General features: G+C 69.6%; 55 protein-coding genes and 1 tRNA gene (1 of these 56 cut by a window edge). 25 read left to right on the forward strand and 31 right to left on the reverse strand.

Features of this window, described 5'->3' with window-relative positions; genetic code table 11:
* From J2Y58_RS05265 to J2Y58_RS05285, 5 genes are all read left to right on the forward strand, one after another.
* On the forward strand, positions 1 to 570 hold the 3' end of the coding sequence (locus tag J2Y58_RS05265) for a serine hydrolase (RefSeq protein ID WP_310099742.1). It extends 825 nt beyond the left edge of the window; 570 of the gene's 1395 nt are visible here — the last part of the coding sequence; its start codon lies off the left edge, out of view; the stop codon is at positions 568 to 570.
* Complete coding sequence (locus J2Y58_RS05270) at positions 567 to 914, forward strand: MmcQ/YjbR family DNA-binding protein (protein WP_310099745.1); 348 nt, start codon at positions 567 to 569, stop codon at positions 912 to 914. Before J2Y58_RS05265 ends, J2Y58_RS05270 begins: the two co-directional genes overlap by 4 nt.
* Positions 898 to 1758 carry a hypothetical protein gene (locus J2Y58_RS05275; RefSeq protein ID WP_310099748.1) on the forward strand — a complete coding sequence of 287 codons (861 nt, stop codon included), beginning with the start codon at positions 898 to 900 and terminating at the stop codon, positions 1756 to 1758. The genes J2Y58_RS05270 and J2Y58_RS05275 overlap by 17 nt, the downstream gene beginning before the upstream one ends.
* Positions 1759 to 1782: 24 nt before the next feature.
* Positions 1783 to 1858, forward strand: a tRNA-Thr gene (locus J2Y58_RS05280).
* A 27-nt stretch (positions 1859 to 1885) separates the two neighbouring features.
* Positions 1886 to 2581, forward strand: coding sequence for an endonuclease/exonuclease/phosphatase family protein (locus tag J2Y58_RS05285; protein WP_310100614.1), 696 nt, complete (start codon positions 1886 to 1888; stop codon positions 2579 to 2581).
* Here the strand turns inward: J2Y58_RS05285 and J2Y58_RS05290 are convergent.
* From J2Y58_RS05290 to J2Y58_RS05310, 5 genes are read right to left on the reverse strand one after another with little or no spacing between them, the layout of a single operon-like run.
* Complete coding sequence (locus J2Y58_RS05290; protein ID WP_310099751.1) at positions 2575 to 3819, reverse strand: TolC family outer membrane protein; 1245 nt, start codon at positions 3817 to 3819, stop codon at positions 2575 to 2577. The two genes, J2Y58_RS05285 and J2Y58_RS05290, sit on opposite strands and share 7 nt — an antisense overlap.
* A complete protein-coding gene (locus tag J2Y58_RS05295; protein ID WP_310099754.1) occupies positions 3812 to 6235 on the reverse strand; it encodes an ABC transporter permease in 2424 nt (807 codons plus the stop codon). Before J2Y58_RS05295 ends, J2Y58_RS05290 begins: the two co-directional genes overlap by 8 nt.
* Positions 6236 to 6277: 42 nt before the next feature.
* Positions 6278 to 6973 (reverse strand): head GIN domain-containing protein, encoded by a 696-nt coding sequence (locus J2Y58_RS05300; protein WP_310099756.1) that lies wholly within the window; start codon positions 6971 to 6973, stop codon positions 6278 to 6280.
* A 28-nt stretch (positions 6974 to 7001) separates the two neighbouring features.
* Entirely contained in the window at positions 7002 to 7679 is a 678-nt protein-coding gene (locus J2Y58_RS05305; RefSeq protein ID WP_310099759.1) for an ABC transporter ATP-binding protein, read from the reverse strand.
* Between the two features lie 14 nt (positions 7680 to 7693).
* Positions 7694 to 8986, reverse strand: coding sequence for a biotin/lipoyl-binding protein (locus J2Y58_RS05310; RefSeq protein ID WP_310099762.1), 1293 nt, complete (start codon positions 8984 to 8986; stop codon positions 7694 to 7696).
* A 46-nt stretch (positions 8987 to 9032) separates the two neighbouring features.
* Here J2Y58_RS05310 and J2Y58_RS05315 point away from each other — a divergent pair, with 46 nt between their 5' ends.
* The 3 genes from J2Y58_RS05315 to J2Y58_RS05325 all read left to right on the forward strand — a co-directional run bounded on the left by J2Y58_RS05315 (position 9033) and on the right by J2Y58_RS05325 (position 11818).
* The gene (locus J2Y58_RS05315; RefSeq protein WP_310099765.1) at positions 9033 to 10301 is read left to right on the forward strand and encodes a response regulator; all 1269 of its coding nucleotides are present in this window, start codon (positions 9033 to 9035) and stop codon (positions 10299 to 10301) included.
* Positions 10291 to 11400, forward strand: a complete 1110-nt coding sequence (locus tag J2Y58_RS05320; RefSeq protein ID WP_310099767.1) for a HAMP domain-containing sensor histidine kinase — start codon at positions 10291 to 10293, stop codon at positions 11398 to 11400. The genes J2Y58_RS05315 and J2Y58_RS05320 overlap by 11 nt, the downstream gene beginning before the upstream one ends.
* Before the next feature lie 76 nt (positions 11401 to 11476).
* A complete protein-coding gene (locus J2Y58_RS05325; protein ID WP_310099769.1) occupies positions 11477 to 11818 on the forward strand; it encodes an SWIB/MDM2 domain-containing protein in 342 nt (113 codons plus the stop codon).
* Between the two features lie 29 nt (positions 11819 to 11847).
* On the opposite strand, the gene mprF is transcribed toward J2Y58_RS05325, so the two are convergent.
* The 8 genes from mprF to J2Y58_RS05365 all read right to left on the reverse strand — a co-directional run bounded on the left by mprF (position 11848) and on the right by J2Y58_RS05365 (position 21631).
* Complete coding sequence (gene mprF, locus J2Y58_RS05330) at positions 11848 to 14418, reverse strand: bifunctional lysylphosphatidylglycerol flippase/synthetase MprF (RefSeq protein ID WP_310099771.1); 2571 nt, start codon at positions 14416 to 14418, stop codon at positions 11848 to 11850.
* A complete protein-coding gene (locus J2Y58_RS05335) occupies positions 14411 to 14857 on the reverse strand; it encodes a DUF2147 domain-containing protein (protein ID WP_310099773.1) in 447 nt (148 codons plus the stop codon). Before J2Y58_RS05335 ends, mprF begins: the two co-directional genes overlap by 8 nt.
* A gap of 93 nt (positions 14858 to 14950) precedes the next feature.
* Complete coding sequence (locus J2Y58_RS05340) at positions 14951 to 15694, reverse strand: AcvB/VirJ family lysyl-phosphatidylglycerol hydrolase (RefSeq protein ID WP_310099775.1); 744 nt, start codon at positions 15692 to 15694, stop codon at positions 14951 to 14953.
* Positions 15691 to 16071: a hypothetical protein gene (locus J2Y58_RS05345; protein ID WP_310099779.1), complete on the reverse strand. Its 381-nt coding sequence runs from the start codon at positions 16069 to 16071 to the stop codon at positions 15691 to 15693. The genes J2Y58_RS05340 and J2Y58_RS05345 overlap by 4 nt, the downstream gene beginning before the upstream one ends.
* 73 nt (positions 16072 to 16144) lie before the next feature.
* Positions 16145 to 17596 (reverse strand): Ppx/GppA family phosphatase, encoded by a 1452-nt coding sequence (locus J2Y58_RS05350; RefSeq protein ID WP_310100616.1) that lies wholly within the window; start codon positions 17594 to 17596, stop codon positions 16145 to 16147.
* A gap of 35 nt (positions 17597 to 17631) precedes the next feature.
* On the reverse strand, positions 17632 to 19812 hold the full coding sequence (locus J2Y58_RS05355; protein WP_310099783.1) for an RNA degradosome polyphosphate kinase: 2181 nt from the start codon (positions 19810 to 19812) through the stop codon (positions 17632 to 17634).
* Positions 19809 to 20426, reverse strand: a complete 618-nt coding sequence (locus tag J2Y58_RS05360) for an HdaA/DnaA family protein (protein WP_310099786.1) — start codon at positions 20424 to 20426, stop codon at positions 19809 to 19811. Before J2Y58_RS05360 ends, J2Y58_RS05355 begins: the two co-directional genes overlap by 4 nt.
* Positions 20423 to 21631, reverse strand: a complete 1209-nt coding sequence (locus J2Y58_RS05365) for a heavy-metal-associated domain-containing protein (RefSeq protein WP_310099790.1) — start codon at positions 21629 to 21631, stop codon at positions 20423 to 20425. The genes J2Y58_RS05360 and J2Y58_RS05365 overlap by 4 nt, the downstream gene beginning before the upstream one ends.
* 63 nt (positions 21632 to 21694) lie before the next feature.
* Between J2Y58_RS05365 and purM the strand changes: the two genes are divergently transcribed.
* Genes purM through J2Y58_RS05380 form a run of 3 tightly spaced genes read left to right on the forward strand, consistent with a single transcriptional unit; the run spans position 21695 to position 23672 of the window.
* Positions 21695 to 22786 (forward strand): phosphoribosylformylglycinamidine cyclo-ligase, encoded by a 1092-nt coding sequence (gene purM, locus J2Y58_RS05370; RefSeq protein WP_310099793.1) that lies wholly within the window; start codon positions 21695 to 21697, stop codon positions 22784 to 22786.
* Positions 22783 to 23376: a phosphoribosylglycinamide formyltransferase gene (gene purN / locus J2Y58_RS05375; RefSeq protein ID WP_310099797.1), complete on the forward strand. Its 594-nt coding sequence runs from the start codon at positions 22783 to 22785 to the stop codon at positions 23374 to 23376. The genes purM and purN overlap by 4 nt, the downstream gene beginning before the upstream one ends.
* Complete coding sequence (locus tag J2Y58_RS05380) at positions 23373 to 23672, forward strand: hypothetical protein (RefSeq protein WP_310099800.1); 300 nt, start codon at positions 23373 to 23375, stop codon at positions 23670 to 23672. Before purN ends, J2Y58_RS05380 begins: the two co-directional genes overlap by 4 nt.
* Positions 23673 to 23829: 157 nt before the next feature.
* Here J2Y58_RS05380 and J2Y58_RS05385 read toward each other — a convergent pair whose 3' ends face one another.
* From J2Y58_RS05385 to J2Y58_RS05395, 3 genes are all read right to left on the reverse strand, one after another.
* Positions 23830 to 24162 carry a PilZ domain-containing protein gene (locus J2Y58_RS05385; RefSeq protein WP_310099803.1) on the reverse strand — a complete coding sequence of 111 codons (333 nt, stop codon included), beginning with the start codon at positions 24160 to 24162 and terminating at the stop codon, positions 23830 to 23832.
* Between the two features lie 69 nt (positions 24163 to 24231).
* The gene (dksA, locus tag J2Y58_RS05390; RefSeq protein WP_310099808.1) at positions 24232 to 24699 is read right to left on the reverse strand and encodes an RNA polymerase-binding protein DksA; all 468 of its coding nucleotides are present in this window, start codon (positions 24697 to 24699) and stop codon (positions 24232 to 24234) included.
* Positions 24700 to 24883: 184 nt separating this feature from the next.
* Positions 24884 to 25393, reverse strand: coding sequence for a host attachment family protein (locus J2Y58_RS05395; protein WP_310099811.1), 510 nt, complete (start codon positions 25391 to 25393; stop codon positions 24884 to 24886).
* A 92-nt stretch (positions 25394 to 25485) separates the two neighbouring features.
* Here J2Y58_RS05395 and serS point away from each other — a divergent pair, with 92 nt between their 5' ends.
* From serS to J2Y58_RS05420, 5 genes are all read left to right on the forward strand, one after another.
* Positions 25486 to 26778 (forward strand): serine--tRNA ligase, encoded by a 1293-nt coding sequence (gene serS / locus J2Y58_RS05400; protein WP_310099814.1) that lies wholly within the window; start codon positions 25486 to 25488, stop codon positions 26776 to 26778.
* Entirely contained in the window at positions 26778 to 27548 is a 771-nt protein-coding gene (gene surE / locus J2Y58_RS05405; protein ID WP_310099817.1) for a 5'/3'-nucleotidase SurE, read from the forward strand. Before serS ends, surE begins: the two co-directional genes overlap by 1 nt.
* Positions 27549 to 27557: 9 nt before the next feature.
* A complete protein-coding gene (locus J2Y58_RS05410; RefSeq protein WP_310099819.1) occupies positions 27558 to 28655 on the forward strand; it encodes a M23 family metallopeptidase in 1098 nt (365 codons plus the stop codon).
* A gap of 24 nt (positions 28656 to 28679) precedes the next feature.
* Positions 28680 to 29906 carry a tyrosine--tRNA ligase gene (gene tyrS / locus J2Y58_RS05415; RefSeq protein ID WP_310099822.1) on the forward strand — a complete coding sequence of 409 codons (1227 nt, stop codon included), beginning with the start codon at positions 28680 to 28682 and terminating at the stop codon, positions 29904 to 29906.
* A gap of 66 nt (positions 29907 to 29972) precedes the next feature.
* Positions 29973 to 30284 (forward strand): PilZ domain-containing protein, encoded by a 312-nt coding sequence (locus tag J2Y58_RS05420; protein ID WP_310099826.1) that lies wholly within the window; start codon positions 29973 to 29975, stop codon positions 30282 to 30284.
* A 38-nt stretch (positions 30285 to 30322) separates the two neighbouring features.
* On the opposite strand, the gene J2Y58_RS05425 is transcribed toward J2Y58_RS05420, so the two are convergent.
* Together J2Y58_RS05425 and recG are read right to left on the reverse strand one after the other, a co-directional pair.
* On the reverse strand, positions 30323 to 30760 hold the full coding sequence (locus J2Y58_RS05425; RefSeq protein ID WP_310099829.1) for a DMT family transporter: 438 nt from the start codon (positions 30758 to 30760) through the stop codon (positions 30323 to 30325).
* 24 nt (positions 30761 to 30784) lie between these two features.
* On the reverse strand, positions 30785 to 32863 hold the full coding sequence (gene recG, locus J2Y58_RS05430) for an ATP-dependent DNA helicase RecG (RefSeq protein WP_310099832.1): 2079 nt from the start codon (positions 32861 to 32863) through the stop codon (positions 30785 to 30787).
* Positions 32864 to 32960: 97 nt separating this feature from the next.
* Here recG and J2Y58_RS05435 point away from each other — a divergent pair, with 97 nt between their 5' ends.
* Together J2Y58_RS05435 and mfd are read left to right on the forward strand one after the other, a co-directional pair.
* A complete protein-coding gene (locus tag J2Y58_RS05435) occupies positions 32961 to 33236 on the forward strand; it encodes a succinate dehydrogenase assembly factor 2 (protein ID WP_310099834.1) in 276 nt (91 codons plus the stop codon).
* Positions 33237 to 33372: 136 nt separating this feature from the next.
* A complete protein-coding gene (gene mfd / locus J2Y58_RS05440) occupies positions 33373 to 36828 on the forward strand; it encodes a transcription-repair coupling factor (RefSeq protein ID WP_310099837.1) in 3456 nt (1151 codons plus the stop codon).
* A 224-nt stretch (positions 36829 to 37052) separates the two neighbouring features.
* On the opposite strand, the gene J2Y58_RS05445 is transcribed toward mfd, so the two are convergent.
* The 5 genes from J2Y58_RS05445 to J2Y58_RS05465 all read right to left on the reverse strand — a co-directional run bounded on the left by J2Y58_RS05445 (position 37053) and on the right by J2Y58_RS05465 (position 43317).
* The gene (locus J2Y58_RS05445) at positions 37053 to 37901 is read right to left on the reverse strand and encodes an amidohydrolase family protein (RefSeq protein ID WP_310099838.1); all 849 of its coding nucleotides are present in this window, start codon (positions 37899 to 37901) and stop codon (positions 37053 to 37055) included.
* Between the two features lie 15 nt (positions 37902 to 37916).
* Positions 37917 to 38735, reverse strand: coding sequence for an IclR family transcriptional regulator (locus J2Y58_RS05450; RefSeq protein ID WP_310099841.1), 819 nt, complete (start codon positions 38733 to 38735; stop codon positions 37917 to 37919).
* A 4-nt stretch (positions 38736 to 38739) separates the two neighbouring features.
* Entirely contained in the window at positions 38740 to 40056 is a 1317-nt protein-coding gene (fucP, locus tag J2Y58_RS05455) for an L-fucose:H+ symporter permease (protein ID WP_310099844.1), read from the reverse strand.
* A gap of 48 nt (positions 40057 to 40104) precedes the next feature.
* The gene (locus J2Y58_RS05460) at positions 40105 to 41115 is read right to left on the reverse strand and encodes a zinc-binding alcohol dehydrogenase family protein (protein ID WP_310099847.1); all 1011 of its coding nucleotides are present in this window, start codon (positions 41113 to 41115) and stop codon (positions 40105 to 40107) included.
* Positions 41116 to 41508: 393 nt separating this feature from the next.
* Entirely contained in the window at positions 41509 to 43317 is a 1809-nt protein-coding gene (locus J2Y58_RS05465; protein WP_310099850.1) for a DUF885 family protein, read from the reverse strand.
* Positions 43318 to 43460: 143 nt separating this feature from the next.
* On the opposite strand from J2Y58_RS05465, the gene J2Y58_RS05470 reads away from it, so the two are divergent.
* Together J2Y58_RS05470 and J2Y58_RS05475 are read left to right on the forward strand one after the other, a co-directional pair.
* Positions 43461 to 45242, forward strand: coding sequence for a cation:proton antiporter (locus tag J2Y58_RS05470; protein WP_310099853.1), 1782 nt, complete (start codon positions 43461 to 43463; stop codon positions 45240 to 45242).
* Between the two features lie 47 nt (positions 45243 to 45289).
* Positions 45290 to 46435: a glycosyltransferase family 1 protein gene (locus tag J2Y58_RS05475; protein WP_310100619.1), complete on the forward strand. Its 1146-nt coding sequence runs from the start codon at positions 45290 to 45292 to the stop codon at positions 46433 to 46435.
* Between the two features lie 115 nt (positions 46436 to 46550).
* On the opposite strand, the gene J2Y58_RS05480 is transcribed toward J2Y58_RS05475, so the two are convergent.
* Together J2Y58_RS05480 and J2Y58_RS05485 are read right to left on the reverse strand one after the other, a co-directional pair.
* The gene (locus J2Y58_RS05480; protein ID WP_310099856.1) at positions 46551 to 46841 is read right to left on the reverse strand and encodes a DUF2218 domain-containing protein; all 291 of its coding nucleotides are present in this window, start codon (positions 46839 to 46841) and stop codon (positions 46551 to 46553) included.
* Positions 46838 to 47452 carry a PadR family transcriptional regulator gene (locus J2Y58_RS05485; RefSeq protein ID WP_310099858.1) on the reverse strand — a complete coding sequence of 205 codons (615 nt, stop codon included), beginning with the start codon at positions 47450 to 47452 and terminating at the stop codon, positions 46838 to 46840. The genes J2Y58_RS05480 and J2Y58_RS05485 overlap by 4 nt, the downstream gene beginning before the upstream one ends.
* 124 nt (positions 47453 to 47576) lie before the next feature.
* On the opposite strand from J2Y58_RS05485, the gene J2Y58_RS05490 reads away from it, so the two are divergent.
* The 4 genes from J2Y58_RS05490 to J2Y58_RS05505 are packed head-to-tail and all read left to right on the forward strand — an operon-like array spanning position 47577 to position 51732.
* Entirely contained in the window at positions 47577 to 48911 is a 1335-nt protein-coding gene (locus J2Y58_RS05490) for a replication-associated recombination protein A (protein ID WP_310099862.1), read from the forward strand.
* Between the two features lie 24 nt (positions 48912 to 48935).
* Positions 48936 to 49991 carry a type III polyketide synthase gene (locus J2Y58_RS05495; RefSeq protein ID WP_310099865.1) on the forward strand — a complete coding sequence of 352 codons (1056 nt, stop codon included), beginning with the start codon at positions 48936 to 48938 and terminating at the stop codon, positions 49989 to 49991.
* Entirely contained in the window at positions 49991 to 50674 is a 684-nt protein-coding gene (locus J2Y58_RS05500) for a methyltransferase domain-containing protein (protein WP_310100621.1), read from the forward strand. The genes J2Y58_RS05495 and J2Y58_RS05500 overlap by 1 nt, the downstream gene beginning before the upstream one ends.
* Positions 50656 to 51732, forward strand: coding sequence for an FAD-dependent monooxygenase (locus tag J2Y58_RS05505; protein WP_310099868.1), 1077 nt, complete (start codon positions 50656 to 50658; stop codon positions 51730 to 51732). The genes J2Y58_RS05500 and J2Y58_RS05505 overlap by 19 nt, the downstream gene beginning before the upstream one ends.
* A 138-nt stretch (positions 51733 to 51870) precedes the next feature.
* Here the strand turns inward: J2Y58_RS05505 and rplS are convergent, their stop codons facing one another.
* Genes rplS through J2Y58_RS05525 form a run of 4 tightly spaced genes read right to left on the reverse strand, consistent with a single transcriptional unit; the run spans position 51871 to position 53634 of the window.
* On the reverse strand, positions 51871 to 52248 hold the full coding sequence (gene rplS, locus J2Y58_RS05510; RefSeq protein ID WP_310099871.1) for a 50S ribosomal protein L19: 378 nt from the start codon (positions 52246 to 52248) through the stop codon (positions 51871 to 51873).
* 2 nt (positions 52249 to 52250) lie between these two features.
* Positions 52251 to 52979: a tRNA (guanosine(37)-N1)-methyltransferase TrmD gene (gene trmD, locus J2Y58_RS05515; RefSeq protein ID WP_310099874.1), complete on the reverse strand. Its 729-nt coding sequence runs from the start codon at positions 52977 to 52979 to the stop codon at positions 52251 to 52253.
* A complete protein-coding gene (locus tag J2Y58_RS05520; protein WP_310099877.1) occupies positions 52976 to 53368 on the reverse strand; it encodes a type II toxin-antitoxin system VapC family toxin in 393 nt (130 codons plus the stop codon). Before J2Y58_RS05520 ends, trmD begins: the two co-directional genes overlap by 4 nt.
* Positions 53365 to 53634, reverse strand: a complete 270-nt coding sequence (locus tag J2Y58_RS05525; RefSeq protein ID WP_310099879.1) for an AbrB family transcriptional regulator — start codon at positions 53632 to 53634, stop codon at positions 53365 to 53367. The genes J2Y58_RS05520 and J2Y58_RS05525 overlap by 4 nt, the downstream gene beginning before the upstream one ends.
* Positions 53635 to 53699: 65 nt before the next feature.
* On the opposite strand from J2Y58_RS05525, the gene J2Y58_RS05530 reads away from it, so the two are divergent.
* On the forward strand, positions 53700 to 54608 hold the full coding sequence (locus tag J2Y58_RS05530) for an NAD(P)/FAD-dependent oxidoreductase (RefSeq protein ID WP_310099881.1): 909 nt from the start codon (positions 53700 to 53702) through the stop codon (positions 54606 to 54608).
* Here J2Y58_RS05530 and rimM read toward each other — a convergent pair whose 3' ends face one another.
* Together rimM and J2Y58_RS05540 are read right to left on the reverse strand one after the other, a co-directional pair.
* Positions 54609 to 55055, reverse strand: a complete 447-nt coding sequence (gene rimM, locus J2Y58_RS05535; protein ID WP_310100624.1) for a ribosome maturation factor RimM — start codon at positions 55053 to 55055, stop codon at positions 54609 to 54611.
* Positions 55056 to 55071: 16 nt separating this feature from the next.
* The gene (locus J2Y58_RS05540; protein ID WP_310099884.1) at positions 55072 to 55209 is read right to left on the reverse strand and encodes a hypothetical protein; all 138 of its coding nucleotides are present in this window, start codon (positions 55207 to 55209) and stop codon (positions 55072 to 55074) included.
* Positions 55210 to 55260 lie beyond the last annotated feature (51 nt).

Here is a 55260-nt window from a genome sequence, read left to right on the forward strand (position 1 = left end):
TTCGGGGGCACGGCCGTCACCCAACAGGCGACCTCATGGCCGTTGTCGTCGCGCCCTGGGGAGCGCTTTCGCTACGCCAACAACGATATCCTGCTCGCGGCGCACTCACTGCGTACGACGCTCGGCGAAAAGCGCTACCGCGCGCTCCCGACGCTGCTATTTTCGACGTTGGGCATGCACCACACCGTCGCGCAGAGCGACTGGCAGGACAATTTTATCCTCTCCAGCGATGTGTGGACGACCGCGCGCGACCTCGCCCGACTCGGCCAATTCTGGCTGCAGGACGGCGTGTGGGAGGGCCGCCGGCTGCTGCCCGCCGGCTGGATGCGCTACATGACCACCCCCGCCGGCCCGCAGCCCGACCGCAGCGAGGGTTACGGCGCGTCGATCTGGCTTTTCGGCCCCGCACAAGGACTTCCGGCCGGCAGCTATTCGGCGCAGGGCAACCGCGGGCAATACGTCATGGTCGTGCCCTCACACCGCCTCGTCGTCGTGCGGCGCGGCGAGGATCCGGGCGGGGCGCGCTTCGACGTGGCGCGCTTCACCGCCGACCTGATCGCCGCGCCATGACCTTCCGAAGCTGGGACGACGTCGCCGCCTTCGCGCTCACGCTTCCGGGTACCGAGCCGTCGACGTCCTACGGCCAGCCCGCGATCAAGACGCGCGGCAAGCTGATCTGCTCGACCGGGCACGAACCAGGCAGCTTCCCGGTCGCCGCACCGCACGAGGAAAAGGCGGTGCTGATCGAAAGCGATCCCGCCACCTTCTGGCAGACCGCGCATTATGCCAACTGGCCCGGCCTGCTCGTCCGCTACGGCAGCGCCGACGCCGAGCGCATCCGCAGTGTCGTCGCGCGCGCATGGTGGGACCGCGCGACCAAGGCGCAGCAGGCGGCCTATGGTCCCCGCCCCTGACCGTTTCACGTGCTTCGTCGCGATCGACTGGTCGGGCGCGAAGGGCAGCGTTCACAAGGGCATCGCGGTCGCCAGCGCTCCCGCCGGCGACGCCGCCCCGATCCTGATCGCTCCACCTTCCGGCCGCGCGTGGTCGCGCACCGCCGTCCTCGACTGGCTTCTGGAGCGCCGCGACGAACCGATGCTCGCCGGCTTCGATTTCAGCTTCTCCGCACCGTTCGTGGCGCGGGGCGCGCATCTTCCGGGCGAGAGCGACACCGCCGACGCCCGTGCCCTATGGGCCTATGTCGATGCGCACGCCGACGACGCCGATCTCGGCGCGGCCTCGTTCCTGGAGACGCGGCGCGGACGTCACTTCTACCTGGGCGCCGCGGATGGAGCGAAGCGCGACTTCTTGCACTGGCGCGTCTGCGAAGCCACGGGCGGCACCCCCAAGCCCTCTACCGTGTACGACGCGATCGGCGCCGCACAGGTCGCCAAGGCGAGCTTCGCCGGGATGCGGCTGCTCCACCACCTGGACGGACGCATTCCCGTCTGGCCCTTCGATACCGTACCCGACCGGGGCGCGCTGATCGTCGAGATCTACACCGCGATCGCCGCGCGCGCGACCGGCATGCGCCGCGGTCTGAGCAAGGTACGCGATCCCGCCGCGCTCGACGCCGCACTGGCGGCGCTCGGCAGCGCACCACACGAACCGCTGGCCGCCTACACCGACCACGCCACCGACGCCCTGATGACTGCCGCCTGGCTCCGCCACGTCGTGACCCGCACGGACCTCTGGCACCCGGCCGCACTCACCGGCCACGTCGCCGCAACAGAGGGCTGGACGTTCGGCGTCACCTGACGCATGGAAGCCGAGCACGGGCGCGCCGGTTTAGCTCAGCTGGTAGAGCAGCGGTTTTGTAAACCGAAGGTCGCGGGTTCGATCCCTGCAACCGGCACCACCCGTCGGCCGTTGCGCAGCGGCAATGATGTTGAAAGTCGCCAGCTACAACATGCGCAAGGCGATCGGCACCGATCGCCGCCGCAGTCCCGAGCGTGTCCTGCAGGTGCTGCGCGAGATCGACGCCGATGTCGTCGCGCTCCAGGAAGCCGATCGCCGTTTCGGACAGCGTGCGGCGGTCCTCACCCCGCACCTGCTGGAGGAGCATAGCGACTGGCAGTCGGTCGGCCTCGGGATGCGCGCAGGCAGCATGGGTTGGCACGGCAACGCCATCCTCGTGCGCAAGTCGGCGCGCGTTCTCGATTGCGAGCAACTCCACCTCCCCGCGCTGGAGCCGCGTGGGGCGGTGATGGCCGACGTCGCGGTGGGGGATGTTGCGGTGCGGGTCGTCGGCATGCACCTCGATCTGTCGGGGTTGTGGCGCCGGCGGCAGGCGGCGACGATCCTGTCGCATGTCGCCGCCAGCGCGCGGCCATTGCCGACGGTGATGATGGGCGATCTCAACGAGTGGACCCGCGCGGCGGGGTGCCTGCGCGACTTCGGCGCAGCGTTCCACTTCGCGGATACCGGCCCCAGCTTTCACGCGCGCCGCCCGATCGCGCGGCTCGACCGTATCATGGTCTCGCGCGAGCTGAGGGTCGCGGCGTGCGGGGTCCACCAATCGCCCGCCGCGCGCGTCGCGTCCGACCATCTCCCGATCTGGGCGACGCTGACGGGTCAATAGGCGTCGCGGGTCAGGCGCCCGGTTGCGCGCAGCAGCGCGGCCTGCGCGACCAGCACATCGGCGCGCGCCGCGGCGACCGCCAGCTGCGCGGCGCGATAGCTCTGGTCGGCGACGAGGATGTCGATCGTCGAGCGCAGGCCGAAGCCATATTCCGCCCGCACGCCCTTCAACGCCACGTCCGCTGCCGCCCGCCCCTCGGCATTGGCGCGCAGCCGTGCCTGCGCGGCGTTCAGCGTCGCCCATGCCGCATCGCTCGCCCGCACCGCCTCGCGATCGGCGGCGTCGATCAGGAAGCGGTCGGCCCGGTTCGCAGCCTCGGCCTGTCGCACCCGCGAAGGCACCAGCCCGCCGGTCAGCAGCGGCAGGCGCACGGCAAGCCCCACCGCCGCCGCGGCCGGGAAGCCGCGCACGTCGCCGTCCGCCAGCCGCCCGCCGCGGCCATAGCTGCCCGCCAGATCGACCGTCGGTGCGCGCTCCGCCCGCGCCTGATCGATCCGGGCCGCCGACGCTGCCGCCGCGCGCCGTTGTTGCAGCAGCAGCGGATTGTCCGCCTCGGCCGCCGCCCGCGCTTCCTCGCGCGTGGCAGGCAGGGTCGCGGGCGGGGCGATCTCCGCCGACAGCGCTCCCGCCTCCTGCCCGACCACCGCGCGGTAAGCCGCCGCAGCGACCTGCAACGCACCCTCCGCATCGGCCAGGTTCGCCGCGACGCTGGCGCGCTGCGCCTCCAGCTGCGCGACGTCGGTGCGCGTCGCCTGCCCCAGTCCGAAGCGCGAGCGCGCCTCCGCCACTTGCCCGTCGAGCCGCACGATCCCGACGCGCGCGACCTCGACGGCCTGCTGGTTGAACAGCAACGCCGCATAGGCGGAGACGACCGCCTGCACGATCGCCGCCTCGGCATCGCGTAATCCCTCGGCGCCCGCCTGCACATCGGCGTTCGCGGCGCGCACCGCCGCGCCGACGCGCCCCCCGGTCCAGATCGGCAGCGTTGCGTTCGCCACGCCATATGCCGCATTGCCATAACCCTGCCGGTCGTAGCCCCCGCCGCCGGTCAGCCCCAGCGCGGGCCGCGCCAGCGCCCGCGCCTGCTCCGGCGTCTCGGTCAGTGCGTCCTGCCGCGCCCGCGCCGCCGCCAGCTGTGGATTGGAGGCATAGGCCGCCGCCACCGCCTCGTGCAGCGTCTCGCCCGTGGCCGGACACGCCAGCGCGAGTGCGGCGCCCCCGACCCACCATTTACTCATGGCGCAATGCCCAGGCCGGCGCGGCACGGCTGGCGCGCAACGACTGCCCCAGCACGGTCAGCACCGCGATCGCCGTCGCCAGCACGCTCGCACCGAGGAAGAACAGCGGCGACAGCGCGATCCGGTCGTCGAAGCCGGCCAGCCACGTCCGCATCGCCACGAACGCCAGCGGCCAGGCGACGACATTGGCGATCAGGACCGGGCGCAGGAACTGCCCGACGAGCAGCTTCACGATGTCCGCCGACGAGGCGCCCAGCGTCTTGCGGATCCCGATCTCCTTCACGCGCCGCGCAGTATTGAACGACGCGAGCCCCCATAGCCCGACGCACCCGATCAGCACCGCCAGCCCGGCACCGATCGCGAACAGCCGGGTAGTCTGATCGTCGGCCTTGTAGTAGCGCACCAGCCGGTTGTCGGCGGTATCGCCGTCGAACGGTACCTGCGGCACCATCCGCTGCCAGATGGACCGGATTGAGGCCAGGATCGCCCGCGGATCGCCGGTATAGCGGATGCTGGCGATCATGCCGTACTCCTTTGCAGGGTCGCTGTTGTAGTAAAAGTAGGTAGGGGCAATTGGATCGCGCGGCGTGTCGAAGCGCATGTTGTCAATTACCCCGATGATCGTGCGCGGACGATCACCCCCGACCGTCTGACCTATCGCCGCCTTCGGTGAGGGGAAACGCAACTGGCCCACCCCCAGACGATTGATGACGATGTTCTGCCCACGCCCTTGGTGCCCTATCTGACTGTCATCATCGCGGCGTGCCGGATCGAACAGGCGGCCTGCGATCAATCGCGCGCCATAGACGTCGAAGAAGCTGGGGCCGACGTTGACCCAGCGCATGTTGACGCCACTTCCCGGCACACCGGGCAGCGCTACGTCGTCGCCGTTCTTCGTGCCGCTGCCCCCTGCTCCGTCATTTCCGAGAGCCACCCGCTGGACGCCCGGCAACGTGCTGATCGCCGCCAGCATGTTCCGGCGCTGGCTGCTGGTGACATTGCCGTCGCCGATGGAGCGGAAGATGATCAGTCCGTCGCGCCGATAACCCAGGTCGGCCTCTCGAACATGACGTGTCTGCGCAGACAGGATCAACGTTCCGATCATAAAGGCGATCGCCAGCCCGAATTGGAAGACGACCAGCACCTCACGCAAACGCGCACCCGCTCGCCCGCCGCCCGGCGACCGAGCAGATGCCAAGACCGCAGCTGCAGGGAAGCGTGACAGGATCAGCGCGGGATAGAGGCCAGCCAGAACCCCAACCACTGCAACCAGCAACATCAATGACGGTACGACCAGCGCATACGGAACGGTCAGCGACAGTCCGCCCGCCGCATTCACCAACGGCAAGCCGAGCTCGGCAAGTATCAACCCGCCGAGGGCCGCTATCGCCACCGTCAGCAACGCCTCACCCAGGAATTGCGTCACCAGCGCTCCGCGATCCGCGCCCAGCACCTTGCGCATTGCGACCTCTCGCGCGCGCAACCCGGCGCGAGCGGTGGCGAGATTGACGTAGTTGACCATCGCGATCAGCAATGCGAGCGCGCCCACCACGCCCAGCGTCACGACGGCAAGCTTTCTGCTCGACATACCGCCGGTGGGCGAGGCGAAATGCTCCTGAGCAAGTGGCAGCAATGCGAGACTATACGTCTGTGTTGCCCGAGGCCCTATGTCTTTCAGTGCGCGCCGATCAACGAAAGCGGGCAGCTTCTGCTGAAAGGAACGCGCCGCCGCAGGCGTATCGAGCCTGAGGTAGGTCGTTAGGTGCGTGCTGCCCCAGTGATACCAACTATCCCGTTTCGGATCTTTGTTCAGCGACAGGAGCAAGGAAATCTTCATGTCGCTGTTGGCAGGCAAATCCTTGAAGACACCACCGATCCGGTAATCACGCGGCTCCTCATACGACGCCGTTATCGTCTGCCCAATGGGATCGCTGGTCCCGAAATATTTCCGCGCCAGACTTTCGCTAATTATCGCGCCGGATGGATCCGACAGGCCGCGGCGCCCGTCGCCGCTCACCATCGGCAGATCAAAGACGTCGAAAAAGGATGGATCGACTTCGGCCACGTCTTCCTTCGTCGCGATTCCGCGGCGTAGAACGCTGCCCGCGCCCTCTCCGCCCCAGACACGGGTGCCAACCGTTCCAGGAAAATCCTCCTGCATTTGCTCCAGCAAGCCGCCCATGGTTTCTGAGTAGCGCCCGTTGAAGGGACTGCCCGGCAGGTTCCAGACGGTCTGCACTTCGTAGATGCGGTCATGTCGCGGCACCCATCGCTCGAAACTCGTCTCGAAGCGGACGTACAGTCCCAGCACCAGGAACACCGCGATCCCTATCGCAAGCCCGCCGATGTTCAGCGCGGCGTATAGCTTGTGACGGGTCAGCGAGCGGTAGAGCGACAGCAACGCGAAGCGGTTCATCGCGGCACCTCCATGCAAGAAGAAGGAAAAGGACGCGACCGGTCAACCACAGCGCACCGATCCGCTGCCGCCCTTGCTCACCGAGCAGCGCGGGCTTCCCGCGATCGTCACGTCGCCCGATCCGCCCGCCGAGACGTCCGCCGTCTGTGACGCCTGCGCCCGCACACTCCCGCTGCCCGACAGGTCGACGCGCACATCGCGCGCCGCCAGTGCCCGTGCATCGACATCTCCCGACCCGCGCACCCGCACGTCGAGTGAGCGCACCGCGCCGCTGGCGGTGACGCTCCCCGATTCGTCCGCGTCGATCGTGACGGTGTCGCCGCGCACGCCGCGCAGGTCGAGCGATCCCGAACCGGACAGATGCGCCGCGAACGCGGGCGCCACCGCCTCGACGTCCATGCTGCCCGAGCCGCTCAACTCCGCATCGCGCAGCACCGGGACGGTCACCGTCACCACCGCGCCCCGATCGCTCCATCGGCCCGACTTTCGCGCGACGCGCAGCTGGCCGTGCTCGACCGTTACCGACAGAGCGCTCAGCGCGCGCGGGTCGCCGCTTGCCACCACCGACGCCGTGTCGCCCGACAGCACCCGCACTGCGTCACCGGCGGCCAGTACGACGCGATCGAACGCCGCGACCTCGAACCGCCGCGTCTCGATCGGCGCCGCATCAGCGGTATCGCCGTTGCCGACCGCGATCACGCAGCCACCCAGCAGCGCACACAGCGCTGCAGCCGTCATCCGCTTTATCATCATGTTTTCTCCCCTGTCAGATCGCGCGCATGGCGCTGGCGACGATGCGCCCGTCGAGCATGTCGATCCGGCGCTTCGCCATGTCGGCGTGGCTAGGCGAGTGCGTCACCATCACGATCGTCGCGCCCGCCTCGTTCAGCGCGCCCAGGATGCCCATCACCTGCTCGCCGTTGGCGGTGTCCAGATTGCCGGTCGGCTCGTCGGCGAGGATCAGCTTCGGGTCCCCGACGATGGCGCGCGCGATCGCCGCGCGCTGTTGCTGCCCGCCCGACAATTGGTGCGGGAAATGCCGCGCGCGGTGCGCGATCCCGACCTTGTCCATCGCCGCCGCCACCCGCGCGCGCCGGTCGCCCGCGTCGCTGCGATAGGCCAGCCCCAGCGCGACATTTTCCTCGATCGTCAGCTCGTCGATCAGATTGAAGCTCTGGAAGACGAAGCCGAGCGTACTGCCCCGGAACCGTGCCAGCTCGCGCTCGTCCATCGCCGCCAGGTCGCGGTCGCCGAACAGATACCGTCCCCCGGTCGGGCGATCGACGGTGCCCAGGGTGTTGAGCAGCGTCGACTTGCCGCACCCGGACGGTCCCATGATCGCGACGAACTCGCCCGACTGGACGTGCAGGTTGATATCGGCCAGCGCGGTCGTCTCGACGTCTTCGGAGACGTAGCGGCGCTGGATATTCTCGAGACGGATCATGTCGACCCCCTTTTTCAACGCAGGTTGATGATGTCGCCCTTCACGGACGCGGTGTTGGTGGTCACGATGCGCTCGCCGGCGCTCAGCCCGGACAGGATCTCAACCTGCTCCGGATTGCGGCGACCGGTCTTCACCGCACGACGCCGGGCGTGTTCGCCATCGGCGTCGAGGACGAAGACCGACGATCCGCCACCCGCCTCCAGCCAGCCGCCGACCGGCGCCACCAGCGCGGGCGCGGTGCTGCCGAGCGTGATGCGGATGTCGAGCGTCTGCCCGCGGTTGAGCCCGGCGGGGGCGGCGTGGTCGAAGATCAGCTCGACGCGGAACCGCCCGTCCTTCACCGCCGGCAGCACCTTCGACACGCTCAGGCCCGCGTCTCCCGCGTGCGCCTTCTGCCCCACCACGACGCGGCCGAGATAATATTCGTCGACATCGGCGGTCAGTTTCCACGATCCCTCGCTGTCGATCTGCCCGGCCGGATCGCCCGGCTTCAGCGCCTGTCCGGGCTGGATCGTGAAATTGGTCAGCCGCCCGCTTGCCGAGGCGCGGATCGTCAGCGAGTCGAGCCCGGCCCGCACCGCCGCCATGTTGCGCTCAAGGCGGCCGCGCGTGTCGTCCAGCCGCGATCCCTGCGTGGCGGTGATGCGCGCCTCCGCCGCGCCGCCGGTCTGCAACTGCGCGAGGCGCTTCTCCTGATAGGCGGCTTCCTCCGCATAGCTCTTCACGCCCGCGTCCGACAGGAAGCCCTGGTCGTGAAGCTGCTGACGGATCGACAGGTCGCGCCGCGCCTTGATGAGATCGTAATTGGCTTGCGCAATCTGCCCCGCGCGATCGAGCCGGTTGCGCTCGATCCCCAGGTTCTCGCCGGCCACCTGCCCTAATTGTCCGGCGATCGACGCCTCGCGCGTCAACACCTCCAGCCGCAGCTCGGGATTGGCCAGCGTCGCCAGCGGCTGCCCCTCGATCACCATCGCGCCGTCCTGCACCAGCAGCTTCTCGACCTGCCCGCCCGCCAGTACGCCGACCAGGGTGGTGACGCGCGGCGCGACGGTCGCGCGCACCGGCAGGTAATCGGCAAAGGGCGCCCGCGTCACCTCACCAATTTCCACGTTCGCGCTCGCCACGTCGGTCGACCCGCTGGCGGGCAGCAACCGCCACAGCAGCACCGCCACGACCAGCAGCGCCACGGTCGCCAATACCTCGCGCCGGCGCCACCAGCGGACCGGCGCGCGCGCGATCCGGCGGTCCATCGCCGCGCCCGGCGCGGTCGCGGGGGCGGTGGTTGCGTGTACGGGCTGATCGGTCATCATGGCCGCCAGTGTCACCGATCGGCAGCCGAAACGCTAAACCGCTATGAATACGCGATTTTCACCTGATTCGTCCGATGGCGACCGTTCGTCTGCGGACACACTGTCCACGGACGGACAGTCGTCCGCGCTGTCAATCCTGCTGATCGATGACAATCCTGCGGTCGCCCGCGCGCTGGAAATCGCCTTCCGGATCGCCGGGCACGCCTTCGACACCGCCGCCTCCCCCGCCGAGGGCTACTCACGCCTCGCCGAGCGGCGCTTCGACGCGATCCTGCTCGACATGAACTTTTCCCCAGGACAATCGAGCGGCGACGAAGGGCTGGCCTGTCTCGCGCGAGTGATCGCCGACGATCCCGCCGCCTGCATCGTCGCGCTTACCGCGCACAGCGGCATCCGCATCGCGGTCGCCGCGATGCAGGCCGGCGCGCGCGACTTCGTGATGAAACCGTGGCGCAATGCCGAACTGATCGCCAAGGTGGAGGCGGCAGTCGCGCGCCCGCCGGCGATGCTCGCCGCCGCTTTGCCGAGCACCACGCCGGTCCGACTGCTCGGTGAAAGCGCCGCGATCCAACGGCTGCGCGCGCAGATCCAGCGCTTCGGCCCGAGCGGCGCCGGCATCGCGGTGACCGGTCCTTCGGGCAGCGGCCGCACGCTCGCCGCGCTGGCGCTCCACGCCGCCTCCGCCGATCCGGAAGCGCCGATACGCGTCGACCTGCGCGACGCCGACGCCTGGATGCGGCTCGACACCGCGCCCGGGACCGCGATCCTGCGCCACGCCGACCTGCTCGATGCGGTCGCACAGGCCCGGCTGCTCGATCGCCTGCCCGTCGCCACGCGCTGTATCGCGATCGTCGACGACGGCGCCCCGCTTTCCCCGGCGCTGCGCCGCCGGCTCGCCACCGTCGAGATCGCGGTGCCGCCACTCGCCGATCGCGATGGCGACGCGGTGCTGCTCGCGCGCCATTTCGCGCGGCTCGCCGCCGAGCGGTTCGGGCGACCGGGCGTGTCGCTCACCCCCGCCGCCGAAGCAACGATCGCCGCCACGCGCTGGTCCGACGAGGTGCGCGGGCTGGCGCTGGCGGTCGAACGTGCGGTGCTGTTGGCGGACGGCGCTGCGATCGACGCCGCCGCGCTGGCGCTGCCGGAGGCTGCACCCGCGATCGTCGCCGACACCTTCGATCTCGACGATGCCGAGCGCGTGATGATCCAGGCCGCGCTGCGCCGCCATCGCCATAACGTCACCCATGCCGCCACCGCGCTCGGGCTCAGCCGCGGCGCGCTCTACCGCCGCATGGCGCGCTATGGGCTCTGAGGCGCGGCGGCTGACATCGGGGGCGCTGCTGTTCGCAGCCGGCGTCGCCGCGGCGCTCGCCTGGCGGTACGGCGTGTGGGGCACGGTCTGCGGCACCCTGCTGGTCGCCGCCGGGCTATTGGCCGAGCGTCGCGGCGAGGCGCGACGCGCGACGCCGCCGGCGCCGCCGGCCGCACCGGTCGCGGCGCCGCACCTGCTGCTCGACGCCGCGCCCACCCCGCTCGTCGCCGTCGAGCAGCGCGGCGCACGCGCGCTCAACCGCGCCGCCCGCCGGCTGTTCGCTACCGACACGCGCCTCCCGGATCCGCCCGCACCCTTGTTCGATCCCGCCGCCCGGCACTTGCGCCACGAAGGCCGCAGCTGGCGCATCGACCGGGTGACGATCGGCGACTCCACCGTCGCGGCACTGATCGACATCGAGCAGGAGGAGCGCGCCGCCGAGGCGCGCGCCGCCGCCGAGCTGATCCAGGTACTCGGGCACGAGCTGCTCAACGGCCTTGCCCCGATCGCCTCGCTTGCCGAAAGCGGCGCCGCCGCGCTCGACCGTTCCGCTCCCGACGCCGCGCTGCTGCGCGAGATCCTCCAGACGCTTGCGCGCCGCGCCGAAGGGTTGCTGCGCTTCACCGAAGCCTATCGCTCGCTGGCGCGCCTGCCGCACCCCACCGCGCGCCTCGTCGCGCTCGCCGATCTGACCGGCGACCTCGCGCGCCTGTTCGCCGGACGCTGGCCGCAGACCGCGCTCACCATCGCGCTTCCCCGGGACGCGACATGGTCGCTCGACCGCGATCAGGTGACGCAAACGCTGTGGGCGCTGCTCCAGAATGCCGCCGAGGCGCCCGCCACCCGCATCGCGCTGGACGTGACCGCCCAGCCGGACCGGCTCACGATCGACATCGTTGACGACGGCCCGGGCATCGACCCCGCGCACGCCACCCGCATCTTCCGCCCCTTCCACACCGCCAAGCCCGGTGGGACCGGTGTCGGGCTCAGCCTGGCGCGGCAGATCGCGCACGCGCACGGCGGCACCCTGTCGCTGCTCGCAGGCCCCTCGACCACGTTCCGTCTCGTGCTTCCTTGTGCACGGGCGCAAAACCCCTGATAAGGCACGACACGATGAACTTGCGCAGCACCCGGGTGTTGCGCCATTCGGTCTTTGTTCAGGAAGGGAGCACATGATGGCGAAGTCGGCGGAGAAGCGCGGCAAGGACGAAACCAAGGCTGCGGAAAAGAAGGTCAAGGCGACCGGCAAGCCCGCAGGCGGCGCGCGCGGGGGCATCACCGCCCCGGTGACCCCCTCGGCAGATCTGGCCGAGATCGTCGGCAAGAACGACCTGCCGCGCAGCGAAGTCGTCAGCAAGGTTTGGGAATACATCAAGAAGAACGATCTGCAGGACGCCAAGGACCGCCGTCAGATCAATGCCGACGACAAGCTGGAGAAGATCTTCGGCAAGAAGTCGGCCAGCATGTTCGAGATGAACAAGTTCCTCAGCGCGCATCTCACCGCGAAGAAGGACTGATCACGCTTGGTCGCACGTCGGCGAAGTCCTTACGACTTCGCCGGCGCGTGGCCGATCATCCGTGACAGGTCGCGCAGCGTCCGCAGCATCCCGATGCCCTTCGGCCCGGCGATGTAGCGCGGCTCCCAGCGCGGCGCGAACTTCTCCTTGTAACTGCGCAGGCCGCGGAAGCCGTACAGACGCTCGCCATGGTGGAAGACCAGCGACGCCGCGCGTGCCCAGGCCGGCGCCAGTCGCCGTCCCGAGATCCCCGATAGCGGCGCGATCCCCAGCGAAAAGCGGCGATAGCCGCGATCCCTTGCCCATTGCAGGATGTTGACGAACAGATAGTCCATCGTGCCGTGCGGCGCATCGTCGCGGTGCCGCATCAGGTCGACTGACGCTTCCTCGCGATTCGCGGTGAGCCACAAATTGGCGAAGGCCACGATCCGCTCGCCCTCCATCACCAACGCGACGTCGAACTGCTCGATATAGCTGCGGCTGAAATGCCCCAGGCTGAAGCTCTTCTCCGCCTGCCCCTTGGCACCCAGCCAGTCGGCCGAAATCGCCGCCAGCTCGTCGATCACCACGGGCACCGCCCCGGCCGGCACGATCCGCAAGGACAAACCCCGTCGCGCCGCCGCGCGCTCCGCCTTGCGCACCGATCGCAGCCGCGGCGTATCCAGAGTGAAATCGGCGAGATCGATCACCGCCTCCTCGCCGTATTTGATGATGTGCAGCCCCATGCCGATCGCCAGCTCCAGCACCGGCCCGGTCACCTGGTACAGCATCAGCCGCCCCTGCGCCTGATCGGCCATGTCGCGGATCCGCCACAACAACTCCGGCCAGTCGCCGCGCTCGCCCACCGGATCGCCCATCACGATCCAGCTCGCGCCGCGCACCTGGTACATCAGCATCGCCGCGCCCGATTCAGCGAAAAGGAAGCGCTTGTCGCCCAGCAGCGCCAGCATCGCATCGGTACGATCGGCGCGCGCCAGCACGCCCGCCACCGCCGCCGGGTCTACCTGTGCCGCCGGCAGCGCGCGCGGCGGCGACATCCACCGCCACACCAAAGCCGCCACGAGCGCCGCCGCCGCGGCCAGGGTCGCGCGCAGGAAGCGCGGTGCATCGCCCTTCAACGCGAACTGCCACCACAGATCGTCCTGGTACGGCACGCGGCGATAGGCGAACAGGCCGATCCACACCGCCGCGGCCAGCACCACCAGCACCGCCGACAACCACCCCGCCGACCAGCGGATCTGCGTCAGCGCGGTGCGACGGTAAAAGGCGCCGCGTGTCCATTGCAGCATCGCCGCCAGCGTCAGGCAGGCGATCGCCTCCTCGTAATCGATGCCCTTCGCCAGCGAGAAGGCCGCGCCCGCCAGCAGCAGCGCGCGCGTCGCGACGAAGGCGCCGTCCAGACGCCGATACAGACCCGGTGCCAGCAGCAGCAATCCGGTCCCGACCAGGCTGGCCGCGACATGGCTGGCCTCGATGAACGGCAGCGGGACGATCGATGCCAGCGCGCCCATGCGATGATGCAGCGACGGCAGCGACCCCGACAGCAGCAGCATCGCCCCGCTCATGAAGGTTGCCGCGGTCAGCGCCAGCGGCGCGATGCCGTTCGCGACCGCGCGTCCGTCGCGCAGCAGTCGCGAGGACAGCGGATGATCCAGCAGGTGCCGCCGCCGCAGGCCCTCGCGCCACGCCAGGATCGCCACCGCGACGGCCAGCGGCAGCAGGTAATAGATCACCCGGTAAGCGATCAGCGCCGCGAACGCGACCGAGCGGTCGCCGGGCAGCACCGCCAGCACCACCGCCTCGAACACGCCGATGCCGCCCGGCACGTGCGCCAGCACCGCCGCGACGATCCCCAGCGCATAGGCGAGCACGAAGGCGGGCAGCAACGCCGGATCGGCGCCCTGCACCAGCACGAACAGCGCCGCGGCCGCCGCGCTGGTATCCAGCACCGCCAGCCCGATCTGCGCCAGCGCCTGTCCCGCATCCGGCAACGGCACGCTGAAGCGCCATACGCGCAGCGGGCCGTCGGCCTTGCCGCACAGCACCACCACCGTCGCCACCGCGACCAGTATCGCCGTCGCGACGCCGTGCGCGATCGCCGCGGGGATCGTGACACCCGCCAGTGCGATCGGTCCGCTCCGCGCCAGCAGCGCGACCGAGGCGACCGTCACCACGCCGCTCCAGAACGTCGCGCTGGCGATCCCGATTACGCGCGCCACGTCCGGTCCGTCCAGACCGGCGGCGGTATAGATGCGATAACGTGCCGACCCGCCGGTCAGCACCGACAGCCCGAGATTGTGGCTCAGCGTATAGCTGGTGAACGAGCCCAGCGCTGCGGTGCGCCACGGCAACGGCCGGCCGATGATCCGGAGCGCCAGCACGTCATAGCCGGTCAGCGTCAGATAGCTGAGCGCGGTGAACGCGATCGACGCGGTGACCTGCCATGGCGACAGCGCGTGGAGCGCGGCGCGGACTTCCGAGAAGTGCAGCTCGCGCGTCAGTTGCTGCATCGCCGCGAAGCCGAGCGCGATCAGCACCAACACCGCGATCAGCGACAGCGCGGTGCGATGGCGCGCCAGCCGCTCGCGCCATTCACGCATGCGGCACGTCCGCGATCCGGTGCCACAGCTGCGACTTGCACAGCAGCCCGCCCAGGATGCAGCCCTTCACCTTCATCTGGTCAGGGCCGACATGCTGGATGATCGAGTAGAAGCGCCGGTTCATGTCAGGCACGAACACCGTGCCCGACCAGCTCCCCGGCTTGTCGGCACGGTAGTTTTCCAGCAACGCGGTGCCGATCAGCTTGGGCGTCCCGCCGTCGCGCGCGTCGTTCTGCGCTTCTTGGTTCGCCCACACGATCCAGCCGCACAGGCGCTCGCCGCACGGGCCGGTGCGCACCGCCACGCTGTTGTACGGGTTCATCCACGTGCCAAAGATGGTGGAGCCCGCAAGGTTCGCATCGGGCTGCGCGGTGGCCGGGCCCGTTGCGATCGCCAGTATCGAAGCAGCCGCGGCGGCGGCAAGACGGCTTAGGACCATGGATCATTCCCCTCCCTGCTGTGTCGACCATGTGCGCGGGCCCCTTGCCAGCACGTCGACGCCGACTGAATTATCGGTAATGTAGATGACGGCTCAGCGACCGTTCGCGACGCCCCGCCACACCGCGCGTACGATCGCCGGCACGTCGTAGTTCAGGAAGTGCCCGCCCGGCAGCACGATGCGGGTCACATTGGGCGCGGACAAGTGTGGGCACAGGCTGTGCGTCTCCTCGCGCCCTTGGATGCACGTCAGCGGCACCCAGGTGATCTGCCGCGCACTCGGCAGTGCCGAGGCGTCCGGCGTGCCGTCCAGCACGCCGCCCGGACTCGCCTTGAACAGCAACGTGGCCCCCGGCACCAGCAGCACCACGCCGCGCACTTTCGGGCGGAGCGTCGGCGGTAGGTGCGCCGTCCCGCGGTTCAGCATGTCGGCACCGAAGGACTGACCGACCAGCACGACGCGCTTCGCGCCCGGCAGGCGCAGCGCGCGCACTACCGTCGCGGCTACGAACCCGTCGATCTGGACGGGCGTATGGCGCGTGCCGAACGCCGTCAGCGAGTTGACCGCCAGCACCGGCATCCCGCGCGCGCCGAGCGCCGCGATCAATCGCGGACCCATCCCGGCATTGATCCCCATGTCGCCCGACAGGAACACGACCACTGTACCGCGCTCGATCCCCGCCGTTGGGGCATTCGGGGGGACCAAGCGATAGACCGGCCCGCCGAAATAACCGAGAAAGCCGACAAAGCCCAACAGGCCCAGCGCCAGTGCGGTTAGGGTACCCGCTGCGACCGCGAACCAGTTCGGTCTGACGGGCGCGCGATCGACGTGCGTCACGCGCTCACCGCATAGGTGATCACGAAACACGCCGCCGTCAGCAGCAGCATCGCCAGGATGAAGGTTGCGTCCGCCACTTGCTCCAGCCGGTGCAGATAGGTGCGCCGGCGGACATCCGGTGTCCGAACCGCCAGATAGGACGCCAGCATCGCAATCAGGAACAGGAGCGAATCGATTGCCAGCAGATCGTCGGCGAAGCTAGCGCGTCGTCCCCACGCCACGCCGACCCGCAGCAATCCGATCCCGGTCAGGCACACACCGACCATCGCCGCGGCGATCGGGCAGATCAGCCGGCAGATCCGCTCGTCCAGCGCCCCTCGGCCGCGCAAACGCCCGGTGTCGTCGCTCTTCGGCATCGCGGATGGCACGGCGGTCATGCCGATGCTTCTGCCGCTTCACGCGTCGCGATCACCTGTCCGGAACATGAGCGATCGGTCATGTTCGGGTCGCTCACGCCAGTTCTGGCTGTACTCCCAAAGCGGCGGCGAGTGCGCGATGCCGCTTCTGCACCGCTTCGCCGTACAGCGCCGGGTCGCCCGGATCGAGCGACAACGTGCCCCCCGTCAGCCGCACCGACGCTTGCGCCAACGGTCCCGCCAACCCGCCGCTCAGCCGCTGGCCGAGCCGGATCGCCAACCCCCATTGCACCGCGCGGCGCAGCGACGTGTCGCTCGCCAGTGCCGGCAGCGGTGCCGGGCTGTCGGTTGCGCCGCCCAGCGCGGTCCACAGCGCTTGCGCCACCATCGCGCGCCCGCGTGCATCGATCGCGACCCAATTGCCGTGCAGCGCGATTTCCACGCCCCTCTCGGCCCTGAAATCGGGGTTGGCGCGCCACCCAACGTCCGAAAGGTGACACGCGGCGATACGGAGTCGCGCCTCGGCTGCGCGATCGTCGGCGAACAACGGCGCGATCCACCGGTCGAGCAATGCGCCATGCTCCGGAAAACGCCCGCTTCTCCGCCCCTCCTCCGCGGTGGCGACGATCAACGGATCCTCGCCCCGCTCCGCCTCGCCCAGCGTCTCGTACAGCAACCCCTCACGCAATCCATACGCCGACACGACCGTCCCGCTACTGCGTAAATGCTTCAATAAACACGACAATAAGGCCGCGGCATCCGACAGGGTCGGGATCCGTCCCGCCGACAGGCCGGGCACCTCCTTCAACCGCGCCCTGCCGACATGCGACAAGGTGCGCCGTAGCCGGGCCACCGTCTCAGGCGGCATCGCATATTGATGGATGACCGGCAGCGGATAGCGCGTTGTCTCCATGTCCAGCCGCGCCAACGCCCGCCATGACCCGCCGACGAGGTAGAAAGGCAGGTTCTTTCCGGCATTTAGCCACCCACTTTGGTCGAGCAGCTGTTCCACTTGTCGATCGAGCCGGCCCTTCTCACGCAACGCGGCGATCCGCAGGACGCCGAGCGGAAAGGACGCGCGCCGCAGCAACTCTCCCCGCCGCACCCGCACGAGCTCAAGGCTGCCGCCGCCCAGGTCGCCGACAATTCCGTCGGCGTCCGGTATCCCCGACAGAACCCCGTAACCCGCTGCTTCTGCCTCCTTTTCGCCGGGCAGGATCTGTACCTCCAACCCGGCCGCCTCGGCGACCGCGATCAACTCCGCCCCGTTGCTGGCGTCGCGAACCGCAGCCGTCGCAACCGTCCGCAAAGTCGAGATTTCCATCGCGCGCGCCAGCGCCGCGAAGCGCCGCAAGGCGGTCTGCGCCATCGCCATGGCCTGCGCATCGATCGCCCCCGACTGCGCCAGGCTCCGCCCCAGACCCGCCAAGACCTTCTCGTTGAAGAGAATCGACGGCAAACGCGCTGGCCCCTGGTACACCACCAAGCGGATCGAGTTCGAACCAATGTCGATGATCGCGGTCCGCGGCTCTTCCACCGTCGCCATCTGCCGCTCGGCGTCCGGCAAGCGCTTCGGCCACCTCAACGCTTGCGCCTCAACGCCAGCACCGGCACCTCATCTCCGTCCAGGGCGGCGCCGCGTCCGGACAATGATGGGTTCACCATGAAATAGCGGTGCAGGTTGAACGGCTTCTCGCCAGGTACGTCACGAACATAACTGCCGTCCGCCTCCAACTCCCAACTCTGTTCATTGTCGATCAGGTTGGCAACCATAACCTGGTCAAGCACTTGATCGTGAACGGTTTCGTTTTCCAGTGGCAGGAGATATTCAACGCGTCGGTCAAAGTTGCGCGGCATCCAGTCGGCCGAGGAGATATAGACCGCGGCATCGTCGTTGGGCAGCGCCGCGCCATTACCGAATGCGGCGATCCGGCTGTGCTCCAGAAAGCGTCCGACGACCGACTTTACGCGAATGTTCTCCGACAGCCCCTGAACCTTAGGGCGCAAGCAGCAAATTCCGCGGACGATCAGGTCGATCTCCACGCCGGCGCAACTCGCCTCGTACAACTTCTCGATGATGATCGGATCGACCAACGAGTTCATCTTCGCCCAGATCGAACCGGTCCGTCCGGCGCGGGCGTGCGCGATCTCGCCATCGATGCACGCCAGCAATCGATCACGCAGCGACCGCGGACTGAGCACCACCGTCTCGAGGTCGGACGGCTCGACGTAGCCGGTAATGTAGTTGAACATGCGCGCCGCGTCGCGTCCGATGCGAGGATCTGCGGTGAAGAAGCTGAGATCGGTGTAAATCTTCGCGGTGACCGGATGATAATTCCCGGTCCCGAAATGGCAGTAGGTCCGGAATTTTCCATTCTCGCGCCGCACCACCATCGCCACCTTGGCGTGCGTCTTCCAATCGATAAAGCCGTAGACGACCTGCACGCCGGCGCGTTCCAGCGCGCTCGCCCAGTGAAGGTTCTGCTCTTCGTCGAAACGCGCCTTCAACTCGACCACCGCGGTCACCGATTTGCCCGCCTCCGCGGCGGCGATCAGCGCGCTGATGACGGCGGACTGCTTGCCCGCGCGGTACAGCGTCTGCTTGATGGCGACCACGTCCGGGTCGTTCGCCGCCTGCTTGAGGAAGGCGAGCACCACGTCGAACGTTTCGTATGGGTGGTGAACGACGATGTCCTTGCTTCGGATCGCAGCGAAGCAATCTCCACCAAACTCCCGAATTCGCTCGGGAAAACGCGGCGTGAATGGGACGAACTTCAGGTCGGGACGATCCTCGTCGGCCAGCAGCGAGAGATCGCCGACGCCGAGGAACGTACCCGTCTCGGTGACGATCGCATCCCCTTTTCCAAGCTCCTCGCGCAACGCCGCGCCCAGCGCCTCGGGCATGTTCGTCTCGAGTTCCAGCCGGATCACCCGACCGCGTCGCCGGCGCTTGATGGCGTTGGCGAAGTAGCGGACCAGATCCTCCGCCTCTTCCTCGATCTCGATGTCGCTATCGCGCAATACCCGGAACTCCGCTGCACCCAGCACGTCGTAACCGGGAAAAAGCAACGAGGAGAAGCGCTTGAGGATCGATTCTACCGCAACGTAGGAAGCGCGCTCGTTTCCCGGCAGTCGCACGAAGCGCGGCATGGCGGCGGGCAGCATTACCAGTTCGCGGATCGGCTCGGCGTCCGACCGACGCACGAGGTCGAACATGACCGCCATCCCCTTGTTGGGCATGAACGGAAACGGATGCGCAGGATCGAGCGCCTGCGGCGTGATCACGGGGAACAGCTGTTCCTGAAAATAGGTGTCGAGCCACGCCCGTTGCTCGTCGTCCAGCGTGTCGAGCGCGCGGCTGCTCAGCACCGTGATGCCCGCCTCGTCCATGTCACGGCGGATGTCGCGCCACACGGCCTGCTGGCTGGCCATCAGTGCATCTGCCTGTTCGACGATCGCCATCAGCTGCTGTCCCGGAGTCAGGCCGTCGGAGGAACGCGCCTCGACATCCTGCATCTGCTGGCCCTTCAGGCCCGCCACGCGGACCATAAAGAATTCGTCGAGGTTCGCGCCGGAAATAGCCAGGAAGCGGAGCCTTTCCAGTAGCGGATGGGCCGGATTGCAGGCTTCTTCGAGGACGCGGCGGTTGAACGCCAGCCAGGACAGTTCGCGATTGAAGTACCGCGCGCCGTCGCGCTCGATGAAGGGATCGTCGAGCGGCGTTTCGGCATCCTTGCGCGCGATGCTCACGGGTCGGGTCATGGCAGGCGGTCGCTCCGATTGCTTGTTGTGCCGCTTTCCAGGGTCTCGCGCGCCAGCGGGATCGTCAGACGTCGACGCCCCGCCAGCGCGGCACGGTCGAGCCTATCAATGGTATCGATGACGGCGGCGTGACTCCGCTCGGTGCGGGCGGTCAGCCATGCGATCAGGTCGGCACGGGCGTCCAGGTGACGGCGTGCGAAGCCACGTTCGTAAAGGATTGAAATCAGTTGATCCTCGGGCGGTCCGATCTGCGCGACCGGGCTGGCCGCCAGCCGCGATCGAAGATCCGGCAGTTCCACCGACCATTGCGGTGGCAGCGCGGCGACGATCAGCAGGAGCGGGCGGCGGTCGCCCTGCGCCTGGTTCCAGGCGTGAAAAAGCCCGGTCTCGTCAACCGCTTGCGCGTCATCGATCACCGTCGCGCCGGAACGCGCCGCAAAGATCCGGCCGAGCAGCGAGCGACCGGAGCGCGGCGGGCCGGCGAGGATGGCGGTACGAACCGGCCATGTCGCCCAATGTTCAAGCAGTCTAACGGCTTGCACGTTCGAATCGGCGACGAGGAACTCACCGCGCTCGTCCTCGGGCCAGGCCAGCGGGAGCGCGATCTGGTTCATGGCGTGTACGTTGGGCGGCGGATGCGCAGCGTGGTGTCGCTGCCGATCACCTGCCACCCGCGCGATTCCAGTGCGTTACGCAGCGTTTCTGCGCTGCCTGCGTAGATAACGTTCATGGAAGAGACGCCGCCGAGCGCGAGGCTGGTGGTCGCTGCGCCGGTGACGCCCGGAATGCCGCGCAGCGCGCTTTCGGTGGCGGTCACCGACGCGGCATCAGGCGTGTCGAACTGGATCGTGAGCGCCAGCGCGGCTGGCGTAAGTGCTTGATCTTCGACGATATCGGACGTTTCCTCCGGCGGCGTTTCGACGACCGGCATGATCGGGTTGAGCCCGGGATCGAGCCCCAGATAGCCCTCGCGGAGCGCGCGCTGGTAGACGCCGTCGAGCCGCTTCACCCCCGCGTCGAGCAGCGCCGGCAGCCCGGCCGCGGTGCCGACGCGGAGCGTGAAACGCTGCAAGATGCGATGATCGGGACCGTAGCGTGCCGCAAACACCCCGATAATAGGACCCCCGGGGTACTGACGATGGAGTTGCACGGTGGGAATAAGCACGTCGGTAGCGCCATATTGATCGAGCAGCGCGCGCCACCACGCACGATCGGGCCGCTGCGTCTGTCCGACGTCGAGCAGCAGCGAATCCGGACCCGTGCCGGTCGGGCGGACATAATCGACCGCACTCGACCCGGTGCGGAAGCGCGCCCATGCCTCCTGCCAGGGCGTGCGCTGTTCGAAGACCGTGCCGACCCCGGTCGACCATTGCACCGGCACGACCAGGAACGGCGACGAGCGCGCGACGGTCGCGGACACGCCGAGCAGCCCGGCGGTGCGCCCGCGATCGAAGAGTACGCCCAGACGCGCGATATAGCGATTGGGGCCGATCTGCTCGTTCTCGACGACGATGCTCGACACGATCGAATCGAGCGTGCCGTCCGAGACGAGCCCGCCGCCCGCGCCCATCCGCTGCGACAGCTGGACGTACGCCTTGCGCTGCGCCTCGCGCCAGCCCGCCAGCCGCGCCGCATCGGCGTTTTGGCCCGAGACGTCGACGCGAATCCCCGCGACCTCGAAATCGTTGGAGCTGTCGACTGCGGTGACGCCGCGATCCTCGCCCTCGATCTGCGCGAGCACGCCCCGCGCGCCGAGCACGGCGGCCACGGCGGTCATGACGACGGCGAGGCGAAGGGCGACGGGAAGACGGCGGCGCATCGTCACGCCTTTTGACGAAGCAGGCGTGGAAATCCAAGCGCGATATGGCTAGGCGCCTTCGGCATGAGCAACGAAGGCTACACCTACGAGAGCGCCGGCGTGTCGATCGCGGCCGGCAATGCGCTGGTCCGCGCGATCGCGCCGCTGGCGCGCGCCACCCGCCGCCCCGGCGCCGATGCCGACCTGGGCGGGTTCGGCGGCTTCTTCGACCTGAAGGCGGCGGGCTTCACCGATCCGCTGCTGGTCGCGGCCAATGACGGGGTCGGCACGAAGCTGAAGCTGGCGATCGAATGGGACCGCCATGCCGGGGTCGGGGTCGACCTGGTCGCGATGTGCGTCAACGATCTGATCGTGCAAGGCGCCGAGCCGTTGTTCTTCCTGGACTATTACGCGACCGGCCAGCTCGACAATGCGGTCGCGGAAAGCGTCGTCGCATCGATCGCGGAAGGTTGCCGGATCGCGGGCTGCGCGCTGATCGGCGGCGAAACCGCCGAGATGCCGGGGATGTATGCCGCGGGCGATTACGACCTGGCCGGCTTCTGCGTCGGCGCGGTCGAGCGCGGCGACGTGCTGACGGGCAAGGACATCGCCGCCGGCGACGTGATCCTGGGGCTCGCGTCGTCGGGCGTGCATTCCAACGGCTTCTCGCTGGTCCGGCGGCTGGCGGCGGACAAGGGCTGGAGGCTCGACCGCCCGGCGCTGTTCGACGCCGACCGGCTGCTGATCGACATCCTGATGGCGCCGACGCGCATCTATGTCGCCAGCCTGCTGCCGCTGCTGCGCGCGCACCGCATCAAAGGGCTGGCGCATATCACCGGCGGCGGGCTGCTCGAGAACATCCCGCGCGTGCTGCCCAAGGATGCGCATGCGCAGATCGACGCCGATGCGTGGGAGCAGCCGCGGCTGATGGCGTTCCTGCAGGCGCAGGGCGCGATCGAGCCGGAGGAGATGGCGCGGACGTTCAACTGCGGGATCGGCATGGCGGTGGTGGTCGCCGCCGATGCGGCCGAGGACGTCGCCGCCGACCTGCGCGCGGCCGGCGAGACGGTGTTCACGATCGGCCACGTCGAGGGCGGCGAGCGCGGTTGCACCGTGCGCGGGCGCTCCGAGACGTGGAGCGCGCGCGGCGACTGGACGGCGACGCATCACCAATGAGCGGGTCGGCCCGGGAAGCATCGGCGGAGCGCCCGCCCGCCACGGTCGCGGTCCTGATTTCGGGGCGCGGGTCGAACATGCAGGCGCTCGCCGCCGGACAGGGCGATGCCTATCGTGTCGTGCTTGTCGCCTCCGACCGGCCCGATGCCGCGGGGCTTGACTGGGCGCAGGCGCAGGGCCTGCCGACCTTCGGGCTGTCGCCCAAGGGGATCGGCAAGCCCGCCTATGAAGCGGCGCTCGATGCGGCGCTGCGCGAGGCGGGTGCGGAGTGGATCGCGCTTGCGGGCTATATGCGCTTGCTGTCGGGCGACTTCGTCACGCGCTGGCAGGGGCGGATCGTCAATATCCACCCCTCGCTTCTGCCCAAGTACAAGGGGCTCGACACGCATGCGCGCGCGATCGCGGCGGGCGACCGCCAAGCGGGCTGTTCGGTGCATGTCGTGACGGAGGAGCTGGACGCCGGCGAGGTGCTGGGACGCGCGAGCGTGCCGATCCTGCCCGGCGACACGCCCGAGACGCTGGCGGCGCGCGTGCTGGTCGAGGAACACCGGCTGTATCCGGCCGTGCTGAAGGAGTTCGTACGCCGATGACCGATCTGGAACGCGTGGGCGCGGTCGCGATGCTGCTGCCCGAGACCGAGCAGCGCCCGGATGGGGCCGCCGGCACCTTTCTCGTCGACGGGAAGGTCTATGCCGAGGTGCGCGACGGCGCGCTGCGCGTGCGGGCGGCGGGGCTGCCGGGTGCGGTGTCGGACGGCGAGGCCGAGGGGACGTGGACACGTGTCGCGCTGGACGCGAACACCGACTGGGTGCTGGTCGAGGATCTGGTCGCGCGCGGCTGGGAGATGAGCGCGCCGCGGCGGCTGCTGGAGGCCGGGGGGCGGTAACAAGGCGGCGGCTCGTCGGCTCGGTGTGACGCGCCGCTGTCTACGTCGGACAAGTCGACATCTGCGCGCGGGCGACGCAATCCGGCGCCGGATCAGGATGGCCGTGGATGGCTGCGTTGCGCTCGCAATGACGATGGTCCCTGCCCGCGCCGCCCCGTCAGTGGATCGCGCCGGTGGTTTCCTGTACCAGTGCGACGTCGATCGGCTGTTCGAAGGCGATGCCGGTGCGGCCCTCGGTCTGCCAGACGACGCGGCCGGCGACCCAGCCGAGGCCGGTCAGCTTGATCTGCACCGCGCTGTCGGGCGGCAGCGGGTATGGCAGTTCGGCCATCAGGCCGCCCGCCGAAACGTTGCGGATGCGGACGAGGAACCCGGCATCGTCGTCGTTGACGCGCATGCGCGCCGACAGGTGGATATCCCCGCGACCGCGATTGTCGGGCCGCTCCGGCGTCGTATGCTCGTCCGCCACGCTGTGTCTCAACTGCCCCATGATACCCGTCCCGCGATCACACCCGCAGGGTAGCGCCACAGAGGTTAACGAGAGGTTAAAGTAAGCCGGTCAGTCGTCTCGGGAAACCTTCTCGGCGCGTTCGTGGCGCTCCTGCGCCTCGACGGTCATCGTCGCCACCGGCCGGGCTTCCAGCCGGCCGAGGCTGATCGGCTCCCCGGTCACCTCGCAATAGCCGTATTCGCCGTCCTCGATCCGGCGCAGCGCGGCGTCGATCTTGGATATCAGCTTGCGCTGCCGGTCGCGGGTGCGCAGTTCCAGCGACCAGTCCGCCTCGCTCGACGCGCGGTCGTTGAGGTCCGCCTCGCGCAGCGAATCGATCTGGAGCTGCGACAGCGTGCCTTGCGATTCCCGGCGGATCGCCTCTTTCCAGGCGAGCAGCTTGTTGCGGAAATACGCCTGCTGGCGCGGGTTCATGAACGGCTCGTCCGCGCTCGGCCGGTAGTCGTCCGGTACCGGCGTGGAAAGCGCCTGCGGCTCGTCAAACGCGTCTTCGACCTGAATCATCACCGTCGCCATGACCTTCTCCCGCCCACGTGAAGGATGTCGTCAGCATCACCGCACGCCCCTTTGGGCGCGCCTATAATCGTCTGGCCGATCCTCCACAAGCGAATGGGGTGGTCGTATCCGATACGATCTGTAGCAAGGATGAACATCCGCGCCGGCGCCGAGGATTGCGGGGCGGCGGCCGGCGCGGCGCGGGTCAGGCCGAAAGCAAAGCCTTTTCGATGTCGGGGATCGGGTGGCCGGTGAGATCCTTGTCGAGCTCGCCGCTCAGCCGCGCGCTGACCTCCTTGTGATAATGCTTGCGCAACTCGCCCAGCGTGCGCGGCGGCGCGATCACGATCAGCGATTCGAAGTCGTTCGACAGCGCGCGCTTGCGCAGCAGCTCGGCGGCATCGGCGGCGAAGCGATCCTCCTCGAGCTGGTGGAAGTCGGTCTGCTCGAAACTGCCGCGCGAGGGCGCGAATTGCGCGCCGCCACCCTGCGCGTGGTCCGAGCCGCCCTGTGCTGCATTCGGGGCGTTCGCGCCGCTCTGCGTCGAGCGGGCGGCGCCGGCGGCGTCGGTGGCCTGGTCGCGGGTGGCGGGATTGGGGCGTTCCTCGGCGTGCTCGACCTGGAGGTTGGGATAGTCGGCGTCGCCCTCGTTGCGCAGGAACAGCAGCTTGCGACCGTCGGCGACGAGGACGACCGAATTGTGGGGGACCTGCATGGCATTTCTCCTTTTGCCGTTGCGCTCCTGGGGAGAACGTCGGCCATGCCGCGCGGGTTGCCTCGCGCCATGGCTGCGGTCATAGCGCGGCCATGCACGACATCCGCCTGATCCGCGACGACCCCGCCGCCTTCGACGCCGCCATGGCGACGCGCGGCGTTGCTCCTTGTGCCGACACGCTGGTGGCGCTCGACCGTCGCCGCCGCGAGGCCGCGACGGAGGCGCAGACCGCGCAGGCACGCCGCAACGAGGCGTCGAAGGCGATCGGTGCGGCGAAGGCGAAGAAGGACGAGGACACGGCCGCGGCGCTGATGGCCGAGGTGGCGGCGCTCAAGGAGCGGCTGCCGCAGCTGGAGGCGGACGAAGCGGCGCTGGGCGGCGAGCTGGAGGCGATGCTGGCCGCATTGCCCAACGTACCGGCGGCGGACGTGCCGCAGGGCGCCGACGAGGACGACAACCAGCTGGTGCACGAGCGCGGCACGCGGCCTGCGTTCGCGTTCAGCCCGCGCGAGCATGACGCGATCGGGCCGGCGCTGGGGCTCGATTTCGAGACCGGGGCGGCGATCGCGGGCGCGCGCTTCACGCTGGTGCGCGGCGATGCGGCGCGGCTGCAACGCGCGCTGGGGCAGTTCATGCTCGACCGGCTGACGCGTGAGCACGGCTATGAGGAGGTCGCGCCGCCGCTGCTGGTGCGCGACGAGGCGGTGTTCGGGACCGGGCAGCTGCCGAAGTTCGCCGAGGACCTGTTCCGCACCACCGACGGGCGCTGGCTGATCCCGACCGCCGAGGTGTCGCTCACCAATATCGTGCGCGAGAAGATCCTGGGCGCCGACGCGCTGCCGCTGCGTTTTGCGGCGCTGACGCCGTGCTTCCGCTCCGAGGCGGGCGCGGCCGGGCGCGATACGCGCGGCTACATCCGCCAGCACCAGTTCGACAAGGTCGAGATGGTGTCCATCGTCGCGCCGGAAGCGAGCGAGGACGAGCATGAGCGGATGACCGCGTGCGCCGAGGGGGTGCTCGACGCGCTGGGGCTCGCCTATCGCCGGATGAAATTGTGCACCGGGGACATGGGGTTCACCGCCGCGCGCACCTATGACCTGGAGGTGTGGTTGCCCGGCCAGCAGCGCTATCGCGAGATTTCCAGCTGCTCGACGTGCACCGACTTCCAGGCGCGGCGGATGAATGCGCGCTATCGACCTGCCAAGGATGACAAGGGGGGCGAGAAGGCGACGCGGTTCGTGCACACGCTCAACGGATCGGGGCTGGCGGTCGGACGGACGCTGGTGGCGGTGCTGGAGAATTACCAGCGCGAGGACGGGACGGTGACCGTGCCGGAGGCGCTGCGCGCGTACCTCGGCGGGCAGGAAGTGCTGGGGGCGCGGTGATGCGGATTCTCTTGTCCAACGACGATGGCTATCACGCGCCGGGGCTGGCGGTGCTGGAGCGGATCGCGGCGCAGCTGTCCGACGATGTTTGGGTTTGTGCGCCCGCCAGCGAACAATCGGGGACCGGGCGGTCGCTGACGCTCACCCGGCCGCTGCGCGTCAAGCAGTTCGGCGAGAAGCGCTTCGCGGTGGGCGGGACGCCGACGGATGCGGTGATGTACGCGCTGGCCGAGGTGATGCGCGACACGCCCCCCGACCTGATCCTGTCCGGCGTCAACCGCGGCGGCAACATCGCCGAGGACGTGATGTATTCGGGGACGGTCTCGGCGGCGATGGAGGGTGCGCTGGCCGGCGTCCGCTCGGTGGCGCTCAGCCAGCGCTACGGGCGGCGCGAACCGGGCGACGACGTGTCGTTCGCCGCGGCCGAGGAATGGGGCGCGCGCGTGCTGCGGCCGCTGCTCGACCATGACTGGGCGCCGCGCTCGGTGGTCAACATCAACTTCCCCGAGCCCGAGGCCGGTGCGGTCAGGGGCGTGAAGGTGGTGCCGCAAGGCCTGCGCGATTACGGACGGATCCGCTTCGACCGGCGCACCGATCCGCGTGGCTTCGACTATCACTGGCTGTCGATGGGACGCGTCGCGCCGGCCGCCGACGACGGCAGCGACCTGGCGACCATCACGCAGGGGTGGATCACGGTCACGCCGCTCCAGCTCGACCTGACCCTGCATGGCTCGCTTGCGGCGCTGGGCAACGCCTTTGCCGGGGTCTGACGCGATTTGATGCGGGCGGCGGCGAGCTCGGCGGCGCTGCTGCTGGTGCTGGCGGGGTGCATCCCCGCCGCCGAGCCGCCGCCCGCCGCTGCGCCGCCGCCGCGCTCGGACACGCCCTACGCACCGCCGCCGGTCGCGCCGGCCGTCGAGGACGCGCCGCACCCCGTCGTCGCGCCACCGGCGCGGCGCAAGGCGCGGGTCGAACAGCTCGCCGCGCCGCGCCCGGCATGGGAGGCGCGCCCGGTGACCCCGGACGCGCGGCTGGTGCGGACCCAGGAAGTGCTGGTGCGCACCGGCGACACGCTGAGCGCGATCGCCGATCGGACCGGGGCGTCGGTCGACGCGATCGCGCGCCGCAACGCGCTGCCGCCGCCCTACGCCCTGCAGGCCGGGCAACGGCTGGTAATTCCCGGCGGGCGGTATCACCGCGTGGCGCCGGGCGAGACCGGGATCGGGATCGCCCGCGCCTATGGCATTCCCTGGAGCGAGGTCGTTGCCGCCAACGACCTGCGCGAGCCGTTCGTGCTGGTGACCGGGCAGCGGGTTCTGATCCCCGCCCTGCCCGCCTCCGCCGCGGAGCGCGCGGCGGCGTTCCGGCTCGACATCGACACGATCCTGACCGGCGGCGAGCCGGCGGTGGCGAGCGGGCGCGCGCCGGTGCGCCCGGTCAAGGGCGCGACCAGGGTGCCCGCGGCCACCGTGCCGGTCGCCCCGCCCGCCGCCGCGCCGGGGCGCTTCGCGTGGCCGCTCTCGGGACAGATCGTGCGGCGTTTCGGCACCGGGCGCAGCGGCGAGCGGTTCGACGGCGTCGAGATCGCGGTGGCGCCGGGCACGGAGGTCAAGGCGGCGGCGGCGGGCACGGTCGCCTATGCGGGCGACGGGATCGCGGCGCTGGGCGGGCTGGTGATCGTCAAGCACGGCGACAACTGGACCTCGATCTACGGCCATGCCGGCAAGCTGCTGGTGCGACGCGGACAGGCGGTGACGCGCGGACAGGTGATCGCGCTGAGCGGGCAGACCGGGTTCGCCGACCGGCCGGAGTTGCATTTCGAGCTGCGGCGCGGGCGGACGCCGGTCGATCCGGTCACGCAATTGCCGCGGCGGTGACGCGCGTGTAACGACGCCAGCGCTATGACCGACTATCAGTCCGACCTGCTCCGCACGCTCAGCGCGCGCGGCTACATCCACCAGATGACCGATGCCGCCGCGCTCGACGCGCTGGCCGCCAGGCAGGTCGTGCCGGGCTATATCGGCTTCGATCCGACCGCACCGTCGCTGCACGTCGGCAGCCTGGTGCAGATCATGCTGCTGCGCCGCCTGCAACAGGCCGGGCACAAGCCGGTGGTGCTGATGGGCGGCGGGACCGGCAAGATCGGCGATCCGAGCTTCAAGGACGAGGCGCGCAAGCTGAACAGCGACGAGGTGATCGCCGCCAACGTCGCGGGGATCCGGCGCATCTTCGACCGATTCCTGACCTTCGGCGACGGCCCGAGCGATGCGGTAATGCTCGACAATGCCGAGTGGCTCGACAAGCTGGAATATATCCCGTTCCTGCGCGAGGTCGGACAGCATTTCAGCGTCAACCGGATGCTGAGCTTCGACTCGGTCAAGCTGCGGCTCGATCGCGAGCAGTCGCTGTCGTTCCTCGAGTTCAACTACATGATCCTGCAAGGATACGACTTCCGCGAGCTGGCGCGGCGCGAGGGCGTGCGATTGCAGATGGGCGGCAGCGACCAGTGGGGGAATATCGTCAACGGGGTGGAGCTGGCGCGGCGCATGGACGGCGCGGAAGTGTTCGGGGTCACGACACCGCTGCTGACCACCGCGTCGGGCGAGAAGATGGGCAAGACGGTCGCCGGTGCGGTGTGGCTCCACGAGGACCAGCTGCCGCACTTCGATTACTGGCAGTTCTGGCGCAACACCGACGACCGCGATGTCGGGCGCTTCCTGCGGCTGTTCACCGACCTGCCGCTCGACGAGATCGCGCGGCTGGAAGCGCTGGGCGGCGCAGAGATCAACGAGGCCAAGAAGGTACTCGCCAACGAGGCGACCGCGATGTGCCGCGGGCGCGTGGCGGCGGAGGAAGCGGCCGAAACCGCACACCGCACCTTCGAGGAAGGCGCGAGCGGGGCGTCGCTGCCGTCGATCGTCGCCGCGGGCGCGATGCCGCTGGTCGACGTGCTGGTGGCGCTCGGTTTCGCCGCATCGAAGGGCGAGGCGCGGCGGCTGATCAAGGGCGGCGGCGCCCGCGTCGACGGCGAGAAGGTGTCGGACGAGGCGGCGGTGGTGCAACTCGCGGGCGCGCCGGTGCGCGTCTCGGCGGGCAAGAAGCACCACGGCGTGGTGAACCCGGCTTAACGAGTTCGCTCACTCCGCGTTAACCCCAATCAAGCCATAGCATGGGGGTAAGCGTAGGAGGACGACATGCCCGCACGATTGGCGATGACCGCGTATGAGGACCGGGTCGAGCCGCGCGACGAGACGCTGCACCGCGCGCAACTGGCGACCGCCGATGGCACGTCGCGGCTGGCAACCATAGTCAACCTGTCGCCCAACGGCTTCATGGCGCGCTGTGACGCGGACATTCCGGTCGGCGCGGCCGTGACGGTGACCTTGCCGGTGGCGGGGGCGTTTGCGGCGGAGGTGCGCTGGTCGCTGGGCGGGCGGATCGGTTGCAAGCTGGCACAAGAGGTGCCGCCGGCGTTGTACCAGTTCGTGCTGGCGGCAATGCGCTAGGTTCGCTCCACCCGTTTGTCACTGCGGGCGCAGCGGCGTCAGCCGCGCCGGAAGACGACGACGCCGATCAGCACCAGCGCGATGCCGGCGAGCTTGGTGGCCGTCACCGGTTGCTGCGGAAGGTTGAGCAGCCCGAAGTGGTCGAGCGTCAGCGCCGCCACCAGCTGGCTGGCGATCGCGATGCTGAGCGCCGCCGCGATCCCGAGCCGGGGGGCGGCGAAGGCGAGCGCGGCGACGAATGCGGCGCCGTAGACGCCGCCGAGCCACGCCCACCACGGCGCGCCCTTCAGTGCCGACAGGGGCGTGCGATCGAAGGCCCAGACGACCAGCAACGTCGCGGTGCCGATCGTGAACGACACCAGCGCCGCCAGCCACACCGATCCCGACACGCGCGCGAGCGCGGCGTTGGTCGGCGGCTGAACCGCGAGGCCGAGCCCGGCGAGCACCACGATGACGATCGGCAACAATCCACCCAAATGCCTTCTCCCAACACCCGCACGTCAGCCCGAGCGGAGCAGCGCCACGCCCGCATCGCGCTCGAAAAGATAAAGCGCGGTCCGTGCCGCCTGTCCGCGTGCGCCGCTCAGGCCGCCGTCACGATCGATCAGCAGCCGCGCATCATCGGTCGCGGCGGGCAGCAGCTCCGCCATCAGCTCGGGCGTGGCGAGCCGGAACATCGCCTCGCCGGACTGGCGCTTGCCCAGCAATTCCCCCGCCCCGCGTAGCCGCAGATCCTCTTCGGCGATACGGAAACCGTCATTGGTCTCGCGCATCAGCGCGAGGCGCGCGCGGGCGGTTTCGCTCAGCGATCCGCCGCGCAGCAACAGGCATACCGAGCGTCCGCCGCCGCGGCCGACGCGACCGCGCAGCTGGTGGAGCTGCGCCAGGCCGAAGCGGTCGGCGTGTTCGATCACGATCAGCGTGGCGTTGGGAACGTCGACCCCGACCTCGATCACCGTGGTCGCGACCAGTACGCCGATCTCCCCGGCGGAAAAGCGCGCCATCACCGCATCCTTTTCCGGCCCCTTCATGCGCCCGTGAACCAGCCCGATGCGGCTCTGCTCTCCAGCGCCAAAGCGGCTGGCGAGCGCGGCGGCGCGTGCCTCGGCGGCTTGCAGGTCGCTGCTCTCGCTTTCTTCCACGAGCGGGCAGACCCAATAGGCCTGCTTGCCCTCCGACAGATGCCGGCCGAGCGCGTTGACGACCTCGTCGACGCGTTCCTCGCTGAGCACGCGGGTCTCGATCGGCTCGCGCCCGGGCGGCATCTCGTCGAGGCGGCTCTGGTCCATCTCGCCGTGGAGCGCGAGCGTCAGCGTGCGCGGGATCGGGGTGGCGGTCATCGCCAGCACGTGCGGGGGCGTGCGGCCCTTGGCCTGAAGGAGCATCCGCTCCGCAACGCCGAAGCGATGCTGCTCGTCGACCACGACCAGCCCGAGGTCGCGATAGGCCACCGCTTCCTGGAAGATCGCGTGCGTGCCGACGAGGATGTGGATCGAGCCGTCCGCCAGCCCCATCAGCGTCGCCTCGCGCGCGCGGCCCTTGTCGCGGCCGGTGAGCACCGCGATCTCGACCGGCAGCCCGGCCAGCGTGCGGCGCAGCGTGTCGTAATGCTGACGCGCCAGGATCTCGGTAGGCGCGAGCAGCGCGCCCTGTGCGCCAGCCTCGACCGCGATCAGCAGCGCCATCGCCGCGACCAGCGTCTTGCCCGACCCGACGTCGCCTTGCAGCAGGCGGAGCATCGGTGCGCTCTGCGCCAGATCGCCCTCGATCTCGCGGACGCTGCGCGCCTGCGCGCCGGTGAGCTGGTAGGGGAGCCGGAGCAGGTCGCGCAGGTGTCCGTCGCCCTGCAGCGCGCGGCCGCGGCGCTTGCGGGTGTCGGCGCGGACGATCGACAGCGCGAGCTGGTTGGCGAAGACCTCGTCATAGGCGAGCCGCGCGCGCGCGACCGCATCTGCGGGGTCGGCGTGAAGCCGCGCGATCGCCTCGCGCCACGCCGGCCAGTCACGCTGCGCCTTAAGGCTCGGCTCGATCCATTCGGGCAGGTCGGGCGCGCGGGCGATGGCCTGTTCGATCAGCGCGGCCAGCCGGCGCGAGGTCATGCCCTCGGTCAGCGGATAGATCGCCTCGCGGGCGCGGAAGTCGTCGTCCTCCCCGCCCCCGCCCGCGCCGACCTCCGGATGGACGATCTGGAGGTCCTGACCGTATTGGTCGAGCCGGCCCGAGGCGCGTCGCGGTTCGTTCAGCGGCAGGAGCTTGCGGACGCGCCCCGAACCGCCGCCGAAGAAGACCAGTGCGACCGTGTTGCCGTGCGCGTCTGCGGCGATCACGCGCGTCGGGGCGCGCGGGCTGCTGCTGATCCGATAGTCGGTGGGGGTTAGCGTGATCGCGATCGTGCGGCCGACGTCGCTTTGCAGCAGCTCGTCACGCGGCCAGCGGTCGATCCAGCCCGAGGGAAGGTGGAACAGCAGGTCGAGCACGCGCGCGATGCCGAGTCGATCGAGCGGTTTGGCGAGCGTCGGGCCGACGCCCTTCAGCGCCTCGACTTCGGCGAACAACGGATTGAGGATATCGGGTCGCATTTTCCCGCGTCATGCCAGCGAAAGCTGGCATCTTCCAGTTGACCAAGCGCCTTTGCGGCACGAGATGCCAGCTTTCGCTGGCATGACGAGATTTTCCTTGGACCACGACATCCGCCTGAAACGCCTGCGCTTCCGCGCGTGGCACCGCGGCACGCGCGAGGCCGATCTGATGATCGGCGGTTTCTTCGACACGCACGGCGCGACGTGGACGCCCGCGCAGCTCGACTGGTTCGAGCGGCTGCTGGAGGAGCAGGACGTCGACATCATGGGCTGGGCGATCGGCTCGATCCCGTGCCCGGCGGAATGGGAGGGGGAGATGATGAACACGATGCGGCGGGTCGACTTCGTCACGGTGCTCGACACGGGAATGTAGCCGCGACCTGCTCCCTCTCCCCGCCGGGGAGAGGGCCGGGGTGACGGGCGGCGTCTCGTCGAGACCGACGCTCTTTGCGAGGCCCCGCCCCCCACCCAACCCTCTCCTCAAGGGGAGAGGGCTAGAAGAAGTTATAATGCCCGACCTCTCCACGATCCTGAAGGCCACCGTTCCGCTCACCCTGTCGGGCGTACCCGGCGGCTTCCTCCCCTCGCTACTCGCCGACCTGGCACGCGCCGCGCCACGCCGCGCCGTGTTCGTCGCCGCCGACGAGGCGCAGATGCGCAGCATCGCGGCGACGGCGCCGTTCTTTGCGCCCGAGCTGGACGTGGTGCAGCTGCCGGCTTGGGACTGCCTGCCCTATGACCGCGCCTCGCCGACGCTGCGCGTCATGGCGGAGCGGATCGGGGCGCTGCATCGCTTGCAGCAGAAGCCGAAAGCGCCGCAGCTGGTGCTGACGACCGCCAGCGCGCTGACGCAGCGGACGCTGACGCCGTTTCGCATCCGGCAGCTGGTCGCCGAGCTGAAGCCGGGCGCGCGGATCGACCGCGACCGGCTGGGCGCGTTGTTGCAGGCCAACGGCTATGTGCGGACCGATACCGTCCACGATGCGGGCGAATATGCGGTGCGCGGCGGGATCGTCGACCTGTTCCCCAGCGGCGAGGAACAGGCACTGCGGCTCGATTTCTTCGGCGACGAGATCGAGAGCGTGCGGACGTTCGATCCCGGCGACCAGCGCACGACCGGGCGGCTCGACGGTTTCGTGCTGCTGCCTGCCTCGGAAGCGTTGCTCGACGACGACAGCGTCAAGCGCTTCCGCACCCGCTACCGCGAGAAGTTCGGCGCCACCGCGACCGGCGATCCGCTGTACCAGGCGGTCAGCGACGGGCGGCGGCTGGCGGGGATGGAGCATTGGCTGCCGCTGTTCGAGGACAAGCTGGCGACCCTGTGGGATCATCTGGGCGACGACGCGGTGGTGGTGCGCGACGCCGGCACGCCCACTGCGGTCGAGGCGCGGCTGGATGCAATCGCGGACTATTACGAAAACCGGAAGCGCGCCGAAGCGGCCGAGCCGGGCAGCTACCGCGCGCTCCCCGCCAAGACGCTCTACCTCGATGACGAGGAATGGCGCGCCGAGGTCGCCGGGATGCCCGCGCATCTGGTCACGCCGTTCCACGAACCCGCATCGTCGACGGTGCTCGACTTCCAGGTCGACGGCCCGCGCGACTTCGCACCGGAACGCGCCAACCAGGCCAATGTCTATGAAGCGGTGGTCGCGCATGTCGCGCGGCTGAAGAAGGATGGGCGCAAGCCGATCCTTGCCAGCTATTCGATCGGCGCGCGCGACCGGTTGAAGAACCTGCTCGACGATCACGGGCTGGTCGGCGCGCGGCTGGCCGACACGTGGCAGGACGCGCTGGGGGCCGCCGATCGCGGCGTCGCGCTGACCGTCGTCGGGCTCGACCACGGCTTCACCGCGCCCGACGTCGCGGTGCTGACCGAGCAGGACATGCTGGGCGACCGGCTGATCCGCCGGGCCAGGCGCCGCAAGTCCGCCGACGCCTTCCTCGCCGAGCTGGCCACGCTGTCGCCGGGCGACCTGGTCGTCCATACCGACCACGGCATCGGGCGCTACGTCGGGCTGACGCAGGTGCCGGTCGCCAAGGCGCCGCACGATTGCGTCGCACTGGAATATGCCGGCGGCGACAAGCTCTACATTCCGGTCGAGAATCTCGAGGTCCTCTCGCGCTACGGATCGTCGGAGGAAGGCGCGAGCCTGGACCGGCTCGGCGGCGAGGCGTGGCAGCGCCGCAAGTCGAAGATGAAGGAGCGGATCCGCGAGATCGCGGGAACGCTGATCGCGGTCGCCGCCGAGCGCGCGCTGCGCCCCGGCGAGGTCGCCGAACCCGACGCCAGCGGCTATCCGGCGTTCGTCGACCGCTTCCCCTACGAGGAGACCGACGACCAGGACCGGGCGATCGCCGATGTGCTCGACGATCTGGCGGCGGGCAAGCCGATGGACCGGCTGATCGTCGGCGACGTCGGCTTCGGCAAGACCGAGGTGGCGCTGCGCGCCGCCTTCGTCGCGGCGATGGCGGGGATGCAGGTCGCGGTGGTCTGTCCGACCACCCTCCTCGCCCGCCAGCACTACCAGAATTTCTGCGCGCGCTTCGAGGGCTTCCCGGTCGAGATCGGCCGGCTGTCGCGGCTGGTGACCGCGACCGAGACGAAGAAGGTCAAGGACGGAATCGCCGCCGGCACGATCGACATCGTGATCGGCACCCACGCGTTGCTGGCCAAGAACGTCGACTTCAAGCGGCTGGGCCTCGTGATCGTCGACGAGGAACAACGGTTCGGGGTCACCCACAAGGAGCGGCTGAAGACCCTGCGCGCCGACGTCCACATGCTGACGCTGACCGCGACGCCGATCCCGCGGACGCTCCAGATGGCGATGGGGGGCCTGCGCGAGCTGTCGGTGATCCAGACGCCGCCGGTCGACCGGTTGGCGGTGCGCACCTATGTGATGCCGTGGGACCCGGTGGTGCTGCGTGAGGCGTTGCTGCGCGAACATTATCGCGGCGGGCAGAGCTTCCTCGTCACGCCGCGGATCGCCGACCTGCCCGACATCGAGGATTATCTGCGCCGCGAGGTGCCCGAGATCCGCTACGTCGTCGCGCACGGGCAGATGGCGCCGACCGAGGTCGAGGAGCGGATGTCCGCCTTCTACGACAAGAAGTTCGAGGTGCTGGTGTCGACCACGATCATCGAAAGCGGGATCGACATCCCGTCGGCCAACACGATGATCGTCAACCGCGCCGACCGCTTCGGCCTCGCACAGCTCTACCAGCTGCGCGGGCGCGTCGGGCGGTCGAAGACGCGTGCCTACGCCTATATGGTCGCCCCGCCCGAGCGGCAGATGACCGAGGCCGCGGAGAAGCGGCTCAAGGTTCTGAGCGACCTCGACACGCTTGGCGCAGGGTTCCAGCTGGCGAGCCACGATCTCGACATTCGCGGCGCGGGCAATCTGCTGGGCGACGAACAGTCCGGGCATATCAAGGAGGTCGGCTACGAACTCTACCAGTCGATGCTGGAGGAGGCGATCCTGGAGGCGAAGGCCGGCGGCCTGCGCGAGCGGCAGCGCGACTTCTCGCCGCAGATCAGCGTCGACGCACCGATCCTGATCCCGGAGGAATATGTCCCCGATCTCGACCTGCGCATGGGCCTCTACCGCCGCCTGAACGAGGTGGACGAGGTGCAGGGGTTGAATGCGTTTGCCGCCGAGATGATCGACCGCTTTGGCCCGCTGCCCGAGGCGACCGACAACCTGGTCAAGATCATGGAAATCAAGCTGAACGCCAAGAAGGCGTGCGTCGCGAAGCTCGACGTGGGGCCGAAGGGCGCGCTGGTCGCGTTCCACGACGACAAGCCGCCGAACGTCGCGGGGCTGCTCGCCTATGTCGACAAGCTGGGCGGGATCGCGAAGCTGCGCCCCGACAGCAAGCTGGCGCTGACGCGGGTGTGGGCCGATCCGAAGGCGCGCCTGCACGGTGCGCTGCAATTGTCGAAGGGGCTGGCGAAGGCGGCGGGCTAAGATCGGCGCCCCGCCCGTCCCCCGCCTTGGCCCCGCCCCCGCGCGTCAGATCGGCTAGCGGGCGGTGAGGTCGCGTAGCGCCGGCGCGCGGCCGGCGCACCCCGGCGAAAGCGCGCAACCGCTTCGGACGATCGTGATGGACGGCGCGTCCTGACCGGCGCCGCGCTTCGGAAGCGAACAGGTCGACATGCGCTTGCAGGAATCGGCTGGTGCCGGACGGACGATTATCGCTCCAACTCCGCCGGCGCGTAGGCCGCGAGCGCATTCTCCCCGAAGATCGCCGCGGCGTGCCTCGGGCAGTGCCGCTCGACATAGTCCGCGATCACGTCGAACACGCGGCCGTAGTCGGCGGCGAGCAGGCACACCGGCCAGTCGGACCCCCACATCAGCCGCGACGGGCCGAACAGGGTGAAGATGTGATCAAGATAGCGTTGGAGGTCGTCGGCGCTCCAGCGCGCGTGGTCGGCCTCCGTCACCAGTCCCGACACCTTGCACATCACCTGCGGGCAGGCGGCGACCGCGGCGAGGCGGTCGGCCCATGGCTGCCACCCGCCCGCGGCGATCGCGGGCTTGGCGGCGTGGTCGAGGACGAAGCGGCCATTGCCGACCCGGTCGAGGAAGGCGGGAACGGTGGCGAGCTGGCGATGGTCGACGAGCAGGTCGTAGGTCAGCCCCCGTGCGACCACCGCGCGCACCCCGCGCACGATCGCGTCGCCGAGCAGGAAGTCGCCGTCCGCCTCGTCCTGCACGACATGACGGTAACCGACCAGCAAGGGGGCGGCGTCCGCCGCCAGCTGCGCCACGATGTCGTCGCAGCGCAGGTCGATCCAGCCGACCACGCCCAGGATCTGCGGACAGCGCGCCGCCGCGGCGAGCAGGAACCGGGTCTCTTCGGGCACCTGCCGCGCCTGCACCGCGATCGCGCCGCTGATGTCGCGCGAGGCGAGCGCGGCCGCCAAGGCATCGGTGTCGAAATCGCGCGCGATCAGGCTGCCGGCGGCGATCCAGCCGAACGCATCGCGGTCGTAGCGCCAGAGGTGATGATGCGCGTCGATGCGCGGCGGGCGGGTCATCGTACGTCTTCCTTGTCAGGAGGCCGGATGGTGGCCGAGCGTGAGCGATATCCGCGCCGCCGCGGCCTGCAGCAACCCGTCGACGGCATCGAGCTTCACGCGCTGCGATCCGTCGATCAGTTCGAGATATGGCACGGTCAGCGCGCCGACGATCTCGCCGCTGAACGCGAACACCGGGTAACTGACGTCGGTGACGCCGTGCGTGATCGGGCTCTGCCGGCGATCGAACCCTTGCCGGCGGACGATCGCCAACCGCTGCTCCAGCCAGTCGGTATCGACCGGCTTGCCCTGTGCGGCGGCGGCCTGTGCGACGATCCGCTTGACCCGCTCCGGCGACGAAAAGGCGAGGAGCACCTGTCCCGAACAGCTGCGGATCATGTCGATCGCGGCGCCGAGCCGCAGCGAGAAGCCGCGCATCCCGGGGTTCTCCTCGCGCGCGATCACGAGGCCATGCGCGCCGTTCGGGACCACGAAGTGACACGATTGCTCGGTTTCGGCGGCGAGCTGCTGCATCTCCGGCGTGGCGGCGCGCGTCAGGTTCTGCGCGGGCGTGGCGCGATAGGCGAGGTCGAGGATCTTGTACGACACCGTGTAGCGGTCGTTGACCGGCGAGCGTTGCAGATAGCCGATCTGTTCCATGACGACGACGATCCGGAACAGCTCGCCGACCGAGCGGCCCAGCGCAGCGGCCATGTCGGTGACCAAGGCACCTTGGGGATATGCGGAGAGCAGGTCGAGGATCTCGAACGCCTTTTCCAGCGCGGGGGCGGCATAGGTGGGCGACTTCGGCTTGGGCTCGGCGGGCTCCGATGCGTCCTTGCGGGTGCGGGCCATGCGATCACGCCTGCGCGCGGGCGCGGATCGCATAGCCGAGCACCACCAGGAAGCATCCCGCCGGCACCAGCATCGCGGTCGCGATTCCGGCGTGGTCGGAGACGAAACCGATGACGCCCGTTAGCACCGCGCCGCCGATGATCGCCATGATGATCAGCGACGAGCCCAGCCGCCGCAGCGGCCCGAGCGTCTCGACCCCCAGCGCGAAGATCGTCGGAAACTGGATCGACATGAAGAAGCTGGTGGCGACCAGCGCGTAGAGCCCGATCTCCCCGCCCACCAGCGCCGCGACGGCCGCGAGCGCGGCGGAGATGCCCGCGAAGATCGCCAGCAGCCGCGCCGGCGCGATCCACGTCATCAGCGCGGTGCCGGCGAACCGCCCGCCCGCGAACAGCACCAGAGAGACGAACAGCATGTCCGCGCCCTGCCGCTCGTTCCAGCCGAGCGCACCTTGCGCGTAGCGGATCGTGTAGCTCCATAGCCCGACCTGCGCACCGACGTAGCAGAATTGCGCCATCACCGCGCCGATCAGCCGCGGGTGGCGCAGCAGGTCGGCGAAGCGCTGCCTGCCTGCCGCCGGCGTGTCGCGCGCGACGGGGTTGCGCGGAAAGGCGGTGACGGCCGCGGCGAGCGCGAACAGCAGCACGATCGCGGCGATCGCCAGATACGGCGTCGCGACCGCCTGTACTTCGGTGCGATAGAAGGCAGCCCGCGCGGTGGCGTTCATTCCCGCCAGCGTCGCCTCGTCATGCTCGATTCCCGACAGGATGAAATTGCGCCCGACCAGGATGCCGGTGATCGCACCGAACGGATTGGCCGCTTGCGCCCAGTTCAGGCGCCGCGTCGCGGTGCGCGGATCGCCCAGTTCGGTCATTAGCGGATTGGCGGAGGTCTCCAGGAACGCCAGCCCGGCGGCGATCACGAACAGTGCGAAGAGGAACAGCTGGTAGGCACTGACCGCGGCGGCGGGGTAGAAGAGCAGCGCACCGACGCCGTAGAGCAGCAAACCGGTCACGATCGCCGCCTTGTAGCCGAAGCGGCGCAGCACGATCGAGGCGGGAATCGCGAAGACGAAATAGCCGAGGTAGAACACCTGCTGCACGAAGCTGGTGCCGAAATCCGACAGGGTGAACGCCTTCTTGAACTGCGCGATCAGGATGTCGTTGAGGTTGTTCGCCATCCCCCAAAGGAAGAACAGCGACGTGGTGATGACGAGCGCGGGCACCCAGCGTCCCGCGCCGCCCGCGCCACCGGTACCGCCGGGGCGCGTGGCGGAAGCCGGGGGAATGTCCTCCACCGCAGGGGAGCCTTGCCACGCCATCGCCTCATCCTCTTCTCGTAACCGCCGGGTCGTGCCGCCCGTGCGTCCTCAGAACGTCACGATCGCCTTCAGAACATGGTCGGCCTCGGCGATCAACCGTGGCATCCGCTCCGGCAGGTCGCCGGCATCGACGCTGTGGGTGTGGAGCGCGTCGGTGGGGATGTCGCCGCCGCGGACCGCGGCCAGCACGCGGTCGAAGTCGGTCGACAGCGCGTTGCGGCTGGCGATCAGCGTCGTTTCGCGGCGGTGGAACTCCGGATCGGCGAAGATCAGGTCGTCGGGCACCACGCTGACCAGCACGTAGCTGCCGCCGTTCGCGACATGGTCGAGCCCCGCGCGCATTGCATGGATGTTGCCGGTGGCGTCGAAGACGCAGTCGAAGAAGTCGCCGTGGGTGCGCGCCGCCAGCGTGTCGCGGATGCGGTCGTCGACGGTCGCCACGTCATCGAAGCCGAGCCGGTCGCGGGCATGCGCCAGCCGCGAGGCGCGCGTGTCGATGATCGTCACCCGCGCACCGTCCAGCCGGGCGAACAGCGCCACCGCGATGCCGATCGGGCCGGCGCCGGCCACCAGCACGCGGTCGCCGGGCGAGAGTTTCGCGCGCGCGACGGCATGCGCGCCGATCGCGAGGAACTCGACCATCGCGGCCTGTTCCAGCGTCAGGTCGTCGGCAGGGATTACCGCACGTTCCGGCACCGCGATCATGTCCTGCATCCCGCCATCGGTATGGACGCCCAGCACCGCGATCCGCGTGCAGCAATTCGGCTTGCCCTTGCGACAGGCGATGCAGGTGCCGCACGACAGATAGGGGTTGATCGTCACCCGCTCTCCGACCCGCAGCGCCGAGCCAACCGGCACCGCGGCGATCTCGCCGGCCAGTTCGTGCCCCATGACGCGCGGATAGGACAGAAACGGCTGGTTGCCGGCGTAGATATGGTAGTCGGTGCCGCACAGACCGACGCGGCGGATGTGCACCAGCACCTCGCCGTCGGCGAGGACCGGGGCGGGTCGCTCGACCTGTTCGAGCGCGAACGGCTCCCGGCACAAGATGGCGCGCATCGTCATTCCTCTCCCATCGTCAGTTTCCACATATGAGATGATGTTCTTGAACGGGCAATCGACTTCCGCCCGGTGAGGTTAGACGATGCCCGGCAACCCGGTACCGCGCGGCGTATCGAGCGCAGTCGCGGGCACCTCGCTGACGAGTGCGCCAAGCGCATGGAGGGCCGGTTTTCGAAATGTTGCGCGCCGATCGGCGATTGGTGATCGCGTTCGCAGGCGGCTGCAATACGTCCACACCCAGCGGGCCTGGGACGGCTATTCCGCAGCGTGGTGAACAACGGCCGCCGCGTGACGGCCGGTGTGCGGGTGCGCTTCTAGGGGTCAGTCCCCGCCCCTCGTCGTCGCCGCGAAGGCGGGACGACGAACGAGGGCAAGGTACGACGGCCGCCGCTAACGCATCCGCTCGCGCACCACCTGCTCCAGCACGGTCAGCGGCATCGCGCCGAGCGTCAGGACCCGGTGGAACGCCCTGGCGTCCCACGTCGCCCCGGCCTTGCGCTTCGCCTCGTCGCGCAGCCGGGTCCAGACGGTGTGCCCGATCTTGTAGCTGCACGCCTGCCCCGGCCAGACCGTATAGCGATCGATCTCGCCCTGGCTGCGTCCGCGTGCGATCCCGGTGGTGGCGATCAGGTAATCGGTCGCCTTCTCGCGGCTCCAGCGCTTGGCGTGCATACCGCTATCCACCACCAGCCGCGTCGCGCGGAACAGCAGGGATTGCAGATAGCCGACCTGCCCCAGCGGATCGCCCTCGTACATCCCCATCTCGTCGGCGAGCTGTTCCGAATAGAGCGCCCAACCCTCCGAATAACCCGAATAGAAGCCGCGCCGCCGGATCAGCGGAATGTCCTGGCTCTCCAGCGCCGACATCACCTGCAAGTGATGCCCCGGCACCGCCTCGTGATAGCTGAGCGTCGCCAGCCCGAACTTCGGTCGGTCAAAGGTGTCGCGCAGGTTGATGAAGTAGATCGCCGGCCGCGACCCGTCGAGCGACGCCGACTGGTAATAGCCGCCCGGCGCACCGGCCTGGATCGCCTCGGGCACGCGGCGCACCTCGACCGGCGCGCGCGGCAGAATGGCGAACTGCTCGGACAGCCGCTTCGTCATCGCCGCGACCTGCGCGCGGAGTTGTTCGAGCAGCGCCTCGCGTCCCGGATCGGTGTTCGGATACAGCTGATCCGGACGCTTGTTGAGCGCGACCAGCCGCTCGCCGACCGTCCCTTGCGTCATCCCCTGCTTTTGCAGGATGCCGTCGATCCGCGCGCCGATCTCGGCTACCTGCGCCAGGCCAAGCCGGTGGATCTCGTCGCCGCCCAGCTCGGTGGTCGTCGCCGCACTCGCCGCCGCGGCATAATATGCCGCACCGTCGGGCAGCCGCCAGACGCCCGCGTCATGCACCGCGCGCCCGCGCAACCCGGTCACCAGCGCGCGTTGGCGGTCGAGCGCGGGGAAGACCCGCTCGGTCATCAGCTTCGCGACCGCCGCGGCGCGGTCGGCGGGCAGATTGGCCGCCTTCAGCTTGCCGGCGACGTCGGTTGCCGGACCGGTGGCATCCGCCGCCTTGTCGCGTACCGCCGCCAACTGCTTCAGCGTCGTATCGAGGATATAGTCCGGCGCGAACACACCCTTGGCGGCATCCTCGCGCTGGCGCTCGGTCTCGGCGTCGATCACCGGCGCCCAAGCGGCGACGCGCGCGACATAGGCGTCGGCATCGGCGGCGTCGCGGATGCGGTGCTGGTTGGCGAGGAAATCGGGCACGTCGCGATACGCGCCGGTCAGCTGCGTCAGGACGTAGGGCGCATAGCGGCCCGCGCTCGCGCCATAGCCGAAGCGCTCGCCGGCGAGCATCCGGTCCAGGCTGTAGGCGACGATGTCATAATCAAGCCTGGCGGCGTCGCCGAGCGCGTCGCGCGGGATCGCGCGCAACGCCGCACGCTCGGCCCGCGCGCGTGCGAAGTCGCGCTGCTCCCCGGCCCGGCTCGCATCCGACAGCCGCGCCTTGAGCGCCGTCCGCGCGCCGGTGTCGAGCCCCAGCGACGTCGCCTGCTCCGGGCTGTCGTCCAGACGCGCGTAGAAGAAGCGGTCGAGCAGCGCGCGCAGCTCCGCATCGCGCGCGCCGGCCGCGGCCGCATCGGCGCTGCGCGGCAGGACGGTCAGCGCGGCGGCAGCGCTGGCGGAGGCGAGGAACTGGCGACGGCGCATGCGAACTCCCGGATCGTTGTCGCGGGCCAGACTGGCGGGCGCATCCGGCTTTGTCGAGCATCCGCAGCCACTTGAGGAACGGCCGGCATTTTTCGGGTCACGACGCGCGACAAAACCCTCCGCCCCCGCGTAAGGTCGCGCGCATGGCGATCGGACTGCACAACGAAGGCTTCTCGGATGCGCTGGTGGTGCTGGGTGCCGCCGGGCTGGTGATCCCAGCCTTCGCACGCTTCCGGATCAGCCCGGTCATCGGGTTCATCCTGGTCGGCGCGCTGGTCGGCCCGGCCGGGCTCGGCGCGCTCGTGCCACATGCGCCCTGGCTGTATTACGTAACGATCTCCGACCCGGGATCGATCGAGCCGTTCGCCGAATTCGGGATCGTGCTGCTCCTGTTCTCGATCGGGCTGGAGCTGTCCTTTCGCCGATTGTGGGCGATGCGGCAGCTGGTGTTCGGCACCGGTCCAGCGGCGCTTGCCGGGTCGGCGGCGCTGGTCGGCGTGGCCTTGCACCTGATGGGTCAGAGCTGGGCCGGATCGGCGGGGCTTGGCCTCGCGTTGGCGCTGTCGTCGACCGCGCTCGTCCTGCCGCTGGTGGGAACGACCAGCCCGGTGGGGCGCGGCGCGTTCGCGATCCTGCTGTTCCAGGATCTCGCGCTCGTCCCGATCATCTTCGCGCTCGGCGCGATGGCGCCGACCGCGAGCGACGCGGGCTGGGTCGGAATTGCGGGTGTCGCGCTGCGCGGCGGCGTGACGGTGGTGGCGATGTACCTCGGCGGCCGGCTGGTGCTCCCGCGGCTGTTCGCGCAGGCGGCGCGGACCAAGAGCCCGGAACTGTTCCTCGCCGCCTCGCTGCTGGTGGTCATCGTCGCCAGCGTCGCGACGACCGCCGCCGGACTGTCGCCGATCGTCGGCGCGCTGCTCGCCGGCCTGCTGATCGCCGAGACGGAGTACCATACGGAGGTCGAAGTGATGACCGCGCCGTTCAAGGGGCTGGCGCTGGGCGTGTTCCTCATCACGGTCGGCATGAGCCTCGACCTCGGCGCGATCGCGCGCAACTGGGCGCCGCTGCTTGCTGCGGTGCTGGGGGTCGTGGCGGTCAAGGCGATCGTCACCTACCTGCTGTTGCGCGTCGCCAATGCGCGGCCGGGCATCGCGGCGGAGACGGGCATGCTGATGGGCAGCCCGTCGGAGACGACGCTGATCGTGCTGGCTACCGCCGCGCAGGCGCAGCTGATCACCGCCGGCACCGCCAGCTTCTGGCAGACCGTCACCGCGATCGGGCTGACGATCACCCCGCTGCTCGCGCTGCTGGGGCGTGTCATCGCGCGCCGGATCGAGGGCCGCGACACCGCCCCGCCCGACGCGCTCGATCATGCCGAAGGGCAGCGCGCGGTGGTGTTCGGCTTCGGGCGCGTCGGACGGCTCGTGGCCGACATGCTCGCGCGCCACGACCAAGCCTATGTCGCGGTGGAGGCCGACATCGACGCGGTGACGCAGGCGCGTGCCGGCGGCTATCCGATCGTCTTCGGCGATGTCGCGCGCGGCGAGTTGCTCGACCGGCTCGACCTGGCGCACGCACGCGCGCTGATCCTGACGATGGACGATCCGGTGCTGACCGTGCGGCTGACCAAGCGGCTGCGCACCGCCTACCCGGCGTTGCCGATCATCGCGCGCGCCCGCGACACCGCGCACGCCGCCGAACTCTACAAGGCCGGAGTCACCGATGCGGTGCCGGAAACGCTGGAAAGCTCGCTGCAACTCTCCGAGGCGGTGCTGGTCGACCTGGGCGTCGCGATGGGACCGGTGATCGCGTCGATCCACGACAAGCGCGAGGAACTGCGCGAGACGATCCGCCGCACCGCGATGCTCGACCGTCAGCCGCGCATCCGCCGCATCCGCCGCACCGACGAGATGAAGAACGCGTGACGACGACGGTCGCGATTTTGCCGCAGATCACCGCTAGCGGATCGGGCATGATCCCGTCCGAGCTGCGCGTCGCCTTCTTCAGCGGCAATTACAACTACGTGCGCGACGGCGCCAATCAGGCGCAGAACCTACTGGTCGGCTATCTGCTCGATCAGGGCGTGAAGGTCCGCGTCTATTCGCCGACCACGCCGACCCCGGCGTTCGAGGCGCGCGGTACGGTGGTCGACGTGCCCGCGATCCCGATGCCGGGCGGGCGCGGCGAATACAAGCTGGGACGCGGCCTGCCCGCCAGGCCGCGCCGCGACCTGGAGGCGTTCGACCCGCATCTGGTGCATGTCTCGGCTCCGGAATTCCTGGGCCATGCCGCAGTGACCTGGGCGCGTGCGCGCGGCGTGCCGGTGGTGTCGGCGGTGCACACCCGCTTCGAAACCTATTTCCAATATTATGGGCTGACGCTGGTCCAGCCGCTGATCCGCGCGATCCTGCGCCGCTTCTACAACCGCGCCGACCGTGTGCTGGTGCCGACCCCGTCGATGGCCGGGGTGGTGCGTGAGCTGGGCGTGACCACGCCGGTGTCGCTATGGGGGCGCGGCGTGAACCACCGGCGCTTCCACCCGGATGCGCGCAGCCTGGCGTGGCGGCGCTCGCTGGGGATCGCCGACGATGAGGTCGCGATCGGCTTTCTCGGGCGGCTGGTGCTGGAAAAGGGGCTGGGCGTTTTCGCCGACGTGCTCGCACAACTGGCCGCGATGAACGTGCGCCACCGCGTGCTGGTGATCGGCAAGGGTCCGGCGCGCGACTGGTTCGCCGAGCGCGTACCGCAGGCGGCATTCGCCGGCTTCCAGAGCGGCGACGATCTGGGCCGTGCGGTCGCGTCGATGGACGTGCTGTTCAACCCCAGCGTGACGGAGACCTGGGGTCAGGTCACCTCCGAGGCGATGGCGGCCGGCGTCCCCGTGGTCGCCGCGCGCGCGACCGGCGCGATTGACCTTCTGGAGGACGGACGCACCGGTTTCCTCGTCACGCCGCAGGACATCGAAGGCTATGCCGCCGCGATCGCGCAACTGGTGCGCGAAGGCGACCTGCGCGCCGCGATGGGCGCGGCGGCGCATGAGCGCGCGAAGGACTTCCGCTGGGATCTGGCGAACGGCGCGGTGTTGCAGGCGTATCGAGAGGTTCTGGCGAGCCGCTGACCGGTTTCGCCACAAGGCGGGAGACGCGGAAACTACAGATTACGACGACATTGCGATCCGCACCGCGGCTCAGCTTTGCAATGTCGTCATAGTCTCCGATTGCCGCGCGTCCAGCTCAGGGATTCCGCCAGTCGAACGTCAGCGGCGCCTCGCGGAATGCGAACCGGTCGAGGTGACTCGCCACCACCTCCTTCATTCGCTCGACGTCGCCCCCCTCGGCGACCTCGAGGCGAACGTCGAGCGTCTCGCTGTCCGCGCGCAGATCGAGCACGGCGCCGTTCGGAAAGGCGATCCGGGCTTCCTGCTCGGAGAAGCTGACCTCCAGCTTGTGGCTCCAGTGCTTGGCGAGTTGCTGGAGATAGCGGCTCGCCGAATGCGTCGGCACGCGCGCCACGACGACGCTCACTTCAACCGCTCCACCTTCTGCGCGACCTCGTCGATCAAGGCCGCGATCTCGTGGAGAAGTTCGGGGGTCGCGTCCGAGCGCGTCGCGCGATCGCCGACCGCGTGGCGCAGGTTGTGCATCGCGCGCCGCACCGGCGCACCCTCGCCCTCGCCGCGGGCGCGATGCTCGCCCAGCGCTTCCAGCCGCGCGATCAGCGCCGCGACCGTCTCGGCCTGTTCGCCCAGGTGCACGCGCCCCGCCTCGGTCACCGCGAAGCGCTTGCGCGCGCCCTCACTGGCCTCCTCGGCGATCAGTTCCATCTCGTCGAGCAGCGTCAGCGTTGGATAGACCACGCCGGGGCTCGGCGCATACGCTCCGCCGGTCAGCGCCTCGATCGCCTTGATCAGTTCGTAGCCGTGGCGCGGCTGGTCCGCGATCAGCTTGAGGAGCACGAGCCGCAACTCGGACCCGTCGAACATGCGCCGGCTGCGCCCGCCGCCGCCGCCGCCGCGCCGCTGCGCGCCGTCGTTCAGGCGCTCGGCCCAGTGGAAGAACCGCTCGGGATCCATCCCGCCGCGCGGGCCGAAATGGTGATGATGGCGGCCACCGCCGCCGTGCGAAAATCGAAACATTCTGCCGACTCCATATTGGCTGATGATGTAGCAAGATATATCTTGCCGGCGATTTCACAAGAGCGCTCAAGATATATTTTCGTGCCGGCATGACGAACTCCGGCCGGCGCTCTACATACACGGCATGGCCGACCTCTTTGCCGGGCTCGATCCCGCCGACCCTTCCCCGCCTGCCCGCCTCGACGACCACGCTCCGCTTGCCGACCGGTTGCGCCCGCGCGCGCTCGCGGAGGTGATCGGGCAGCAGCATCTGCTCGGCCCCGACGCCCCGCTGACGATGATGATCCGGTCGCGGCGGCTGTCGTCGTTCGTGCTGTGGGGACCGCCGGGGGTCGGCAAGACCACGACCGCGCGGCTGATCGCGGCGGAAGCCGGCTATGTCTTCGTGCAATTGTCGGCGGTGTCGACCGGCATCGCCGACCTGCGTCGCACGCTGGCGACCGCGCGCGACCTGCGCGCCGCCGGGCGCCCGACCGCGCTGTTCATCGACGAACTCCACCGCTTCTCGCGGCCCGTGCAGGACGCCCTGCTGCCGGCGGTCGAGGACGGCACGATCGTGCTGATCGGCGCCACGACCGAGAACCCCAGCTTCAGCCTCGTCGCCGCGTTGCTGTCGCGTGCGAAGGTGTTCACGCTCGAACGCCTGTCCGCCGCCGAGCTGGAGATCGTCCTCCAGCGCGCCGAAGCGCATGAGGGTCGCCCGTTGCCGCTCGACCGTGATGCCCGCGCCGCGCTGATCGCGATGGCGGATGGCGACGCGCGCTATCTGCTGGGGCTGTGCGAGACGCTGTTCCTTGTCGACGCGGACGCGCCGATCGACGTCGCCGCGCTGGCCGCGATCGTCCAGAAGCGCGCACCGCTCTACGACCGCGGGCAGGAGGAGCATTTCAACCTGCTCAGCTGCTTCCATAAAAGCCTGCGCGGCAGCGATGCCGATGCCGCGCTCTACTGGGCGGCGCGGATGGTGCGCGGCGGGGAAGAGCCGGCCGTCATCTTTCGCCGGCTGTGCTGCGCCGCCTCGGAAGATGTCGGCATGGCCGATCCGCAGGCGCTGGTGCAGGTGATGACCGCGTGGCAGGCGTTCGAGCGCGTCGGCATGCCCGAAGGCCGGCTGTTCCTGGCGCAGGCGATCACCTATGTCGCGACCGCGCCGAAGTCGAACGCCGCCTATCTGGCCTTCGACCGCGCCAGCGCGCTCGCCCGCGACACCGGGTCGCTGCCCCCGCCCAAGCATATCCTGAACGCGCCGACCAAGCTGATGAAGGAACTGGGCTACCACGACGGCTATCGCTACGACCACGATTATCCCGACGGCTATGCCGCGCAGGACTTCTTCCCCGCCGGTGTCGGCGACGACCACCTCTTCTACGAACCCAACGAGCGCGGTTACGAGCGCGAGATCCGCAAGCGTCTCGCCTATTGGCAAAGTCGCCGTGCCGCGCGCGAAGGCGACGAATAACGCGGTCGGGCGTTCACGCGCGTAATGCCTTCCATCCCCCATATCGTCGCGATCGGCACCGCCGTACCGGACCACGACATCCACCCCGCCTTCGTCGACTGGGCGCGCGACCGCTTGCCGCCGCGGGAGGAAAGGGTGTTCGCGCGGATGGCGGCCCGCGCGGGCATCGCACACCGATGGTCGGTGCTGCCCGCCGCGCACGGCTCGCCCGTGGGGCCTGCCGGCTTCTACGCCACGGAACCGCATCCGGGCACCGGCACCCGCATGGCACTCTACGCCCAGGCCGCGCCGGTCCTCGCGATCGCGGCGGTCGCGGCGCTCGGCGAGCAGGTGTCGCTCGACGGGATCACGCATCTGGTCGTCGCCAGCTGTACCGGCTTCGTCGCGCCCGGCATCGACCAGATCATCGCGCGCGAGCTCGGCCTATCTCAAAGCGTCGAGCGCGTGCTGATCGGCTTCATGGGCTGCTACGCCGCGATCGTCGCGCTGCGCACGGCACGGCATATCGTGCGGTCGGAACCGGCAGCGCGCGTGCTGGTCGTCACGGTCGAGCTGTCGACCCTCCACCTCCAGAGCGCGCGCACGCTGGAGCCGCTGCTGGCGATGCTCCAGTTCGGCGACGGCGCCGCGGCGGCGCTAGTCACCGCCGACCCCGCCGGGCTCGCGATCGGACAACCGTTCAGCACGACGCTGCCCGGCTCCGATGCGCTGATCCGCTGGGACATCACCGATCGCGGCTTCGCGATGCATCTGTCGGGCGAGGTGCCGGGGCGGATCGGCACGGCATTGCGTGACCCCGCCTTGACGACGATCCTGACCGGCGGGCGCGCGGTCGATCGCTGGGCGGTTCACGCCGGCGGCCGCTCGATCCTCGACGCGGTCCAGCACGGGCTGGGGCTCGCCGGGGATGCGCTCGACGACTCCCGCGCGGTGCTGGCGGCGAACGGCAACATGTCGTCCGCGACGCTGATGTTCGTGCTGGCGCGCATCCTGGCGGGACCGGCGGTCGATCACGGCGTCGCGCTCGCCTTCGGCCCCGGCCTCGCCGCCGAGGGGCTGTGCTTTTCGAGCGCCGCCTGATGCTGGAGGTCCGCGCCACCGCCGACGAGCTGATGGATGCCGACGATCTGCCCGCCGACACCTATGCCGCGGTCGTCGGCGACCTCGCACGCGTGAACCGCGTGACGCTCGCGGCGCGGCCGACGCTCGGGTTCCTCGCCGCGCATACCGCGCCGGGCCGGTCCTACCGGCTGCTCGACGTCGGCTTCGGTGACGGCGACATGCTGCGGCGGATCGCGGCATGGGGCGCACGGCGCGGCATCGCGTTCGATCTCACCGGTATCGACCTCAACCCGCGCAGCGAGGCGGCGGCACGCGCGCATACCCCGCCCGACCTGCCGATTACCTGGCGCACCGGCGATTACGCCGCTTTGGCGGGCGACGGCTGGGATTTCGTCATCTCCAGCCTGGTCGCGCATCATATGTCCCCGGCGCAGCTGATCGCCTTCCTGCGCTTCATGGACGCGGAGGCAAGCGTCGGCTGGCTCGTCAACGATCTGCATCGCCACGGTTTTGCCTATCACGGCTGGCCGCTGCTCGCGCGGCTGTTCGGCTGGCATCCGATCGTTCGCCACGACGGCCGGCTGTCGATCGCACGCAGTTATCGCCCCGGCGAGTGGCCGGCGCTGCTGCACGAGGCAGGCATCGCGGACGCACGCGTGTTCCGCGCCTTTCCGTTCCGGCTGTGCGTCGCGAGCCGCTGATCCTCGGCGGCGGCCCGGCGGGCAGCGCCGCCGCGATCGCGCTGGCACGCGGGGGCGCGCGCCCGCTGGTGCTGGAGCGAACCCGGGAGCGCGGCGACGCGCTGTGCGGCGGCTTTCTCAGCTGGCGGACGCTGGCGGCGCTGGAGCGGCTCGGCATCGCCGCCGACACGCTCAATCCGGCACGCGCCACGCGCCTGCGCCTGTTCACGCGCGGACGAGTGGTCGAGACGTCGCTCCCGGCGCCCGGCCTTGGCGTCTCGCGCGCGCGGCTGGACGCATTGCTGCTCGCCCACGCCGAACGGCACGGCGCGGCGATCGAACGGGGCGTGACCGTCCGCGCGCTCGACGGAGGTGCGGCGCGCACGGCCGACGGGGCGCTGCTGCCCGCCGACGCGCTGTTCCTCGCCAGCGGCAAGCACGACATCCGTGGCACCGCCCGCCCGGCCGCCGCGCGCGGCGAGGACCCGGCGCTGGGCCTGCGCACCCGCCGCCGCGGCGGCGGCGTCGAGCCCTTGGTCGGCGACGCGATCGAGCTCCACCTGTTCGACCGCGGCTATGCCGGCGTCGTGGTGCAGGAAGACGGCAGCGCCAATGTCTGCCTGGCGATCCGCCGCTCGCGGCTTACCGAGGCCGGCGATCCTGACCGGCTGCTCCAGGCGCTGGCCGCGGAGGTGCCGGCCTTCGGCGATCGCCTGGCGGGCGACGCCACCGCGATCGAGGCGATCGCCAACGTCCCTTACGGCTGGCGCGCGCGCGACGGGACGGATGGCTGCTACCGGCTCGGCGATCAGGCGGCGGTCATCCCCTCACTGGCCGGCGAAGGCATGGGGATCGCGTTGGCCAGCGGCGTGTCGGCGGCGACGGCGTGGCTGGCCGGGCAGCGCGCGGCGGCATGGCAGGCGCGGTTCGCGCGCGCGACCGCACGCCCCGTCACCGTCGCGCGAACGATCCGCGCGATCGCCGAGCGCCCGACCCGCTTCGCGCCGCTCCTGCCGCTCGCCGCGCGCCTCGGCCTGATCGATGCCGTCGCCGCAGCGACCCGGATCGCGCAGCCGTAGGACCGGCCGCTCTGTCCCAAGCCGACCAAGTCCGCGGCAGGAAACGAGGACGGGTCGACCGTACCGGGCAGCGAATGAAAAGGGGCGCGGCGGTCGCCCGCCACGCCCCCTTCCGCAACCCCGACGGGGCCGCGCCGATTACTCGGCAGCGGTCCGCGTGTCGCGACGCTCGGCAATACGCGCCGACTTGCCCGTGCGACCACGCAGGTAATACAGCTTGGCACGACGCACCGCACCCTTGCGCACGACCTCGATCGAATCGATGTTCGGCGAATACAGCGGGAAGACACGCTCCACGCCCTCGCCGAAGCTGATCTTGCGCACGGTGAACGACGAGCCCATGCCCTTGTTCGAACGCGCGATGCACACGCCCTCGTAGTTCTGGACGCGGGTCCGCTCACCTTCGACCACCTTCACGCCGACCTTCAGCGTATCGCCGGGGCGGAATTCGGGCAGCTTCTTGGTTTCGTTGAACTTGGCGATCTGCTCGGCTTCGAGCGTCTGGATCAGGTTCATGGTCAGTCCTCAGTCCGTTGCCGCGCGCCAGAGGGCGAGCCGACCCGAGCGCCCTCATGACGCTCCCAAAGGTCAGGCCGCCGTAGCCGTGTGTCGATCTCCGCCTGCCGTTGCCGCCAGGCCGCGATCTTCGCATGATCCCCCGATCGCAGCACTTCGGGGATCGTGCGCCCTTCCCATTCGACAGGTCGGGTATAGTGCGGATATTCGAGAAGGCCGCTTTCGAAGCTTTCCTCGACTCCGCTTGAAGCCGCGCCCATTACGCCGGGAAGCAGCCGAACGCAAGCGTCGAGCAGCACCAGCGTCGCCATCTCGCCGCCCGACAGGATATAGTCGCCGATCGACACCTGCTCGACCCCGCGCGCTTCCAGCAGCCGTTCGTCGAAACCCTCGAACCGTCCGCACAGGATCACCGCGCCCGGCCCCGCCGCCAGTTCGCGCACCCGGCCCTGCGTCAGCGGCGCCCCGCGCGGCGTCATCGCGATCAACGGGCGGCCATCGGCATGCGCATCGACCGCCCGCGCCAGGATGTCGGCACGCAGTACCATCCCCGCCCCGCCCCCCGCCGGCGTATCGTCGACGGTGCGATGGCGGTCGGTCGTGAAATCGCGAATGTTGACCGCGTCGAGCGACCACTTCCCCTCCCCCAGCGCCCGCCCGGCGAGCGAGGTACCGAGCGGGCCGGGAAACATCTCGGGGTAGAGCGTCAGGATAGTGGCACGAAAGGTCATCGGGTCCAGTTTTCAACTCTCAGGTCGGCAATGCCGGCGAAGTCGCGTTCGTTGCTGGTGACCAGCGTCGCCCCCGCCAGCACCGCCTGTGCTGCGATCAGCCGGTCGAAGCTGCCGCGGCACACCCCCACCGAGCGCACCATGTCAGCATAGGCGACCGCGGCATCGGCGTCGAACGACAGGATCGGGAGCGCGGCCAGAAACGTGTCGACCCGCTTGGCATCGCGGGCCGGATCCTGCGAGGTCCGGTTGCCCACCCGCAGTTCCGCCGCGGTAATCGCCGACACCCGCAACTGCCCGAACGCCTCCCCCATTCGGCGGGCGAGCGGCTCGCTGCGCCCCAGCAGGAAGTCGATGCAGGCGTTGGTATCGAGCAGGTAGGTCGTCATGCCGCGGCGGTACCTCGGCCGCGCGTCCAGTCGCGCGGGTCCTGCGTCGTCTCGTCCCGCCCCTCGGCCATGAAGCCGTCCGACATGCTGCCGTACAGCGCCATCAGCACCTGTGCGTTCTCGCCCTCGCGCCACAGGCTGAACGATCCGTCGGCGTGCGGCGCGATGACGACGTCGTCGCCTTCGCTGAACCCCAGCTGCTTCGGCAATCGCAGCGCGACCGAATTGCCGGATTTGAACACCTTGGCGCGATATTCGTTACCCATCGCCGACCTCCTGTATGCACGGCATGTATATACAGGCGAGGTGGCTCGCAAGACGGAGGGTCCGGGTGGACGATTGCATCATCATCGGCGCAGGTCCGGCCGGGCTGACCGCCGCCATCTATCTCGCCCGCTACCACCTCGGCATCCGCCTGTTCGACAGCGGCTCCAGCCGCGCGGCAATGATCCCGTGCACCCACAATCATGCCGGCTATCCGGACGGGATCGCGGGCAAGGATCTGCTCGCGCTGATGCAGGCGCAGGCCGCGAAATATGGCGCGACGCGCGAGGCCGTGAAGGTCACCGGCCTGGCGCGCGACGGCGACGACTTCCTCGTCACCACCGATCACGGCACGCACCGGGCCCGCACGGTGCTGCTCGCGACCGGCGTCGTGAACCACCGCCCCGCGCATCTGCTGCCGGAGGTCCATGATCCGGCGCTCGCGCGCGGCCTGCTACGCTATTGCCCGGTCTGCGACGGCTATGAGGTCACCGACCGGCGGGTCGCCGTGATCGGCACCGGCGACCATGGAACGCGCGAGGCACTGTTCCTGCGCGGCTTTACCCGCGACATCACGCTGGTGTCGCCAGAGGCCGAACATGCGCTCGACCCGTCCTGCGAACGCGCGCTGGATGCCGCGGGCGTGACGCGGATCGCGGGACCGTGCGGCGGTTACGCGATCGAGGGAGACACGCTGGCATTCGACACCGCGCGCGGTCGCATGGCGTTCGACAGCGTCTATCCCGCGCTCGGCTCGCGCATCCGCTCGCACCTTGCGATCGAAGCCGGGGCGCGGGCGAGCGACGAGAGCTGCCTCGAGGTCGACGACCATCAGCGGACCAGCGTGCCGGGACTGTTCGCGGCCGGCGATGTCGTGAAGGGACTGGACCAGATCAGCCACGCGATGGGCGAGGCCGGGGTCGCGGCGACGGCGATCCGCAACCTGCTCGCGGAACGTCGTCCCCTGCGGCGATGACTACGGCTCGACGAAGTCGGCGTCGATCACCAGCCGCTCGGCGTTCCACTCGGGAACCGCGCGCATCGGAACCATGAAGGTCTTGCCGCTCGCGCGCCGTACCTCCACCACGTCGCCGGCGCCGAAATTCTCGACCGCAACGACGGTGCCTAGCGGCTCACCGGCCGTCGACAGCGCCGCCAGCCCGAGCAGGTCGGCGTGGTAATATTCGCCCTCGCCCAGCGGCGGCAGCGCCTCGCGCGGCACGGTCAGCACCGTCCCGCGCAACGCCTCCGCCGCGTTGCGATCCGCGACCTCGGCGAAGCGCGCGATCGTGCCGTCGCGCAGCTTCACCAGCGTCAACGCCCCGTCGTTGAAGGAGCGATGCGCCGCGAGATCGTCGGCAAAAACCTTCAACCGCACCTCACCCGCGACGCCGTGTGCGCCTGCGACCGCGGCCAGCACGATCGTGCCGGGCGCAGCCTCACTCGTCTGGCGAGCCGCCGCTTCCGTCGGGGGCGTCGTCGCGCCCTTCGGCGGGATCGTTGGCGGAGACGCCTTCGTTGGTCGCGTCTTCATGGTCCTCGGGCGCGGTGCGGGGATCGGGATCGGCGGTCATCATGCGCTCTCCTGTTCGAATGAACGGCGGCAACGCACGACGACCGTGATCGGA

Source organism: Sphingomonas sp. BE138, from assembly GCF_031456125.1.
Taxonomy (GTDB): Bacteria; Pseudomonadota; Alphaproteobacteria; order Sphingomonadales; family Sphingomonadaceae; genus Sphingomonas.

Coding starts and splice junctions, on each gene's coding strand:
- J2Y58_RS05270 (WP_310099745.1), top strand. CDS start 567: ATGACCTTCCGAAGCTGGGACGACGTCGCCGCCTTCGCGCTCACGCTT.
- J2Y58_RS05275 (WP_310099748.1), top strand. CDS start 898: ATGGTCCCCGCCCCTGACCGTTTCACGTGCTTCGTCGCGATCGACTGG.
- J2Y58_RS05285 (WP_310100614.1), top strand. CDS start 1,886: ATGTTGAAAGTCGCCAGCTACAACATGCGCAAGGCGATCGGCACCGAT.
- J2Y58_RS05290 (WP_310099751.1), bottom strand. CDS start 3,819: ATGAGTAAATGGTGGGTCGGGGGCGCCGCACTCGCGCTGGCGTGTCCG.
- J2Y58_RS05295 (WP_310099754.1), bottom strand. CDS start 6,235: ATGAACCGCTTCGCGTTGCTGTCGCTCTACCGCTCGCTGACCCGTCAC.
- J2Y58_RS05300 (WP_310099756.1), bottom strand. CDS start 6,973: ATGACGGCTGCAGCGCTGTGTGCGCTGCTGGGTGGCTGCGTGATCGCG.
- J2Y58_RS05305 (WP_310099759.1), bottom strand. CDS start 7,679: ATGATCCGTCTCGAGAATATCCAGCGCCGCTACGTCTCCGAAGACGTC.
- J2Y58_RS05310 (WP_310099762.1), bottom strand. CDS start 8,986: ATGACCGATCAGCCCGTACACGCAACCACCGCCCCCGCGACCGCGCCG.
- J2Y58_RS05315 (WP_310099765.1), top strand. CDS start 9,033: ATGAATACGCGATTTTCACCTGATTCGTCCGATGGCGACCGTTCGTCT.
- J2Y58_RS05320 (WP_310099767.1), top strand. CDS start 10,291: ATGGGCTCTGAGGCGCGGCGGCTGACATCGGGGGCGCTGCTGTTCGCA.
- J2Y58_RS05325 (WP_310099769.1), top strand. CDS start 11,477: ATGGCGAAGTCGGCGGAGAAGCGCGGCAAGGACGAAACCAAGGCTGCG.
- mprF (WP_310099771.1), bottom strand. CDS start 14,418: ATGCGTGAATGGCGCGAGCGGCTGGCGCGCCATCGCACCGCGCTGTCG.
- J2Y58_RS05335 (WP_310099773.1), bottom strand. CDS start 14,857: ATGGTCCTAAGCCGTCTTGCCGCCGCCGCGGCTGCTTCGATACTGGCG.
- J2Y58_RS05345 (WP_310099779.1), bottom strand. CDS start 16,071: ATGACCGCCGTGCCATCCGCGATGCCGAAGAGCGACGACACCGGGCGT.
- J2Y58_RS05350 (WP_310100616.1), bottom strand. CDS start 17,596: ATGGCGACGGTGGAAGAGCCGCGGACCGCGATCATCGACATTGGTTCG.
- J2Y58_RS05355 (WP_310099783.1), bottom strand. CDS start 19,812: ATGACCCGACCCGTGAGCATCGCGCGCAAGGATGCCGAAACGCCGCTC.
- J2Y58_RS05360 (WP_310099786.1), bottom strand. CDS start 20,426: ATGAACCAGATCGCGCTCCCGCTGGCCTGGCCCGAGGACGAGCGCGGT.
- J2Y58_RS05365 (WP_310099790.1), bottom strand. CDS start 21,631: ATGCGCCGCCGTCTTCCCGTCGCCCTTCGCCTCGCCGTCGTCATGACC.
- purM (WP_310099793.1), top strand. CDS start 21,695: ATGAGCAACGAAGGCTACACCTACGAGAGCGCCGGCGTGTCGATCGCG.
- purN (WP_310099797.1), top strand. CDS start 22,783: ATGAGCGGGTCGGCCCGGGAAGCATCGGCGGAGCGCCCGCCCGCCACG.
- J2Y58_RS05380 (WP_310099800.1), top strand. CDS start 23,373: ATGACCGATCTGGAACGCGTGGGCGCGGTCGCGATGCTGCTGCCCGAG.
- J2Y58_RS05385 (WP_310099803.1), bottom strand. CDS start 24,162: ATGGGGCAGTTGAGACACAGCGTGGCGGACGAGCATACGACGCCGGAG.
- dksA (WP_310099808.1), bottom strand. CDS start 24,699: ATGGCGACGGTGATGATTCAGGTCGAAGACGCGTTTGACGAGCCGCAG.
- J2Y58_RS05395 (WP_310099811.1), bottom strand. CDS start 25,393: ATGCAGGTCCCCCACAATTCGGTCGTCCTCGTCGCCGACGGTCGCAAG.
- serS (WP_310099814.1), top strand. CDS start 25,486: ATGCACGACATCCGCCTGATCCGCGACGACCCCGCCGCCTTCGACGCC.
- surE (WP_310099817.1), top strand. CDS start 26,778: ATGCGGATTCTCTTGTCCAACGACGATGGCTATCACGCGCCGGGGCTG.
- J2Y58_RS05410 (WP_310099819.1), top strand. CDS start 27,558: ATGCGGGCGGCGGCGAGCTCGGCGGCGCTGCTGCTGGTGCTGGCGGGG.
- tyrS (WP_310099822.1), top strand. CDS start 28,680: ATGACCGACTATCAGTCCGACCTGCTCCGCACGCTCAGCGCGCGCGGC.
- J2Y58_RS05420 (WP_310099826.1), top strand. CDS start 29,973: ATGCCCGCACGATTGGCGATGACCGCGTATGAGGACCGGGTCGAGCCG.
- recG (WP_310099832.1), bottom strand. CDS start 32,863: ATGCGACCCGATATCCTCAATCCGTTGTTCGCCGAAGTCGAGGCGCTG.
- mfd (WP_310099837.1), top strand. CDS start 33,373: ATGCCCGACCTCTCCACGATCCTGAAGGCCACCGTTCCGCTCACCCTG.
- J2Y58_RS05445 (WP_310099838.1), bottom strand. CDS start 37,901: ATGACCCGCCCGCCGCGCATCGACGCGCATCATCACCTCTGGCGCTAC.
- J2Y58_RS05450 (WP_310099841.1), bottom strand. CDS start 38,735: ATGGCCCGCACCCGCAAGGACGCATCGGAGCCCGCCGAGCCCAAGCCG.
- fucP (WP_310099844.1), bottom strand. CDS start 40,056: ATGGCGTGGCAAGGCTCCCCTGCGGTGGAGGACATTCCCCCGGCTTCC.
- J2Y58_RS05460 (WP_310099847.1), bottom strand. CDS start 41,115: ATGCGCGCCATCTTGTGCCGGGAGCCGTTCGCGCTCGAACAGGTCGAG.
- J2Y58_RS05465 (WP_310099850.1), bottom strand. CDS start 43,317: ATGCGCCGTCGCCAGTTCCTCGCCTCCGCCAGCGCTGCCGCCGCGCTG.
- J2Y58_RS05470 (WP_310099853.1), top strand. CDS start 43,461: ATGGCGATCGGACTGCACAACGAAGGCTTCTCGGATGCGCTGGTGGTG.
- J2Y58_RS05475 (WP_310100619.1), top strand. CDS start 45,290: ATGATCCCGTCCGAGCTGCGCGTCGCCTTCTTCAGCGGCAATTACAAC.
- J2Y58_RS05485 (WP_310099858.1), bottom strand. CDS start 47,452: ATGTTTCGATTTTCGCACGGCGGCGGTGGCCGCCATCATCACCATTTC.
- J2Y58_RS05490 (WP_310099862.1), top strand. CDS start 47,577: ATGGCCGACCTCTTTGCCGGGCTCGATCCCGCCGACCCTTCCCCGCCT.
- J2Y58_RS05495 (WP_310099865.1), top strand. CDS start 48,936: ATGCCTTCCATCCCCCATATCGTCGCGATCGGCACCGCCGTACCGGAC.
- J2Y58_RS05500 (WP_310100621.1), top strand. CDS start 49,991: ATGCTGGAGGTCCGCGCCACCGCCGACGAGCTGATGGATGCCGACGAT.
- rplS (WP_310099871.1), bottom strand. CDS start 52,248: ATGAACCTGATCCAGACGCTCGAAGCCGAGCAGATCGCCAAGTTCAAC.
- trmD (WP_310099874.1), bottom strand. CDS start 52,979: ATGACCTTTCGTGCCACTATCCTGACGCTCTACCCCGAGATGTTTCCC.
- J2Y58_RS05520 (WP_310099877.1), bottom strand. CDS start 53,368: ATGACGACCTACCTGCTCGATACCAACGCCTGCATCGACTTCCTGCTG.
- J2Y58_RS05525 (WP_310099879.1), bottom strand. CDS start 53,634: ATGGGTAACGAATATCGCGCCAAGGTGTTCAAATCCGGCAATTCGGTC.
- J2Y58_RS05540 (WP_310099884.1), bottom strand. CDS start 55,209: ATGATGACCGCCGATCCCGATCCCCGCACCGCGCCCGAGGACCATGAA.